General features: G+C 33.9%; 38 protein-coding genes (1 of these 38 running past the window's edge). 23 read left to right on the forward strand and 15 right to left on the reverse strand.

What is annotated here, in order from left to right:
- The 4 genes in view from OM075_RS08690 to OM075_RS08705 are tightly spaced (at most 22 nt apart) and all read left to right on the forward strand, a layout consistent with a single transcriptional unit that may run on beyond the window.
- Positions 1-700 carry the 3' portion of a hypothetical protein gene (locus tag OM075_RS08690; RefSeq protein ID WP_301190106.1) on the forward strand. Its footprint begins 458 nt before the window's first position, so the window shows 700 of its 1,158 coding nt (coding positions 459-1,158); its start codon lies off the left edge, out of view; the stop codon is at positions 698-700.
- An 11-nt stretch (positions 701-711) separates the two neighbouring features.
- Complete coding sequence (locus OM075_RS08695; protein ID WP_301190107.1) at positions 712-1,956, forward strand: quaternary amine ABC transporter ATP-binding protein; 1,245 nt, start codon at positions 712-714, stop codon at positions 1,954-1,956.
- A gap of 1 nt (position 1,957) precedes the next feature.
- On the forward strand, positions 1,958-2,782 hold the full coding sequence (locus tag OM075_RS08700) for an ABC transporter permease (RefSeq protein WP_301190108.1): 825 nt from the start codon (positions 1,958-1,960) through the stop codon (positions 2,780-2,782).
- 22 nt (positions 2,783-2,804) lie between these two features.
- Positions 2,805-3,662 carry a glycine betaine ABC transporter substrate-binding protein gene (locus OM075_RS08705; protein ID WP_301190109.1) on the forward strand — a complete coding sequence of 286 codons (858 nt, stop codon included), beginning with the start codon at positions 2,805-2,807 and terminating at the stop codon, positions 3,660-3,662.
- A gap of 575 nt (positions 3,663-4,237) precedes the next feature.
- Here the strand turns inward: OM075_RS08705 and OM075_RS08710 are convergent.
- From OM075_RS08710 to OM075_RS08775, 14 genes are all read right to left on the reverse strand, one after another.
- Positions 4,238-5,959 carry a tetratricopeptide repeat protein gene (locus OM075_RS08710; RefSeq protein WP_301190110.1) on the reverse strand — a complete coding sequence of 574 codons (1,722 nt, stop codon included), beginning with the start codon at positions 5,957-5,959 and terminating at the stop codon, positions 4,238-4,240.
- Between the two features lie 195 nt (positions 5,960-6,154).
- A complete protein-coding gene (locus tag OM075_RS08715) occupies positions 6,155-6,787 on the reverse strand; it encodes a deoxynucleoside kinase (protein WP_301190111.1) in 633 nt (210 codons plus the stop codon).
- 24 nt (positions 6,788-6,811) lie between these two features.
- Positions 6,812-8,938: a prolyl oligopeptidase family serine peptidase gene (locus OM075_RS08720; protein ID WP_301190112.1), complete on the reverse strand. Its 2,127-nt coding sequence runs from the start codon at positions 8,936-8,938 to the stop codon at positions 6,812-6,814.
- A gap of 23 nt (positions 8,939-8,961) precedes the next feature.
- Complete coding sequence (locus OM075_RS08725) at positions 8,962-9,444, reverse strand: hypothetical protein (RefSeq protein WP_301190113.1); 483 nt, start codon at positions 9,442-9,444, stop codon at positions 8,962-8,964.
- 117 nt (positions 9,445-9,561) lie between these two features.
- Positions 9,562-11,697, reverse strand: coding sequence for a polyribonucleotide nucleotidyltransferase (gene pnp / locus OM075_RS08730; RefSeq protein ID WP_301190114.1), 2,136 nt, complete (start codon positions 11,695-11,697; stop codon positions 9,562-9,564).
- 208 nt (positions 11,698-11,905) lie between these two features.
- A complete protein-coding gene (gene rpsO / locus OM075_RS08735; RefSeq protein WP_301190115.1) occupies positions 11,906-12,175 on the reverse strand; it encodes a 30S ribosomal protein S15 in 270 nt (89 codons plus the stop codon).
- Between the two features lie 180 nt (positions 12,176-12,355).
- Positions 12,356-12,958, reverse strand: coding sequence for a hypothetical protein (locus tag OM075_RS08740; protein ID WP_301190116.1), 603 nt, complete (start codon positions 12,956-12,958; stop codon positions 12,356-12,358).
- 79 nt (positions 12,959-13,037) lie between these two features.
- Positions 13,038-14,066, reverse strand: a complete 1,029-nt coding sequence (locus OM075_RS08745) for a potassium channel family protein (protein ID WP_301190117.1) — start codon at positions 14,064-14,066, stop codon at positions 13,038-13,040.
- The gene (locus tag OM075_RS08750; protein ID WP_301190118.1) at positions 14,066-15,355 is read right to left on the reverse strand and encodes a DUF2851 family protein; all 1,290 of its coding nucleotides are present in this window, start codon (positions 15,353-15,355) and stop codon (positions 14,066-14,068) included. The genes OM075_RS08745 and OM075_RS08750 overlap by 1 nt, the downstream gene beginning before the upstream one ends.
- Before the next feature lie 95 nt (positions 15,356-15,450).
- Positions 15,451-16,278: an orotidine-5'-phosphate decarboxylase gene (gene pyrF, locus OM075_RS08755; protein ID WP_301190119.1), complete on the reverse strand. Its 828-nt coding sequence runs from the start codon at positions 16,276-16,278 to the stop codon at positions 15,451-15,453.
- Positions 16,279-16,335: 57 nt separating this feature from the next.
- Positions 16,336-16,680, reverse strand: coding sequence for a four helix bundle protein (locus OM075_RS08760; RefSeq protein ID WP_301190120.1), 345 nt, complete (start codon positions 16,678-16,680; stop codon positions 16,336-16,338).
- Between the two features lie 71 nt (positions 16,681-16,751).
- Positions 16,752-17,837 carry a peptide chain release factor 1 gene (gene prfA / locus OM075_RS08765; protein ID WP_301190121.1) on the reverse strand — a complete coding sequence of 362 codons (1,086 nt, stop codon included), beginning with the start codon at positions 17,835-17,837 and terminating at the stop codon, positions 16,752-16,754.
- A 111-nt stretch (positions 17,838-17,948) separates the two neighbouring features.
- Positions 17,949-19,118 (reverse strand): AIR synthase related protein, encoded by a 1,170-nt coding sequence (locus OM075_RS08770; RefSeq protein WP_301190122.1) that lies wholly within the window; start codon positions 19,116-19,118, stop codon positions 17,949-17,951.
- Between the two features lie 544 nt (positions 19,119-19,662).
- Positions 19,663-21,213 carry a tetratricopeptide repeat protein gene (locus OM075_RS08775; protein ID WP_301190123.1) on the reverse strand — a complete coding sequence of 517 codons (1,551 nt, stop codon included), beginning with the start codon at positions 21,211-21,213 and terminating at the stop codon, positions 19,663-19,665.
- 385 nt (positions 21,214-21,598) lie between these two features.
- On the opposite strand from OM075_RS08775, the gene OM075_RS08780 reads away from it, so the two are divergent.
- From OM075_RS08780 to OM075_RS08810, 7 genes are all read left to right on the forward strand, one after another.
- Positions 21,599-22,528, forward strand: a complete 930-nt coding sequence (locus tag OM075_RS08780) for a helix-turn-helix domain-containing protein (RefSeq protein WP_301190124.1) — start codon at positions 21,599-21,601, stop codon at positions 22,526-22,528.
- Positions 22,529-23,185: 657 nt separating this feature from the next.
- A complete protein-coding gene (locus OM075_RS08785; protein ID WP_301190125.1) occupies positions 23,186-25,090 on the forward strand; it encodes a 4Fe-4S binding protein in 1,905 nt (634 codons plus the stop codon).
- A 144-nt stretch (positions 25,091-25,234) separates the two neighbouring features.
- The gene (locus OM075_RS08790) at positions 25,235-26,680 is read left to right on the forward strand and encodes a T9SS type A sorting domain-containing protein (protein WP_301190126.1); all 1,446 of its coding nucleotides are present in this window, start codon (positions 25,235-25,237) and stop codon (positions 26,678-26,680) included.
- 214 nt (positions 26,681-26,894) lie between these two features.
- Complete coding sequence (locus OM075_RS08795) at positions 26,895-29,972, forward strand: SusC/RagA family TonB-linked outer membrane protein (RefSeq protein WP_301190127.1); 3,078 nt, start codon at positions 26,895-26,897, stop codon at positions 29,970-29,972.
- A gap of 26 nt (positions 29,973-29,998) precedes the next feature.
- The gene (locus OM075_RS08800) at positions 29,999-31,465 is read left to right on the forward strand and encodes a RagB/SusD family nutrient uptake outer membrane protein (protein WP_301190128.1); all 1,467 of its coding nucleotides are present in this window, start codon (positions 29,999-30,001) and stop codon (positions 31,463-31,465) included.
- Positions 31,449-32,939, forward strand: coding sequence for a hypothetical protein (locus OM075_RS08805; RefSeq protein ID WP_301190129.1), 1,491 nt, complete (start codon positions 31,449-31,451; stop codon positions 32,937-32,939). Before OM075_RS08800 ends, OM075_RS08805 begins: the two co-directional genes overlap by 17 nt.
- Before the next feature lie 29 nt (positions 32,940-32,968).
- Positions 32,969-35,395, forward strand: coding sequence for a zinc-dependent metalloprotease (locus OM075_RS08810; protein WP_301190130.1), 2,427 nt, complete (start codon positions 32,969-32,971; stop codon positions 35,393-35,395).
- 97 nt (positions 35,396-35,492) lie between these two features.
- On the opposite strand, the gene OM075_RS08815 is transcribed toward OM075_RS08810, so the two are convergent.
- Positions 35,493-36,572: a PAS domain-containing protein gene (locus tag OM075_RS08815; protein ID WP_301190131.1), complete on the reverse strand. Its 1,080-nt coding sequence runs from the start codon at positions 36,570-36,572 to the stop codon at positions 35,493-35,495.
- A 571-nt stretch (positions 36,573-37,143) separates the two neighbouring features.
- On the opposite strand from OM075_RS08815, the gene OM075_RS08820 reads away from it, so the two are divergent.
- From OM075_RS08820 to OM075_RS08875, 12 genes are all read left to right on the forward strand, one after another.
- Positions 37,144-39,315, forward strand: coding sequence for a S9 family peptidase (locus tag OM075_RS08820; RefSeq protein WP_301190132.1), 2,172 nt, complete (start codon positions 37,144-37,146; stop codon positions 39,313-39,315).
- A 306-nt stretch (positions 39,316-39,621) separates the two neighbouring features.
- On the forward strand, positions 39,622-40,335 hold the full coding sequence (locus OM075_RS08825) for a glycosyltransferase family 2 protein (RefSeq protein WP_301190133.1): 714 nt from the start codon (positions 39,622-39,624) through the stop codon (positions 40,333-40,335).
- On the forward strand, positions 40,335-40,955 hold the full coding sequence (locus tag OM075_RS08830) for a lipid-A-disaccharide synthase N-terminal domain-containing protein (RefSeq protein ID WP_301190134.1): 621 nt from the start codon (positions 40,335-40,337) through the stop codon (positions 40,953-40,955). Before OM075_RS08825 ends, OM075_RS08830 begins: the two co-directional genes overlap by 1 nt.
- Positions 40,956-42,599 carry an ArnT family glycosyltransferase gene (locus OM075_RS08835; protein WP_301190135.1) on the forward strand — a complete coding sequence of 548 codons (1,644 nt, stop codon included), beginning with the start codon at positions 40,956-40,958 and terminating at the stop codon, positions 42,597-42,599. It begins immediately after the preceding gene.
- Between the two features lie 129 nt (positions 42,600-42,728).
- A complete protein-coding gene (locus tag OM075_RS08840; RefSeq protein ID WP_301190136.1) occupies positions 42,729-43,298 on the forward strand; it encodes an RNA polymerase sigma factor in 570 nt (189 codons plus the stop codon).
- 55 nt (positions 43,299-43,353) lie between these two features.
- Entirely contained in the window at positions 43,354-43,782 is a 429-nt protein-coding gene (locus OM075_RS08845) for a zf-HC2 domain-containing protein (RefSeq protein WP_301190137.1), read from the forward strand.
- 13 nt (positions 43,783-43,795) lie between these two features.
- Positions 43,796-44,341 carry a Spy/CpxP family protein refolding chaperone gene (locus OM075_RS08850; protein ID WP_301190138.1) on the forward strand — a complete coding sequence of 182 codons (546 nt, stop codon included), beginning with the start codon at positions 43,796-43,798 and terminating at the stop codon, positions 44,339-44,341.
- A 123-nt stretch (positions 44,342-44,464) separates the two neighbouring features.
- Complete coding sequence (locus OM075_RS08855; protein WP_301190139.1) at positions 44,465-44,842, forward strand: hypothetical protein; 378 nt, start codon at positions 44,465-44,467, stop codon at positions 44,840-44,842.
- Between the two features lie 195 nt (positions 44,843-45,037).
- A complete protein-coding gene (locus OM075_RS08860) occupies positions 45,038-45,283 on the forward strand; it encodes a PqqD family protein (protein WP_301190140.1) in 246 nt (81 codons plus the stop codon).
- Between the two features lie 4 nt (positions 45,284-45,287).
- Positions 45,288-46,337: an ATP-grasp domain-containing protein gene (locus OM075_RS08865; RefSeq protein WP_301190141.1), complete on the forward strand. Its 1,050-nt coding sequence runs from the start codon at positions 45,288-45,290 to the stop codon at positions 46,335-46,337.
- Positions 46,338-46,348: 11 nt separating this feature from the next.
- Complete coding sequence (locus OM075_RS08870) at positions 46,349-47,695, forward strand: type III PLP-dependent enzyme domain-containing protein (protein ID WP_301190142.1); 1,347 nt, start codon at positions 46,349-46,351, stop codon at positions 47,693-47,695.
- A 353-nt stretch (positions 47,696-48,048) separates the two neighbouring features.
- Positions 48,049-48,864, forward strand: a complete 816-nt coding sequence (locus tag OM075_RS08875) for a DUF4405 domain-containing protein (RefSeq protein WP_301190143.1) — start codon at positions 48,049-48,051, stop codon at positions 48,862-48,864.
- Positions 48,865-49,108 lie beyond the last annotated feature (244 nt).

The raw sequence follows: 49,108 nt of genomic DNA on the forward strand, positions 1-49,108 counted from the left end.
CTTAGATTTAGCCTTCTTTAAAAATGCTGAAGAAAACTCTTTTGGAAATCTTTCTGATGTAGATGACAGCAGATATGCTTACGATGTGGGTTCATTAGGCGATGGTACATATCGTAACAAAGAATTAAACCAATTCAACGCCAAGGTAAACTACAAGTTTGGTAAAACATTAAAAAGTAAACTTGGAGCATCTGCTCAATACGGAGCTTTATTAAATCTGGACACAGAAGATATTGGTAACCGCAATGCTTTTGCTGTTCATTACGAGGCAACTTACAACAAATGGAACTTAAAAGCTCAGTTTACAAGCTATAACTATAATCCGGAGGCACCTGATGGCGAAAGTGAGGATATGATTGCCATGACTGCCTACGGAGCACCATACCTGGTGGCTTCCAAAGCTACATTATACACTATTGGCTTAAACCACACATTTCCGGTAGAATGGGGACCTGTTTCTTCCGTAATGGTTTATAACGATTTTGGTTATATGAACAAAAACCTGGATGAATTTGAAGATACCATGATGAATGACTTTGGTTTTCTACTTACAGCAGGATCTGTTTATACATACATTGATTTTGCTGCCGGTAAGAACCAACCTTGGTTAGGAAATGAATGGACCAACGGTCTGGCTTCCGGAAATCCAGATGCTGAATGGGAAATGAGATTTAATATCAATATTGGGTATTACTTTTAAAAGTATTTTTTATGACATCTAATAAAAATTTAAAAATTAAAGTTGAAGACCTAACCCTGATATTTGGAAACAACAAGACTGAGGCATTAAAGCTTTTAAATAAAGGTTTAACAAAAGAAGAAATCCTAAAAAAGACAAATTGCACAGTTGGCGTTAACAAAGCCTCATTTGAAATTTTTGAAGGTGAGATGTTTGTGATCATGGGATTATCTGGAAGTGGAAAATCCACTTTACTAAGATGTCTCAACCGATTAATTGAACCAACAGATGGGGATGTAATTATTAACGGAAGAAACATCACAAAAGAAAGTAACGAAAAATTATTAGATACCAGAAGAACCGAAATGAGTATGGTATTTCAAAATTTTGGATTACTTCCACATCGCACAGTATTGGATAATGCAGCCTTTGGACTTGAGATTAGAAACGAAGAAAAAAACAGTCGTTTACAAAAAGCTCAGGAAGCCCTAGAAACAGTAGGCCTTAAAGGTTTTGAAAACCAAATGCCATCCCAACTATCCGGGGGAATGCAACAACGCGTTGGTTTAGCCAGAGCTTTAGCTAATAATCCACAGGTTCTATTGATGGATGAAGCGTTTTCTGCACTGGATCCTCTAATTCGTTCTGATATGCAAGATGAGTTACTGGAACTTCAAAGTAAACTTAAAAAGACAATAGTATTTATTACTCATGATTTGGATGAAGCTATAAAATTAGGTGATCGCATCTTAATTATGAAGGATGGTATTATTGAGCAAATTGGAACTGCGGAAGATATTTTAACGAATCCAGCCAGTGATTATGTGAAAGCTTTTGTTGAAAAAGTAGATAGAAAGAATATTATCACAGCAGGATCTTTAATGTTCAAAAAAGTAGCTGCCTGCCATATTCATAAAGAAGGTCCTAAAGCCGCCATTCATAAAATGAGGGACTTAGGAAATGATGTTCTTCCTGTATTAAGCGAAGACAGAACTTTTTTAGGTTTAGTATGGCTGAGAGATTGTCTTGCTGCTGAGAAAAAAGGTGAGAAATCGTTAAGTTCCATATTAAAATCGGAAGTGCCTAGTGTTTATATGCATTACACAGTAGAAGAAATGCTACCGCTTATTACTGAAAGCCGGGCTCCTATAACTGTTGTAGATGAAAACACAGGAAAATTTCTGGGAATTGTAACACAGTCCTCCTTGATTATTGAGTCAACACGATTTGATAAGAACGAAATCATTGAATTAAAAGAAAAAGCTAAAGAGCAATAAAATGGAAAAGATTATTGACATAGGAAAATACATTGAAATTATTGTAAATTGGATGACAGTAAATTTCAAGCCATTTTTTGACCTCATTAAAAATAGCGGAAATGCGTTCATAGAAGGTGTCGAATGGTTATTACTTAGTATCCCTTTTTATATAATAATTATAGCACTAACAGCCTTATCTTTCTTTAAGGTAAACAAAAGTACTGCAGCAACAACACTACTTGGTTTAACTTTAATATACCTTTTAGGATTTTGGCAGGAAACCATGGAAACTTTAGCATTAATTGTGGTTTCTACTGTAACAGCACTAATCATTGCCATACCTGTCGGCATTTGGTCTGCAAAAAACAAAATGGCTTCTAAGATCATCAGACCCATATTAGACTTTATGCAAACAATGCCAGCATTTGTATACTTAATTCCTGCAGTACTATTCTTTAGTATTGGTAAGTTACCTGGTGCTTTTGCTACAATTATTTTTGCAATGCCACCTGCAGTTCGTTTAACAACACTGGGAATACAACAGGTACCCGCTGAAGTTGTAGAAGCTGCAAGAGCGTTTGGTGCAACAAAAAAACAACTCCTTTTTAAAGTAGAACTCCCTCTTGCAATCAATACAATACTTGCCGGAGTCAATCAAACGATTATGATGGCACTATCAATGGTTGTTATTGCAGGAATGATTGCAGCCGGTGGATTAGGCGAAAAAGTTTTGGAAGGAATCAACAATCTAAACATTGGACTAGGGTTTGAAAGTGGTTTAGCAGTAGTAATACTTGCCATTATTCTTGACAGAACAACACAAGCCCTGGGAAAAAAGAAATAACAATAAACTTAAATGAATAATTATGAAATTTAAATTACTAATTATTGCAGCATTAACCTTTTTTATTTCATCATGTAACAGTGGAACATCTAAAAAAGGCGAAGAACAAAAAGAAATTACTTTAGGACTTGTTGATGGCTGGGCAGAAGGTGTAGCCATGACAAATGTTGCCAAAGAAATCCTAACACAGAATGGATACGAGGTAACCATAAAGAAAGCAGCTGTTGATATGATATTTGCATCATTAGCTAATAACGATGTTGATGTTTTTATGGATGCATGGTTACCACAAACACACAAAGAAAAAGTAGCCAAATTTGCTGATAAACTTGAGAGTCTTGGAACTAACTTTGAAGAAGCAAAAATCGGGTTGGTGGTTCCAGCTTATGTAACGATTAATTCTATTGAAGAATTAAATGCAAATAAGGACAAGTTTGAAGGAAAACTAATTGGTATCGAAAAAGGCGCTGGAATTACATCAAAAACAGATCTTGCCATTAAAGAATACAAACTTAATTTTGAACAAATGAACTCTTCCAGTATTGCAATGCTTTCTGAATTACAAAAAGCTATATCAGAAAAAAGATGGATTGCTGTTGCAGGATGGGCTCCACACTGGAAATTTGGCCGTTGGGATTTAAAATTCTTAGACGATCCAAAGAAAGTATATGGAGAAACAGAACATATTGAAGTTTATGCCAGAAAAGGTTTTAAAACTGAAGATACCTATGCAGCTAACTTGTTCTCCAAATTTAAATTAAGTTCAGAACAGATGTCTTCTTTATTAGCAAAAATGGAAGATGGAAAAGATAAAAGCACAGTAGCAAAAACCTGGATTTCAGAAAATCAGGAAATGGTTAATACTTGGTTAGCTAAATAACATACAACAAGCTTCTTTAAATACATTTCTATAAATAGAACGGCAGTAATCTAATGATAACAACATCAGATTACTGCCGTTTTTTTTTAATATTATACTACTTAGTGAAAAATATAGAGAAAATTAATCTCTGAACTATAACACTTCAATAATCAATCCGCTACACCTAACTTAGTTCCTATTCCAATTATTTATAACCAATAGTTCCCCATATTCACTACAGCCTTTAACTTGTATTGGGATTATCTCGATATAAAAGTCAATCCCCACGCTAAAAACAAAACTTCTATTGTTGAATAACAATGGGATCACAAGACAAACACTAACCCAAACCTTCAATAATTAATACTTCTCTTTACCTAAAAACCTGAATTCAATTAAGGGCTATTTTAACCAGATTAGTCATAGCTCAGGGCTTTTTATAAAACTAAAATTAAAGCTCAATAACACCTCTAAAAACCGCCAATAAACCAATTGCTGATATAATCCCTGACTATATAATCAGTTACAAATATACAGAAACAAAAAAAGCCAGTCTCACGACTGGCTTTTATATATGATGTAATTAAATTCAATTACTGTACAATTGACTTGAATGTTGCATCTTCAAGGAATTTACCGAATTCCATATCTTTTGCAGCTAATTCTTTTAAAGAACCATCAAGTTCAACTGCTTTACGTAAGCTATCAAACATTAAATCGTTATCAGCAGTTCTAGCACCACAGATAGCTTTTAAATAATATTTGAACCCTACTTCCATTGTGTTTGCATTTAAAGTAGATAATGCAGCATCATATTTTCCAGCTAAAATTTTAGCTAAAGCAGCATTACAAGTAGTGCTGTTTCCGAAATAACGCATTGCAGCATCATAATCTCCTTTGTGAATAGAAACTATTCCTAAGTTGTTATCTAATTCAGCACCAACACCAGCAGCAGCTCCGAAATACTCTTCAGCTTTAGCTAAGTCACCAGCACGTAATGCAAGTACACCTAAGTTGTTTTTAACAACTGGACTAGCAGGACTTAATTCAGCAGCTTTTTCTAATGCAACTTTTGCATCATCTAATTTTTCTTGTTTAACAAGAACATAAGCTACATCGTTATATCCTCTCCAACATTTAGGGAATACTTTGTTTACACTTTTGTAAATAGATAATTGCTTATTTAAATCATCAGTTAAAGTAGCAGCATAAAGAAGCTCTTCAACATTTAATTCACTTGGGTTAGAAGCAGCTAACTCAGCAATTTCCTCATCTGATTTACCAATTAACTCAACGTTAACAGCAACTTTAGAACGACGTAATTGAGGTAAAATATCGTCAGCAATTACTTTATAAGTTTCAGACATGTTCTTGATTTCTTTTTCACGAACTTCAGGATCTGAATACATAGAAAGAACTCTTAAGATTAATTCTTTATCCTGGATGCTAGAAGCTTCCATTAAAGCTTTAAATCCTTCCCAGTCTTCTGGAGTATTTTTAAGATCGAAGAAACCTTCAGCTGAACCGTCAACTTTTGCTCTTTTTAATTCTTTAGCAATATAACCTTCAGCAACTTTTTGTCTTTTTTCTGATAAAGAAGTGTTTAAGTCAGTAGGACCATCAGGTGAAGCATAAGCAGAAATAGAAACGCCTGTGAATTTTTTGTTTTCAGCAGCTTCAGCTTCTTTGATATACTCTTTAAGAGCTTTAATTTCTTCTTTTCTTAATTCAGTACCACGTAACGCAGCTTGTTGGATTAAGAAATAAATATCAGCACCTTTACTTTCAGGAACGATTCTTTGGAAGTTATCTTTTCCTAAAGCAACCATAGCACCTTTATCCATAACAAGATCAGAAGTTGCTACTACACCATCAGCAATTTTAACATCATCAAAATCAAGAGATGTAGTTCCTTTAGTAGCTTTAATACGAACTACTAAATCAGATACTTTCATATTTTCATTGTAAGGTACAGATCCTGTATAAGTATACTGTCCTCCGTTTAAGTAAGAAATAACCTGGTTATTACCTTCTACAGCTTCACCTTGAACTGTTTTAGAAGGAAATGCAGTTTCCCCACCATCATACTTTAATACCGGAGTTAACTCTACAGTGGCTTTTTTATCCATGTATTTCTCTGGTACTTTAACTTTTACAGTAACATCAACTTTACCGGCATGAGCTTCTAATACTTCCGGCGTAACAGTATATGTTACATCTTGTGCTCCAGTTTTCATTTTATTTAACCCAGCACAGCTTGCTAAAAGTGCTGCCAGGGCTATTGAAGCAAAAACATTGATTCTTGATTTTTTCATAATATTAACCTAATTATGTGTTTTCAACTAACTTTCGATAAGTTTGTACAAATTTAAGAATGTTTTTAAAAAATAAAAGACCCTCTTAGAATTATTGCAAATATAGATAAACTCTAAAAAAAATAGCAATACACTACGCTTTAATGTTAAGATATTTTATTTAAACCATACATTCCTCTTAAATTTAAGTAAAAATTATCCAATTTTAATATTTGTTATTCCGTTTTTAAAATCTTTATTTAACAATTGTGTAAATTTATTATAATGACTTTTAGTTAAATAATCAGCATTATCAGACTCGACAATCACCACAGGAAAGTCCTGTACTTCTTTAAAATAATGAAAATAGCCATTGGTTACTTTACTCAAATACTCAACACCTATTGATTTTTCATATTCTCTACCTCTATTATCTATATTCTGTTTTAATATATTTAAGTCCCTATGAATATAAAACAAAACATCGGGTTTTACCAACAAACTCCTTACCATTTCAAAAAACTCACGATATAATTTAAATTCATCATCGGCTAAAGTGATCTTGGCAAAAATGAATGACTTCATTAAGTAGTAATCCGAAATTGTAAAACTATGAAACAAGTTAGCCTGTTCAATATCCTTAATCAATTGTTTATAACGAGCTGCAAGAAAAGAAAGCTCCAAAGGGAATGCATACCTTTCCTGATCTTCGTAAAATTTAGGTAAAAACGGGTTATCTTCAAACGACTCCAAAACAAGTTTTGCATTAAAATCATCAGCTATTTTTTGTGATAAAGTCGTCTTCCCTGCCCCTATATTTCCTTCTATAACAATAAACTTATTCTTCAACTTCAAACCTATTTGACATTTTTATTAATAATCAATTGCCTCTCCCATATTATAAAACATAAATGACCATAAATCTGTAGCTTCCTGAATTATTTTACTCGTAGGTTTACCTGCTCCATGCCCGGCCTTACTTTCAATTCGTATTATCACAGGGTTATCTCCTTTATAATTATCCTGCAATTGCGATATATATTTAAATGAATGTGCTGGCACAACTCTGTCATCATGATCTGCAGTCATTACCATAGTTGCAGGATACTCCACCCCTGATTTTACATTATGAACCGGCGAATATGCATACAAATACTTAAACATACCTTCACTATCTCCGGATGTGCCATAATCCGAAGCCCAAAATCTTCCTATTGTAAATTGATGATATCGCAACATATCCATAACACCCACAGCAGGCATTGAAACTTTGAATAAATCCGGTCTCAGATTAACAACCGCACCAACTAACAATCCACCATTAGAACCTCCATGTAAGGCTAATTTATCAGGAGAAGTATATTTTTCATTAATCAGATATTCAGCTGCAGCGATACAATCATCAAATACATTTTGTTTTTGCATTAGGGTACCGGCTTTATGCCAATCCTTGCCATACTCACCACCCCCTCTTAAATTTGCCATTGCATAAACCCCTCCATTTTCCAACAGAATCATTCTGCTAATTGAAAATCCAGGTGTCAGACTAATATCAAACCCTCCATATCCATATAACATTGTAGGGTTATTACCATCTAATTTTATATTCTTTTTATGAATGATAAACATAGGCACTTTTGTTCCATCCTTGCTGGTATAAAATACCTGTTTGGTTTCAAACTGATCAAGATCAATATCAATTTCCGGTTTCCAAAACAGCTCTGCCTTATTCTCCAATATATTGTATTTGTAAACAGTAGATGGACTTACAAAAGAATTAAAAGAATAATAAGTCACAACATCATCTTTTTCTCCACCAAAACCACCAACAGAGCCAATTGTTGGTAAATCAACCTCATTAAGATACTTTCCTTCACGATCATAAACTTTAACCACATCATGCGCATCCTGCATATATTGGGCAATAATTCTACCTCCCAGTAATGAAACATCAACCAAAACATCTGAACTCTCACGAATCAAGTCAACCCACGAATCTTTATGTAAATGCTCTAATGAAAACTTTACAATTCGGGATTTTGAAGCTTTATAATTCGTTTTTAAAATAAACTCACCTTTATCATGATCTAATATCTGGTGGTCATTTTCAAAGTCATCAACTATAGAAATAATACCTGCTGAAGGATCCGTTAAGCTCTTTAACTTTAAACTATTTCCACTGGTTGATTCTGTTTGATATAGCACCAAATACGAACCATCTTCTGTTACATCCGCATTAGTGATTCTATCCGGATGTTCCGGATCATCAAATACCATAACATCATCATCAATTGCATCACCAAGTTTATGATAATATATTTTAGGACTTTTATTAACACCTTTCAACTCATCCCCTTTCTTAGGTTCCTGATATCTGGTATAATAAAAACCATCTTTAAACCATGAAATTCCGGAGAATTTAACCCATTCAATATGATCAGGTAAAATCTCACCGGTTTCTATATCTTTGACATAAATCTCTTGCCAGTCTGATCCACTCCTTGAAATCAGATAACCTAAATACTTCCCGTTTTTAGAAATCTCAAAGCCACTTAATGAAACAGTCCCATCTTCAGATAAATGATTCGGATCCAGGAGTAGTTTCTCATCACCAGAATCCTTTTTATAATAATAAACATTCTGACTTTGTAATCCATCATTTTTGGAATACACCAGCAATCCCGACCTGTTCACAGGGGCACTCATTTTCTCGTAATCCCATATCTGAGTTAATCGATTTTTAATGGCCTGCCTGTATGGTATCTTTTCCAAATAACCCTCTGTTACTTTGTTTTGTGCAATTACCCACTGTTTGGTTTCTTCTGAATTATCATCCTCTAACCATCTGTATGGATCACTCACTTTTGTACCAAAATAATCATCTGTAATTTCAACTTTTTTCGTTTCGGGATACATTAATTTTTCCATATTTGAAGAGGTATTACAAGCTGCAAGAGCAACTGTTACAAACAGACAAGATTTTATACAAAAGCGGTTCATTATAAATAGTTTTAGTGGACATATCAAAAAATCAGATCTTCCTTTCTTAACTTTCCTTCTTTATACTTTCCAACAAACCAACCTATTAAGGTACCAAGCAACCAACCTAACACGATTCCTGATTTCATTGGAAAAACAGCAACGACCATAGAGATCAACACCCCCAACAACAATCCTATCGCCATTCCGATTAAGGTATTTATTGACAGAACCAAGCCTTTGGGTTTTATTTTATGTGAAGTTTTTAGATGTTTCAAAATCTCTTGTACCAAGTTATCAAAATCTGCAGAATATCTATTTCCATCATCAAAAAAATATTCTAAATGAGATGTTGAATCCTGTAATTTTTGCCAGTAAATTTTACATTCCGGACAGCTTTGGGATTTATCTTCAAGCAATTTTCCCAAACGCGGTAAAACCTGAAAATTAGATATTGCAGCCTGTATTTTTGAGATCTTTTCAACTTTTTCTTCCAATGAAGAAATCCATTCATCATACGACATCATACGTAATTCTATTTTAAATCCATTTAAACTCAGCCAAGATATTATATTTAGTCTGAATAAGACACAAAAAAAGGCCCGTTAAAGGCCTTTTTCATATAATAATTTAAATAATATAAACTATTCTTGTTTTGGTTTTCTTTCCGGACGAGGTAAAAGCACTTTTCTGGATAGCTTTAATTTACCTGAACGTTGATCAACCTCAATAAGTTTAACTTCTATTTCATCTCCTTCTTTAAGAACATCCTCTACTTTTTCAAGTCTTTTCCATTCTATTTCAGAAATATGAAGTAAACCATCTTTACCTGGTAAAATTTCAACAAAAGCACCAAATGGAACAATTGATTTTACTTTACCTTTATATACTTCACCTACTTCAGGTACTGCTACAATACCTTTAATTTTAGCTAAGGCAGCATTAATTGAATCTGCATTACTAGCCGAAATACTTACTTTACCAGTATCTCCTTCTTCTTCAATTGTAATAGTAGAATCTGTTGTAGCCTGAATTTCCTGAATAATTTTTCCTCCCGGTCCGATTACTGCACCAATCATATCTTTAGGGATGATGATTGTTTCCATTCTAGGAGCATGTGGTTTAAGATCTGCACGTGGTGCATCCATTGTTTCCATAATCTTATCCATGATATGTAAACGACCATCACGAGCCTGTAAAAGTGCTTTTTCCAACACTTCATAAGAAAGACCATCAACCTTAATATCCATTTGAGTAGCAGTAATTCCATCACGGGTTCCTGTTACTTTAAAGTCCATATCACCTAAGTGATCCTCATCACCAAGAATATCAGAAAGAACAGCAAAGTTTTTATCTTCATCAGTGATTAATCCCATTGCAATACCTGTTACAGGCTTTTTAATAGGTACACCGGCATCCATTAATGCTAAAGTTCCAGCACAAACAGTAGCCATTGAAGAAGAACCATTTGACTCAAGAATATCAGACATAATACGTACTGTATAAGGATAATTATCCGGTAACATATTTTTCAATGCTCTAAAAGCCAGGTTACCATGTCCAATCTCTCTTCGTGAAGTTCCTCTTGAAGCTCTTGCCTCTCCTGTTGAAAATGGAGGGAAGTTATAATGTAATAAGAAACGCTCTACTGTTTTATTTAATACATCATCAACAATCTTCTCGTCTAACTTAGTACCTAAAGTAACTGTTGATAAAGATTGAGTTTCACCTCTTGTAAAGATAGATGAACCGTGAGGACCTGGTAAATAATCCACCTCACTCCAGATAGGTCTGATTTCGTCAGTTTTCCTACCATCTAAACGAATTCTTTCATCTAAAATACAACGACGAACAGCTTCTTTTTCTACATCATGATAATATTTACCAATTAATCCGGTAGGAATATCACCATCTTCTGCATCAGCATAGTTAGCCTCAACATATTCTTCTTTAATAGCTGCAAATTTTTCAGCTCTTTCATGTTTTGGAAGACCTGCTTTTGCAACTTCATATACTTTATCGTATGTGGCAGCTTTGATGTGCGCTAACAATTCAGCATCATTCTCTTCGTGACAATACTCACGTTTTGTTTGAGAACCAACCATTTCAGCTAATTCAATCTGAGCCTGACATTGAACTTTAATCGCATCGTGTGCAAACTTCATTGCTTCAAGCATTTCCTGCTCTGAAACTTCTTCCATTTCACCTTCAACCATCAAAATATTATCAATTGTAGCACCAACAACCAATTCCATATCACAATTTTCCATTTGTGATCTTGTTGGATTTACAATTAGCTCTCCATTTACTCTTGCTACTCTAACTTCGGAAATAGGTCCGTTAAATGGAATATCTGAAACTGCAAGAGCAGCTGAAGCTGCTAAACCTGCTAAAGCATCAGGTAAATCTTCTTTATCACCTGAAATCAGGTTAATGGTAACAAATGTTTCTGCATGATAGTCTTCTGGAAACAATGGACGTAAAGCCCTGTCAACCAAACGACATACTAATATCTCATTATCAGAAGGACGAGCCTCCCTTTTCATAAATCCACCAGGGAATCTACCAATAGCTGAAAATTTTTCTCTATATTCTACTGATAGAGGCATAAAATCGGTTCCTGGGGCAGCATCTTTTGCTGACACTACAGTTGCCAATAAATAAGTATTGTTCATTTTAACTACTACTGAACCGTCAGCCTGCTTGGCTAATTTCCCCGTTTCAATAGTAATCGATCTTCCATCGCCAAGATCGATAGTTTTTTCAATTGGAGTAATCATATTTTTTTCTTTATCTCTTTTGTCGCCCCAAATATATAGAATATCATTAGATAATATTCGTATTCAGGCATTTATTTTTCGAAGCTAATGTACTTTATACCAAAGAACCATGCCTAAAATCATGAAACTGGAGATTGGTTCATCTAATTTTGGTATAAAAGCAAAAAAGGCAACCCAATGGATTGCCTTTTAAAATCGTTTTGCAAGATTACTTACGTAAACCTAGCTCTTTAATAATTGCACGATAACGTTCGATATCTTTTGCCTTGATATAATCAAGTAAGTTACGACGCTTTCCTACTAATTTCACTAGTGCGTGTTCTGTGCTATAATCTTTTTTATTAACCTTTAAATGTTCGGTTAAGTGAGATATACGGTAGGTAAATAATGCTATCTGGCCTTCAGCTGAACCAGTGTCAGTATTCGACTTTCCGTACTTCCCGAAGATCTCTTGCTTCTTTTCTTTAGTCAAGTACATAAAGCTTATATATTTAAAAAATTTGCGGTGCAAAGATAATCAATTAATTACATGTCGCAACATATAATCACAAAAAAATATATTGCACCAAGACATTTTATTTTAACACTCAAACAAATTTACAACAAAAAAGCCGACTAACGCCGGCTTTTTGATAGATATAAATTGCTAATGTTTTTTTTATTTATAACCTTTTTCTTCAGCTAACTTTTCCATTTCCTGATTAAAGATCTCTTCATATTTTTGCTTATCGTAATCCATCTGAAGCTTAGCATTGTTAGAGATTTTATCATTCATTGAATTTAAAAGCTCTTCTTTTTCAACTTCAATAGCAACAAATGAACGATACTTCTTATCTGGCAAAACACTAGACTTTTCACAAGCTACAACAATATTACTAATTGTTTCGTCTGCAACTTCACGAGTTAAATTTTCAAATTTTTGCTCAAACTCAGAAGCTGAAGTTAATTCACGTTCATTTACATATCTGTCGGTAACTGATTTTGTGTTCGACTGGATTAAAGTTACTAAACGCTGCTTAGCAAGTAGTAGGGCTTTTTCTTTAGACAAACTCAAATCGCTACTGGTAGCCATTGAAAATGCTCTGAAAAATTTCTTATCCGATTTCCCTGCACTTTCGCAAGGCATATTCTCTAATATAGTACCTACCTCAGAATTTGTTTTTACTTCCGAAGCAATTTTCTCTTTCGATTTACAACTATAAGCACCTAATAATAAAGCAATAGCTAAGGCACTAAATCCAATTGTCTTTTTAAAATTCATATCATACTTTTTTGGTTAGTAAACAAATAGGCTTTTCTCAAAAAGTAAGCCAAATGCACTTTGCAATATACTAATTAATTTAATTTCCTCTCAATATCTCCTTAAAATGAATTATTTGCTCATCGGTACCCAATATAAACAATTTATCATCTTTTGATATTTTTATCTGTGGTGACGGATTGAATATATAAGTCCCTTCAGGAGTTTTAAGTCCCATTAGGTTGGCTCCTGTTTTTTTACGCAGATTTAATTCCTGAATAGTTTTTGTAGTATTTTCTTCACTAATACAACCACACTCCACTTCGGTTAACTTCACTTCGCGACTACGCTGCAATAGAATATTTTCAACAAACTCTACTACATCTGGCTGTGTAACCAACTTAGCCATCCTTTGCCCTCCAATTCTATCAGGCATAATTACATTGGTAGCACCTGCATGTCGCAATTTTACATCAGATCTAAAATCACTGGCTCTACTAATAATTTTTAATTTAGGGTTCATCTCACGTGCAGTTAATACCACAAACATATTATCTGCATCATTGGGTAAAGCTGTAATCAAAGCCTTTGCCTTACGAATTTGAGCCACATCCAAAACCTCTTCGGAACTGGCATCTCCCTGAACATACAACAAATTAGGATCTTCAAGAATTCGGGTTACCACATTATCCCTTTTCTCAAGGATAACAAACTTTTCACCATGCTCTTTCAACTCAACACAAGCTTGATAACCATTTCTTCCATAACCACAAACTATGATATGGTCTTCGAGTTTAACTATCTTCTTTTTCACCTGATACAGTTTATAGGATTGTTGTAATGCTCCTTCAACTACCAAACGCGTAATTGAAGTAATCACATAACCAAAAATTCCGAAGCTAAATATAATAAGAAGTACTGTAAAAATCTTACCTCCTTCAGATAAAGGATACACTTCTCTGAAACCAACCGTAGATACCGTAATAGTTGTCATATAAAGCGCATCAACAAACGAATATCCTTCAATAACAGCAAAACCTATACCTCCTGCAAAAATGATAAAAAACAATGCACTAACACCATAAACAATGGTCTTAAAATTTTCATGATATGGCACTCTTTTTTTCACTATTCAGCTTTAATGGTTAACACCTTATGCCCGATATTACAATGCAAGCACTTTTTCTTTTTACAGTAATTATTCGACAAATATATTAAAGCCTGAGAATCTCCGGCATTTTTAACCGATATTTCATTTGCTTTCCATTTAGAAATAATGGCATTTTGCTCCGGCTTTAACTGATTGAGCCAATTCATGGCCCTATCCTCAAATACATGATTTTGAGTGTTTTTACCATACGAAAATAAATATGGTATAATTGTATTAATAATAATCAGATTTTTTGAACTAGCACCCAGATCTTTAAAGATTTTTTTACTTTTTCGATCAGGCAAATAGTGCGTTTCCCAATATTCAGAAACATCAACATTTAATAAATCCAGGATTGTATCAAGATTCTCTTCATTTATAAAAACACCAAACAATCCTTTTGTTTTTACTATCAAATGAGCTAATTGCGAAATTCGGATTGTAGGAAAATTTGATGGACGCAATCTCAAAAATTTCCAGATATGATTCTCCAGAGACTTTAATTGATGTTTTTGCCTAATAAAATGATATTCTCTTTTTAAGTCTGTTAAGTATTCATCTATAAATGTTTCATTTAAAAACCCTGCCTGCCCAAATAGCAAGGCTTCAACTATTTTTATATTATCCGAATACTTTAATAAAACAGTTAAAGGAATTGATCTGGCCAAAAGCTCAAATGGTTCACTGTTTACGCCAAAACCAAAACTCCGAAACAAAATACGATAGAAAGTTTCATCCCAATTTGAAGTTGTTGCTTTTAAAACTTCTTTAATTTGCGTTGAACGACTCTCTAAGCGCTCAATTAACATTCGTTCTTTCCAAAACGAAAACTCAAATGAACTAATTGCAGCCAGTTTACCAGAGCAGGCCAGCCAGTCTCTTTGATCCCTCAACGCTAAATAACTGTACCATAACTCATCAGACCACGAAAGAAAAAGTACAGGTATCTGCTCCCCATTGGTCCTAAACGTTTCTCCTTTACCTCGGGCAACAACATGTAAAATTACATTATCGTATGCTTTATCTTTATGATGATTGTGTAGATTCCAGTCGTTTATATCATGATGAACCTCAATATTTCCAGCCCATAAAATACCGTCTATTTTAATTTTAGCATTAAAAAAATCAGGCCCTGCATCACAATTGATCTCTCCCGGATTAATAATTTCCAGATGTTGGTTATCTGTAGTTTTTAAATTATTCTGGTAAAACAATTTCTGTTTCCAGATAAAATGAAGAAAATCCTCATTAGTCAGGTTATAGGTCATATATTATAATTTTACACTCCTAATATACAAAATGTTATAAAATAAAAAAGCCCCCAAAACTGGAGGCTTTACTATATTTTAAAACAGCTATTATTCTATAATAAGCCTTTTGCCTTTAAAAGTGCACTCATTTCTTGTTGCACCTCTTTGGCTGCAATACCTGCTTGCTCAGCAAAATCTTTTTCAGCACTTTTATAGATGATACCTCTTGACGAATTGACAAGCAATCCACATTTATCATTTAATCCGTTTTCAGCAACTTCTTGCAAGCTACCTCCCTGAGCACCAACGCCAGGAACCAACAAGAAGTGATTAGGAATAATACTTCTGATTTCTTTTAATTTTTCAGCTTTTGTAGCACCCACAACATACATCAGATTTTCTTCAGTACCCCACTCTTTTGATGTTTTAATCACTTTTTCAAAAAGCTTTTCATCATTTTCTGTCATATACTGAAAATCTGCAGCTCCTTTATTTGAAGTTAAAGCCAATAAAATAACCCACTTATCTACATAAGTCATAAATGGCTTTACTGAATCCTCTCCCATATAAGGAGCAACCGTTACAGAATCAAAATCCATCGCATCGAAAAAGGCTTTAGCATACATATTTGATGTATTACCAATATCACCTCTTTTAGCATCTGCAATAATAAAAATATCAGGATAATTGTAACGAATGTAATTTACCGTCTTCTCTAAACTATTCCATCCTGCTACTCCCATACTTTCATAAAATGCCAAATTGGGCTTATAGGCTACAGTATATTCTTGTGTTGCATCAATAATCTCTTTATTAAATGCAAAAATAGGATCAGTTGTTTCCAACAAAAAATGAGGTATTTTATTAACGTCAGTGTCTAACCCAACACATAAAAAACTCTCTTTTTTCTTAATGTTTTCAAATAGTTCCTGAGAAGTCATTTTTTTTAGTTTATAAAGTTGAAAGTTTTTAAAGTTTTAAGTTTAAAAGTTGAAGTTTTAAAGTGTTTTAATCAAACCTGATAACATTCTGGAAATTTCTATCGATAAAGAGATTAACTCATTTGTTTCATCCTCTTCAAGAATATTTAACTCCAATGCTAAGTACAACATAGATCTTACTTCTGCACAAGAACCTTTCGCTACATAAAGAAAATATATAAACTCTTTATTTGATTTACGTTCAAAGCCTTCTGCAACATTATTCATAATTGAAACAGAAGCTCTTTGAATTTGATCTTTAAGTGAATAATCCTTACATGTTTTCAGTTTAATATAAATTGTAACAGTAAGTTCTTTTGCCTTTTGCCACGCTATAATATCTTCGAAACGATTAATCTTCATAACCTGACAATATTATCTCAAAAGCTCACCTTTATACTTTATAAACTTTCAACTTTACACTTCAAACTTAATTAAAGCTCACTTGCTTTTAGTCTCTCTGCGTTTTCCTCTACAATTAGTCTGTCAATTACCGATTGCAATTCACCATCCATAACTGCAGTTAAATTATACAATGTAAAATTAACACGGTGATCTGTTACCCTTCCTTGCGGATAATTGTAGGTACGAATTTTAGCAGAACGGTCTCCTGTTGATACCATTGTTTTACGTTTAGATGAAATGGCATCCAAATACTTTTGGTATTCCAGGTTATATAAACGTGTTCTTAATTCGATCATCGCCTTATCAAGGTTCTTCAACTGTGATTTTTGATCCTGACAAGTAACAACGATTCCTGAAGGAATATGTGTTAATCGAATAGCTGAGTAAGTCGTGTTTACCGACTGACCACCAGGACCTGAAGAACAGTAAGTATCTTTACGAATATCTTCTTGTCTTAAATCAATATCAAATTCTTCAGCTTCAGGTAAAACAGCTACTGATGCAGCAGAGGTATGTACGCGACCTTGTGTTTCTGTTTGAGGAACACGTTGTACACGATGAACACCAGACTCATACTTAAGGATACCATAAACGCCTTCGCCGGTAACATTAAATACAATTTCTTTATAACCTCCTGAAGTTCCTTCACTCATATGCGTAACATCAACTTTCCAGCCTTGTTTTTCGCAGTATTTTGTGTACATACGGAATAAGTCACCAGCAAAAATACTAGCCTCATCACCACCTGTACCAGCGCGTACTTCAACCACACAGTTTTTACCATCTTCAGGATCAGCAGGAATTAAAAGTAATTTGATTTCTTCTTCCATTTCAGGAAGTTTTTCCTCTAACTCATCCAACTCCATTTTTGCCATCTCTCTCATTTCAGCATCGTCTTCTTCTTTTAAGATAGCTTTTGCTTCCGCGATAGTTTCAAGAGTAGCTTTATATCTACCATGAGCTTCTGCAACTTTTTCAAGTTCTTTATACTCTTTATTTAACTTGATATATTTTTTAGTATCTGAAATCACTTCAGGATCAGTTATCTGCTCTGATACTTCCTGAAAACGGATTACGACACCACCTAGCATGTCTAATAATTTATTTTCTGCCATTTTTATATTTTATAAGATTTTTAAATAAGTAATAGAAAAACACATCAGACCATTTTGGCCTAACCATTTCCTGTTCCTTATATAAATCCTGAAAGAAGCATATATATTATATTAGTATTTAAATGTTCCAAACTCACTTTCAATAGTAAGTTCTTTTTTATCACTCGCTTCACAACGTCCAACAATTTGAGCATCAATATTAAACGACTTACTGATTTCAATTAATTCTGATGCAATCTCTTCAGGAACATATAATTCCATTCTATGGCCCATGTTAAAAACCTTATACATCTCATCCCAGGCAGTACCAGATTGCTCATGAATTGTTTTAAACAATGGAGGCACAGGGAACAAGTTATCTTTAATAACATGTAAATTATCAACAAAATGAAGCACTTTAGTTTGTGCACCACCTGAACAGTGAACCATTCCGTGTATTTGTGAACGGAACTTATCCAACATCTTTTTAATTACTGGGGCATAAGTTCTTGTTGGCGAAAGCACTAGTTTACCGGCATCAATATCAACACCTTCAACTGCATCAGTTAATTTTAATCCACCTGAATAAACTAAGTCAGAAGGAACAGTTGGATCAAAGCTTTCCGGATATTTTTGAGCCAGATAGTTAGCAAAAACATCATGACGGGCAGATGTTAAACCATTACTTCCCATTCCGCCATTATACTCTTTTTCGTATGTAGCAGTACCTGAAGAAGACAATCCGACAATTACATCTCCTGCCTGAATATTTTTATTATCAATAACATCAGAGCGCTTCATTCTGCATGTTACAGTAGAATCCACAATAATGGTTCTTACTAAATCACCAACATCAGCAGTTTCTCCACCTGTTGAGTAAATAGAAACGCCCATCTCTCTGATATCTGACAACAATTCTTCAGTACCATTAATTATAGCTGAAATAACTTCACCTGGCACTAAATTCTTATTTCTGCCAATGGTTGATGAAACCAGAATATTATCTGTAGCACCTACACATAGCAAATCATCCAGATTCATAATTAAAGCATCCTGCGCAATACCTTTCCACACAGAAATATCTCCTGTTTCTTTCCAGTACAAATAAGCTAACGAAGACTTTGTACCAGCACCATCGGCGTGCATTATATTGCAGTATTCTTCATCTCCACAAAGAATATCCGGAATAATTTTACAAAAAGCTTTAGGATATAGTCCTTTATCGATGTTTTTAATGGCGTTGTGCACATCTTCTTTGGATGCAGAAACACCTCTTTGATTATACCTTGAATCTGAACTCACGAAATAATTATTTTATTTAGAATTTTCGGAGGACAAAAGTAATACAATTTTGTCAGTTATCAATTAAGAGTTTAGGGTAATCATGTATATTATAATATGTAGTGTTTTTTTATCACTTCTATTCCGAACTTAATAATGATTTTAAACCTACGAGGCAATATTAATTACAAACACTTACTATTGCTGAATTGCAGTTTTATTCTATTGACCGTTTTAAGAACTTGCTAAATACCTTTATGGTTTGACTTTAAAAACTCGCACCCTTTTAAATCCGGATGTATTCGTACCTGCTTCGGAATGTAATCGAAACAGGTGTGGATATATGACAAACATAGTATTATAAACAATCACATATACCACACTTATTCTTCACTTATCAGTGAGGCTGATGTGAGGGAATAGTGAAGGTATAGTGAGCCAATAGTGAGTGAATAGTATTTTATAACCGCAGCCGTTCCGCATACAATCCGCAGCAGTCCCGCAGCAGACTGCATTACACTACCCACAGAAAACCACTGATATGACTCACCCTTTTCTGTAGTTTTTATTCTCTTACTTGTTTCAAAGGTTTTTCAAGTACAATATTGTATTCAAAATCCTTGTCATCTGTTTCGCCGGAGGTAGTAAATTTCACCTTCTCGTTCAGATAACCTTTTGCTGCAACCAAAAATACATAATCCGTATTTGGTTTTAGCTTTACTTTATAGGATCCATCTTCGGGAATATTAATTTTTAATGTAGTTCCATCACTACCAATTAATCTTACATATGATTCCTGAACTACTTCATCATTTTTATTTTTGATGGTTCCATTTAATGTAAAAATCAGTTTTGGAAGAATAAAACTATATAAATTATCTATCCCTTTAGCACTTCCACGTGATGATGAGAAAATACCTTCTTCATCTTTTCCTTTAAAGGCAATTCCAAAATCATCGGCTTCACTATTGATCGGTTTACCCATATTAGAAACCTGCCAAAGGCCTTCTTCATCAATAAAGGCTCTAAAAATATCGAGGCCACCAAATCCTATTTGAGTATCCGAACTAAAATATAAAGTACCATCTGTTCTAATATAGGGAAACATTTCATCTCCCGGAGTATTGATAGCCGAACCTAAATTTTCAGGCTCCCCCCATCCTCCTTCTGATTTTGTGGATTTCCAGATATCCTTGCCTCCATAGCCACCTTCTCTGTCGCTAACAAAATACAACACATTACCATCAGGTGAAATGGCAGGATGCGCAACAATAGTGCTGTCTTCTCCAATTTTAACAATAGCCGGCTCACCCCATCTTCCTCCACTACGGGCACTGGTTACAATTTCTGCACCCATAGGTTTGGTTTTATCATATTTACATCTGGTATAATATAATTGCTTTCCATTTGAACTTATATTGGGAGCTCCATCATCCACCTGAGGTGCATTAATAGGCTCTTCAAAGGCTTCCGGATCTGTCCAGACACCTTTTGCATCAATTTTTGAAAAATACAAGGAGGAGATTCCCTGGCCTGTTATTCGGTTTTTGCGTTTCTTTTTAGTTTCAGTACGCATGGACGAAAAGATAACATAGTCGTACGAGTCGCCCACAAAAGCAGGTGAAAAATCACTAAACTTGCTGTTCAGTTTTTTCAATTTTTCGATTTGATATCTTTTAGGTTTCACATCCTTCTGAATCATCATACAAGAAGCCAAGCCTCTTTGGGCTCTGATATCTGCAGGCACTTCTTCGAGATAGGCTTCATATTCGGGAATGGCTTTGTCTAACTTACCAGCTTTACGATAGCTTTCGGCCATATAAAAACGAGCTTGTCTTTCGGGATATTTATATCTTACCGCCTTAGAATAAGCAGATGCTGCTTTGGTAGGCTTATTGGTAATCCGGTAACATTCGCCCATATAATAAGAATACTCACCTTTTGTATATTTATTCTTTTCGCCGGAATAGGCACGCTTATATAATTCTGCAGCCCTTGTATACTCGCCTATTTCGAAAGATTTATGCGCTAAAGAAACTCTTTTTTTACCTGCACATGAAACTAAGGCCACACAGCTTACTATTATTAATATCTTATTGATGATACTATTTCTCATACTATTTTCTAAAATCAAATGTAAAAGTAACATTTATTAGCTTGGTACAAAAACGTTATATTTTACAGAATATTTTGTTACAAGCCAACAACAAAAGTAATTTTAAAACGTATACCCCCTTAATTTGATTTATTATAGGTATAATATATATTTGCACCTCTAACTGAGGGGAATGGTATGGAGTATATTTTTATTATTTGCTTTGCATTAATAATATTTTTTTCTTTTTCATTAATTACAAAGGCACACAAAACCTTATCGGAAAGAATATTTGTGGGATGGATATGCCTTCTTGCCATTACTGAGCTTTCATTTTTTTTTGAACGCTATTGGGTTATTCAGAGACTACACCTTGTTGTTTGCCTTTATATGTGATACTCACGTTGTGCATGGAACATTATTTTATTTTTATGTAGTCAGTTTCACTAATCCCGATTTTAAATTTAAATACCACCATGCCATTCACTTGCTTCCATTGGCACTTATCTTTAGTCTTAAGATTTACTTTAACAATGTTCTTGGCGTAATGGATTGCTACGGAGCCGGATGTTTGCATCAGGGCAATGAGTATGTTGACCTGCTTACCTTTTTAAAATTTGGTTTTATCGGAACCTATTTATTTTTAGGCTGGCACATAGTTCACGATAGGGTGATTCACAAAACGGAGACTGATAACCTTGAGAAAATAAGAGCCAACTGGATTAAAAATGTAGCTATAGGAGTCATTATCATTTTCTTTTTCTCAGCTGGCTATAAAGTAATATACCGTTTAGGCTTTGATATATTAGGAAATGATGTTACTGTTATAAACGTAATGGTTTCTTTCTTTATTCTCGTGTTTTTATACATGGGTAATTCTTATGCCTATATTTTTGTTGCCCCCTACCAGGGAAAAGGGGTAGATCTTGATAAAAGCAAAAAACCTGTATCAGAAGCACCAACTCCTCAACCTGCCAATACTATTGAGATTAATGATATTGACCAAAAGTTTAGCATTATTGAAAAGTACCTTAATCAGGAAAAACCTTATTTAAAAGGGCAGGTTACTGTAAGAGAGCTTTCGGACAATATACAAATACCTCAAAACGAAATTTCTCACATCATACAGATTAAGAGCAATAAATACTACACTGACTATATGAATGAATTTAGGGTACAGGCTTTAAAAGAAAAGCTTGACGATCCTTCAAATGATAGTTTTACCATATTATCCATTGCGCTCGAATGTGGTTTTGCTTCCAAATCGAGTCTAAATCGCATTTTTAAACAACACACTGGAATTACTCCTACTGAATACAGAAACTGTAAGCAATAGACAGTCTACAGTCAGCAGTCTACAGTCTACAGTCTACAGTCAGCAGTCAGCAGTCTACAGTCTACAGTCTACAGTCTACAGTCTACAGTCAGCAGTCGGTAGTAGACAGTCGGCAGTCGGCAGTCAGCAGTCGGCAGTTAGCAGATAGCAGATAGCGATGGAAGAGTATGTTTATTCGTTGGTTTGCTAATTGGGGCTTTAAAAATTGTGGGTTGATAATATTATTAACGTGATTCTGAAATTCAACAATCTACTTTATTAAATAAATTTCATAAAAAACCCGGACACCCCTCTACTGAAACACCACAACTCCACAATACAATAAACCCAAACAAACAACACCCCTCATTAAGCTACATACAAAAATTACATCACCACAAATATCAACCTCTACCCTATAAATTTTTACCCCTACCTGTTTTATTAATTCATTTTTACTATTCACTTCAAAACACAACACCATTTTTCACTTCTGAAACTTAAATTTTTATTAAGCCAAATCAATTAATTTCAAAATCATACAAACCTGGTATTCAACATGTAGGACGGCCTATATTTTTTTGGGTCTTCATAAATAGGTACCACATTTCAATTATAGGGCGATGCAAGTCTTTTAATTATAGACTTTTACAACTGAATAATGAAGAAAGCATATTTATGAAGAAGTTTTTTAATAAAAATGGCATTAGAACGTTAATACAGCTAGGTATTTTAGGCATAGCCATTTTTTGGTTAATCAGGGTTTTGTTAGATCCTAATTTATACGTGGATTTTGAGGCTTATTGTCCAATGGGGGGAATACAATCATTATTTACTTTTCTTGAAAATGGTGCATTAGCTTGTTCAATGGCTGGGATGCAATTGATATTAGGAATTGTTTTAATGATTTGCGTATTATTATTTAGCAAGTTATTCTGTGGTTATATCTGTCCACTGGGAACCATTGCTGAATGGTTTGGAAAAATTGGACGTAAATATAAAATCCAGATTACCATACCAAACACTGCCGATAAAATATTGCGTTTATTTAAATACTTATTATTAGGTATCACTTTCTATTTTACCTTATCAACAAACGAACTGTTTTGTAAAAGCTACGATCCTTTTTTCGCCATATTTTCAAGGTTTGGTTATGATGTTATTCCATGGATGGCCATCACTGCAATTGCGCTTTTAATGATTGGCTCTACAATAATACCGATGTTCTGGTGCAGATACGCTTGTCCGTTAGGCGCACTATCTACATTATTTAAACACATCTATGTTGTTGTTGCATTAGTAATTATTTATTTAATAATTTACTTTTTTGAATTGGAAATTAGTTGGATTTATCCTTTATTAGCATTATTCGTAGCCGGGTACTTTTTTGAAGCTATTTTGCCGGAAAAGAGTAAAAGTTTGCAGATGTTGAAAATAACACGAAATACCAATTCATGTATTGATTGTGGACTTTGTTCAAAAAAATGTCCTCAGGGTATTGATGTGGCTTCTCTTGAAGTAGTAAATCACTCAGACTGTAACCTGTGCGGAGAATGTGTTAGCAACTGTCCGGTTTCAAATACGCTACTTGTTAACAATAAAAACAACTTCAGATGGATGCCGGTAATTGCCTTGGCCATATTGGTTTTAGGTGGTATTTATATCGGAAGTAAACTTGAAGTACCTACCGTAAACATTAACTGGGGAACAGAAGAGCAACAAGACAGAAGTGATGTTGTTGAATACTCCGGTCTTAAAAACGTAAAATGCTACGGAAGTAGTATGTCGTTTGTAAATCAAATGAAAACTGTTCCTGGGGTTATTGGAGCTGCCACTTACGTAAACTCACATACTGTAAAAGTTTGGTTTGATACTTTGGAAACTAAAGCTGCTACGGTTAAGAAAGCACTTTTTAGTCCGGTTCGTGTACATATAAAAGATGCTGAAAACGATAGTTTAAAAGTGGCTATCATAAACGCCAAAGTATACAACTTTTTTGATCAGATGGATGTGTTCTATTTGGATCAGATTGTACGAAACGATGGCAATATTTATAGTTTTGAATCATCATTTGGTGAGCCTGTAAACATTAAATTTTACGCTAACTACAATATCAACATTGATTCATTAGAAAAAAGCATTGAGCGTAAATATGTAACCATAAAAAGTGGCGATAAAGATTATCAGCAAGGCATAAACTTTAAAGTGGGTCATATCTCCCGCTCCAAAGATTATACCACAGGATCTGATTTAAAAAGAGGTATGTTTTTACCTTTTAAAAGAGCATTTAACAACAGAAACCAATATAGTAATGATCAGTTAATGTCGTTTGAAATGACATTTGACACGTACCCTCGTAATGAACAAAAAATGCCTTACATGGTAAATCATGTGGCTAAGAAAAATCCTTACGTAGTGGGTATGATTACATACTACAAAACAAAACCAACATTACGTGTATTCTTTGTTAAAGACAAAACTACTCCTGACGAAATTGCAACACTCATTACTCAGGAAAAACTATCCATTGAATACGACAATGGCGTGTCTGAAGAAATAGACAACCCTTACACCTTTAAGTAAAAATAATCAGAGCAGATTTACATCAGTCTACATGCAATTATTTACCCATTTATGGTGATTGCCGGTAGCCTGATATAAGTCTAGCTTTGCCCTCACAAAGGGAAATAATCAATATTAATTTATAACCTTTTAAATTTTTTAAAGATGAAAAAGCTTTACACATTATTAGTAGCTTCTTTTATGGCAGCTACAGCTTTCAGTCAAATTACATTAGTTGAAGATATTAATCCAGGAGCAAATGGATGTACTTTTGGGTATCCATATGTCTCTGGTAACTATATATACTTTAGAGCTGATGACAAAGATGCTACTGTTGATCACGGATCCGAACTATGGAGATCGAACGGAACAACAACAGAATTAATTGACTTAAAAATCGGAACTGGAGTTGACTCTAAGCCTGCTGCTTTTTTTGAACTTAACAATAAAATATATTTCTCTGCACAGGCACCTACAAGTAACTTAAATTACCAATGGGAGTATGATCCTTCAAGTGAAGAAGCGACTAACATCGCTTCGTATAATTTTTACAGTACATCTATTACTCCTGTTGTTTTCAATAACAAAGCATATTTTGGAGTTTGGAATGATAGCTATCACTTATATGAGTTTGATGGAGTTAATCCCCCTCAACAAGTTGAGGATAAAGCTGAAACTGCCACTGATGAATATGTTAGTAATTTAACTCTATTTAATGGCGATTTAATTTTATATATGAAAACTGCTAACGAAGCCTCCTCTATTGGAACTGAGTTGTATAAATATGATTTTAGTACGAACTTATACACTTTAATTAAAGATATTGATGAAGGCACAGGTAGTTCTAGCATTAGTTATTTTGCAGAAGTTGGAAATCTATTATATTTTGAAGCAGACAATTACTTGTGGGTAACAGATGGAACCACTAACGGAACTGTTGCCGTTTCAGCTACAAACAATATTGCTGGTGTAAAAAGCTTATATGAATGGAATAACATTCTTTATTTTGAGGGTGATACAGACGATTCATCTGAAGATTATGATCAATTATATGCATACGATCCTTCCAATGGGACTCTAACGCAATTAAGCAACACTACTGATGATCATGATCCTGATCACTTTGCAGAACCAGGCGATGGTTATCTTTATTATGCTGGAAAAAATGATGATGGAATAGCTCATTTATTTAGAACTGATGGTTCTGTGGTTGAAGAGGTATATCCAAACGGGAGTTTCAGCGGAATAGACGATATGGTTGTCATGAATAGCACTTTATATTTTGAAGCTACAGATGCAAATAATACAATAGGTTCGGAACTATATTCACTTGATCCATCAACAATCACAGCAAATGATGTTGCAACAGGTATTGCAGACGAATTATACGTTAAAAATTTAAGTATCTATCCTAATCCTACAAATGGTATTATCAACATTACAGGATTAGAGTCTGTAGAAGCTACATATACTGTTTATGACATTGCCGGTAGAATGGTAAAAACAGGCAGTGTAACAAAACAAATCTCTTTAAATATTGCTGCAGGTATTTATATACTTGAAGTAAAAGACGGAGATTATACAACTACGCATAAAATCCAGGTTAAATAATTGTGTAATTTAAGGAGGCATCGGTTACCTATGGTGCCTCTTTTTTTAAATTTACATTAACATCGTCCCTACCCTCTGTGCTCAAGGCCATTGCGCTTTACTCTTGATATAACTGAAAAAACTTTAAGATTAATGCTACGTTAAACAAAAACAAAGCTGATCACAATATTTACCTAACAACGTAGAACGATCAAATAAAGAAAACTAAATATTCATGAAGATATTTGTAAGCATACTATTAACTGCGCTTTTTCTTACTTCAAACCTGATGGCACAAGAAGGAAGAGTAATTAAAGGAAGAATATTTGACTCCTCTAATAGTACACCTCTGCCAGGCGCCAATATTGTAATTCTTCCCACATATAAAGGAACTATATCCGATGCTGATGGAAATTTTACATTGGAAATAAAAAATACAAAAGCTCAAAACATGGAACTGATGGCTACCTTTATTGGTTTTAACACAGTAAAAGTACCTATCACTTCTGCCAATTATTACGAGATTACATTAGAATCTACAATTAATGAGCTTGAACAGGTAATTGTTACCTCATCATATGGAACAAAGAAATTAAAGGAGGAAGTTGTAGGAAGTATTAGTACCATTCAGGCTAAAGATATTCAGGTGGAACAAGCGTTTGAAAGTGTTGATAAAATGCTCGATGGTCAAATTGCAGGTGTTTCTATCGAAGTGGGTGCTTCACCTCTTGATCCTGTTCAAATTGATATCAGAGGTCAGGGAACATTAACACCTACGAGCAATGCTGTACTCACAAGCTCAGCCCAGCCATTAATTATTATTGATGGTGTTATTATGAGTGAGGAAAGTGGTATTGACAATGAACTTTTTGATGGTAGCGGCACTTTCTCTGAAAATTTTCAGAACCCTATTGCTCAAATTGCCCCTGAAGATATTGAATCAATAAATGTACTTAAAGATGCGGCAGCAGTAAGTATTTATGGAGCAGATGGTGCCAACGGCGTTATCCTCATTACTACTAAAAAAGGTAAAAAAGGTAAAATGAGTTTCCATGCATCAACGCAACATGGTATTTCACAAGCAGTGAATCGTATTAAATATTTAAACGGTGAACAATATACCGAGGTACGCAATGCTTACTTAAGCAATACAGGACAAGAAACAATACCAGACAACGGAGTAGATACCGACTGGTACGATCTTTTAAACCGCAATGGTTCTTTCCATAAATATGCATTTGATGCTTCAGGTGGATCCGACCACCTCATCTATAGAGTTGGAATGAGTTATCTTAAAAACAACGAACCTCAGGATGGCAATTATTCTAACCAGTACCGCTTAAGCACTTCATTAAACTACAAAACAGGTAAATTCAATGCCGGTTTACAGTTGAACCCAAGTATTACCGAAAAAATAAATCCCAACACCTATTACTCCTATGCTTTTGCGCCAAACATTCCTGTTTATAACGAAGATGGTTCATATGCTGATATGGGAGTTACAGGTCTGGCAAATCCATTAGCTGCTATTGATCAAAACAGAAATAAAACCAACACCAAAGGCATAATTGGTAGCATTAACCTTGGGTATGATATTACATCAAACTGGAATGTAAAAACGCAATTAGGCGTTGATTATAAAGATAAAGAGCAAGACCGTTACTTTTCCGGAGAGAACGAAAGCGGACAAGCAAACGGTACTTTTAGCTACGAGGGAGTAACCTACCCTAATTGGGGAAGAAGAGTAATTAACTACAGAAAATCATTAGGATGGAACTGGCAATTGACCACTTTTTTTCAAAAATATCTTAATGAAAACCATTACCTCAGTCTTACTGCAGGTATAGAATTAAGAGAAGAAACCAAAGATATGGAACGCTATATGGCAACGGGCTTTGTAAACCCCAATGTAGTCAACTCTGTTTTTAATGCAGTTAGAGGTACAGATGACCCCAAAACTGCAGAAAATGAAATTTACAATACCTACTTATATGGAAGTGATACAGATGACAATTCCAGAGTTTCACTATTCGGGCAATTTAATTATGCGTTTCAAAAGAAATACTTTTTCCTTGCCAACTTCCGAAGAGATCAAAGTTCTGTTTTTGGAGATGATACAGATGTGGCCTATAATGGTGGTATTGGTGTAAGCTGGATACTTTCTAAAGAAAACTTTTTAAGCAATGCCCGTTGGATTGATTTATTGAAAATAAAAGCCAGTATGGGTTCTACCGGTAACTCCAGAATAGGATCGTACCGATCAAAAGGTTTATACACATTTGAATCAGACTATACCGGATACAACCAATTGCCTTATGCCAATGCAGAAACAGCACCTAATAGCAATCTGGGCTGGGAAGTCAATATAAAATATAATGCAGGAATCGACTTTAATTTCTTATCGAGGTACACGCTTACGGTAGATTACTTTTATGATAACATAAAAGATATGATCTCATCCAGAGATATTCCTTCAGAAACTGGATATTCATCAGTTCAGATTAATGGAACTGATATGGTTAACCAAGGAATTGAATTAAATATTACCACCAGAATTATAGATACCGATTCGTTTAAATGGCGCATGAATTTTAACATAGCTACGCTGAATAACAAAATTACTTCTGTTCGCAATTTTGGTGATGATTTTTCAACAGCCAGTCAGGCAACTGCTATCAAAGAAGGATACAGCACTTCTGATATATGGGGTGTGAGATGGGTTGGTATTGATCCGGCAACCGGCAGGGATCTGGTACAAAAAGATGGTCAGATCATGGATGCCCGTACTTATTACGAAAACTACGAAACTTCCGATGCTGAGCCTATTGGTAATACCCAGGCTGACTTTTATGGAGGATTTGGAACAACTTTTACCTACAAAAACAAATTGAACCTTAGTATCACCGGAGCATACAAATATGGTGCTGACAAAATGGTAAGTCGCGACCTAATATCGAACTATCGAATTACAACAAACCGTAATTTAAGTGTTAATGCTTATGATTTCTGGAGAGGTGCTGGTGATATGGCTACCCAGCAAGCTCCGACCAATAACGAGCAGATATTAAGTAATTCCAGTAAGTATTTGTACGATACTTCTAATCTGAAGATAAAAAGTATCACTTTATCATATAACATACCTGTAGATAAGCTTAAAATTGGATTAAAAAGTCTGGCTTTTAACGTCAACGTTACCAACCCGGCTATATTCTATAAGGTAAAAAGTCCTAAAGGTAAAAATGGCATTAAAGAGTTTATGTATACATATCCGCAAGCCCGCACCTGGACTGCTGGTTTAAATGCTTCATTTTAATCTGATTAAACAATAATTATTTGATTATGAAACAAACAATTATATATCTTACAATATTAATCTTCACTTGTAGTTCTTGTAGCGATTTTTTGGAACAGGAACCTGGTAGCAGAACATCCATTGATGAAATATTTTCGAACTACGAAAGTTTTAAAATGGCTCTTAACGGAATATACAAAGACATGGAATCTATGGAAACCAGCGAAGGTTTGGCTGTATACGCAGATGTTTTAGGTGGTAATATCAACTTTACGCCATCTCAAAATTCTCATAACATTATAATTCCATATTTGATTGAAAATGTGTACTCCTTTGCCGACAAAGCTGATGACAGCGACATGTCTGTTTATGGCACTTGTTATGACATTATTAATCAAACCAATCAAATTATAGAGCATCTGAATATTTTAACTGATGCAACAGAAGATGAAAAGTCTCAATTAATGGCAGAGTGTTTATGCATACGCGCTTATGCTCATTTTACATTAGTTAAATACTATGCTCAAAATTATTCTTATTCAGGCGATGCCTCGCACTTAGGTATTATTTGTAACACTAGCGTACAAGAGGCGGGAGTTGACTATCCGGAAAGATTAAGTATCAAGGATTCCTACGATATTATTCTAAAAGATTTGGAAGATGCTCTATCTTACTTTAAAGCCAATAGTGTATTAAGTGGTCCTGTGTATTCTTATTTTAATTCCACCTCATGTAAAGCCCTATTAGCAAGAGCTGCATTATACAGTAATCAATACCAAACTGCTATTGATTATGCTGGCGATGTAATTGTAAATAGTGGCATTCAGCTAATGACTAAAGAAGAATATGTTGATGAATGGAAAAAACCTGATACTCCGGTCTCTGAGATAATTTTTGAATTCTCAGCTAAAGTTGATGACGAAGGCGCATTTCAAACCAATAATACACTAGCCGGGCATTATGGTCTTTTTGAGGCAACAAACGATTACAACGACTACAGTGTGAGTAATGATTTATTAAGTCTTTTTGAAGCAGGAGACGTGAGAGGAGAACGAATGTTTCAGGAATACGATATTGAAACTGTTATTGAAGGAGAAGCAAATACAGTAAATATACCCTATTATTTCACCAACAAATTTCAGGACAACCCGGGTAATCCACTTTTACGAATGAGTGAAATGTATTTGATCAGAGCCGAAGCTTATGCCCGAATAAATGAACCTGAGAATGCTTTAACAGACTTAAATACCTTAAGAGAGCAAAGAGGTGCTGCACTTGCTAACATTGATGATGATTTATTGGATGAAATTTTTGTTGAGAGACGTAAAGAGTTGTGTTTTGAGAAACATTTATTGTTTGATATTGCAAGATTTCATAAAAATGTGGAGCGAAATTCCGGATGCATTGCTACAACATGCAACCTGAATTATCCTTCAGATTATTTCATCTTACCTATTCCTAAAAATAACATTGATTTAAACTCAAATTTAGAACAAAATGAAGGCTATAACTAAAATATTAATTCCATTAATTTTACTATTAGCAATAGTTTGGGGATGTGAGTCAGAACAGATTATTGGTGAAACTATTTATGACGGACCATCATTTCTGCGTTTTTATTTAATTACAAACAGTAATGATGAACCCATAGGTGAAGATGAGCTTGAGATAGGTAAAGAACCAACAGAAGAACTTGTTTATCAATCTTTAAAACCTCTAAAAATTCCGGTTTCACTAACTTATCCAAAGTTAAACAAAGATGTTCATGTTAAATTCTCAACCAATATAAATGGTGATTATAATCAATTTACAATCACTCCCACTGAAGAACTAAATTTTAACAGCTCCAATCTTTTAGACACCATAACTATTTCATTTCATGAAAGATGGAACACTTCAATAAATCATTCCATTGAATTTGAGTTGACCGAATGTGATGACAATACGGTATCTCTGGGACAGTTAAATGATTACATAAAAAATAAGACTTTATCTGTAACATTGGGTAAGGTTGTTACAACTTCATCTTTTTCAACCAATAGAGTTGAAATTAATGGTGAAGCTGGTGAGCAAATTGAATTCGAAGTATTATTTAACAACGGATTCCTCCCTCAGGAAATTGAAGCTTTGGATTTATTTAGTGAGATAAAAGGATTTGAATATACTTTAGAGCGTATTATTGAAGACGATAATAATGAAAGTATCAAGTATATCATGACTATAACAAATGATATTCAAAATGATGAAGTAACTTATACCACAACTTTAGCGTTGAATGATGGTACTGTTTATGAACCAACAGGTAATACCATTTTACAAATTGTAAAACCATTAAATATTGCACGCGATAAAGCAGTATTTACTTCAGCTAACTTTTACGATTTAAGTAATCCTTATTACAAAACATACGGTGAAAATTGGTTCTGGTCATCTAGTGATAATATTTGTAAATGGAAAGCTTTCAACGCATATACATTTCCTGTTGTAGTTGAAAAAGACGATGACAATGCAATTTTGTATAGTGATAATGGAACTGAGGACGAAAGTGATGACATCTACCATCATGCATTTAGAATTGGATTTAGAGATATAAATGATAATAGAACAACCAATTCATTTAGCTTAAAAAATTGGTTTAACAATGAATCTACTTCTCCTGAGCTTTCTCCCGGGTTAAACATTCCGGAAGCTCTAGAGTTTTATCCTAAAGATGGTGTAAGTGAAACTGAAGGCGCTGTTTTGGTCATTCCTCAAATTATAACTATATCAAATAGAGAAGGGATTAGCCATAATATTTCAATTTCTGGTGAAGGAACTTATCAGGAAATATCACCAGGATTATTTGAAATCTCGTTGGAATTTAAGGCCACAAATGAGGAATTGTTTGATGGAACACGAGTTTCATACTATAAAATTTACAATAGTAGAAGTTATGGTGGCGATCCTGATCCAATTGATAATGGATGTATTGAACCAATAGATTTATAACAACTCAATAATTGATAAATATAAAAATAATGAAGATATATTTCATATTAATAGCCTTACTCATAAGTAGCTTTTCGCTTAAGGCTTCCAATGATAACTCTGAAAAGAAGTCATACAGTAACGGAACGATTAAACCATACGAAAAAGTAATCACTCCTGAATACACTACGTATTCAGGGATGTTTACTGTTCATAAGAGCAATGATAAATTGTACTTTGAAATCCCGGATTCTCTGTTCATGCGCGAGTTTTTAATTGCATCTCAAATTGCAGAGGTTAGTGATCCGAATAAAGGAAAAGGGTTTGCCGGTGAATTAAGACGAAATCCTATTGTTATTCAGTTTTCGCACGATGAAAAAAACGTTTATCTTTTAACACCCAGTGATAAAGCAACTCTTACTAAAAACAGTGGTAATATTAAAAAAGCTTTTGAAAGAAACTATTTAACACCAGTACTGGAAACATTCCCTATTAAAGCAATTGGTCAAGACAGCACTTTGGTAATTGATGTTACAGATTTTTTTGCCAGTGAATTACCCATTGTAACACCATTTGCCAGTAAGGGAAAACCGGGCAAGCTCGAAAAAGCGTCATCATACCTGGATAAAGTTCAGGTATTTGAAAATAATGTTGAACTACAATCCTATTTTAACTATAGTACCAACACCCTTCCTTTTAGGGCATTGATTAATCGTTCAATTGTATTATTGCCTAAAGAAACCATGATGCCCCGATTAGCCGACCGAAGAATGAATTACTTTTCGAGCAGCAAAAAATTCTTCATTGATAATGGTTCCACTTCATTTAAAGAAGAGTATATACATCGTTTTAGGTTAGAGCCAAAAACAAAGGATATCAATGATTATTTGAATGGAAAGTTGGTTGAGCCTAAAAAACCCATCATCGTATATATTGACAATGGATTACCTGAGAGATGGCAAAAATATGTAAAGCTTGGTATTGAAGACTGGCAGGTAGCTTTTGAAGCCTGTGGTTTTAAAAATGCCATTCAGGCAAAACCATTCCCTGACGATCCGGAATTTAATCCTGATAACCTTCAGAACACTTGTTTTCGCTATGTTCCCAACAATACCATTAATGCCATGGGAACACGTTGGATTGATCCTCGTTCAGGCGAAATTTTAAAGGGTGATATTTATTGGTTTGCCGATGTAATTGAAAAATTACACGACTGGCGTTTGATCCAGTGTGGTGCTGTTGAGGCAGCTTCTCATGAAAAAGTATTTTCAGATGAATTAATGGGAAGATTAATTCGTTACGCTGTTGCCCATGAAATGGGACATAGTTTAGGATTTCAACATAACATGAGAGCATCCTATGCTTTTCCTGTTGATTCGTTGCGTTCACCCTCTTTTACTAAAAAATACGGAACCACTCCTTCAATAATGGATTATGCAAGGAATAATTACATTGCCCAACCAGGTGATAATGTAACCGAACTGGCTCCTCCATTAATGGGAATTTACGATATTTTTGGAATTAAATATGGTTACCAATGGTTACCTGATGTAGAAAATCCTTGCGATGAATTCGCCACTCTAAATCAATGGATTTTAGATCGTGCTGATGACCCGATGTATCGATTCACTCCTCAATTTGCCATGGGAATTTCGGGCGATCCGGCAGCTCAGGCAGAAGCATTAGGCGATGATGCGGTTAAAGCCGGAACTTATGGAATTAAGAATCTCAAAATAATCATGAATAATCTGGTTGATTGGTGCACTGAGCCCAACAAAGAATACGATTACCTGCGCCAGATTTATAAAGAATTAACCAAGCAATATGAACGATATTTAGAGCACTCTATGTCGTATATTGGTGGGGCATACCAGTATTTGGGTGTTGAGGGAGAAAATATTCCACTTCAGACTCCGGTTTCAAAAGAAAAACAAATGGAAGCTATTCGATGGGTGGTTCATGAAATGGCTAACAGCGAATGGATTGTAAGTAAAGATATTGAAGACAGAGTTGGTTCACTAAAAAAAGATTACTACAATTTAATTGTTGGTTCACTTGATCAAATGATGAGTGGTTACTTCTTCCAACGAATTGAAACATTTCGCCCTAACTTCACATCTGAGGAGTATTTAAGTGAATTAAGTCGTTTAATTTGGGGATTATCTAAAGATGGTAAACTTACCGAAACTGAAATCATTCTACAGCAGAGTTATGTACATAACCTGATTAACATGGCATATGGAGCAAAGAATCATCTTAAAAAAGAAAGTTCTTCAAAACTTATGAATGAAGGTATTGATACAGAATCATCTTTAGCTGCAGGAAATGCCTCAAAAATAAATTACGCTGATCATTTTGTGGTTATGGCTGCTTTAAATGAATTAAACAAAGCTGAGAAGTATGTAAAAAGTAAAACCAAAGGTGCCTACAAAGCTCATTTTGCATTGCTTTATAAAACCATAACTACTAATAAGTAAACAATTAAAACGGAGTACTAAATCAATATATTAGTACTCCGTTGTTGTTAAAAACCAACCCTATCAAACAGATCGTTATTTGTATATTTTGCCGCAATTAATTCTTGTTTACGTTCACCAGTTGCTCCTTTTTATTACACAAGTGATCCAACTCAATATCAACACAGAACATCTCTTTTTTCCCATTTAGTTTATTAATCATCACATGGTTGGAATACACATGTACTGGTTTACCATTTTTGCATTTTAAGTAAAGCTCACCTGAAGGTATGGGTTCGTTATTTTCGTACCAATTAATTATTCCTGCAATAACATTTTCTTTCATATTCTCAGGTATGATCAAATCTTCGAGTTTTTGCCCAATAGCCTCCTCTTTTGAATAACCATATAAAACTTCGCTTGCTCTGTTCCAATAAATCACGGATCTATCCTTATCATATCCCTGAACAGCAATATTATCTACATCATTAAAAATAGAGTGGAACCTATTATCACTTTCCTTGAGCTTTTTATCAGCTTCCAAACTTTTTGTTATATCAGTAAAAAATACGAGAGTATTGCCATCATCCAACTTAATGGCTTTTATTTTACAAAAACGGATTTCTTTTATATGATTTAAATATGGTAAATCTGCTGAACCACTTCCCTCTCTATCTACTTTGTCAAAAAGATCTATCCCCATTTTTTTTGCAAAATCCGGAATCAAATCCCAAAATGTTAGTTTCTCTAATTCATGTCTGGAGCATCCAAAAATATTTCCCATTTCGGAATTACCTTCGTAAATAGTTTTGCTGGGATAAAGTACCATAATTCCATATGGTGAATTTTCAAGATAGCTAATGAATTTATCGTTATTCATTGAAAGATTTTCATTGGCTTTTATAAGTTTACTTTTATTTACAAGTAACTCATTATTCACTTTACGAAACGCAATATTCTTTTGTCGTTGATGCAACAATCCAATTCCCTGAATAACACCATACAAAAGGATAAATGCAATAAAAATTAAACGATGATACAATTCAATACTCGAGATTTGAAAAAAAGCAATATCCGAAAAACTTTTACCTTCAGAAAAAAACAAATAATCAATAGTTGAATCTAAAAACCAAACAAGGATAGCATATAGGATTGTGATAGAAAAGTGTTTCACCTTTATTATAACATCATCTTTCATAATTTCAGGTATTAGGTTTACTAAAAAAACTCTAAATAATTGGTATAAAAGGAACATGTGATGAACCTTCGTCTATTCAATTTACGATTTTTTTTGTTCAAAATAAATATTTTTGGGGTAAACCAATACCGAATTAACCAAATTAACAAAAGGTTTAGTCAAAAAAAAATGGCAACATAAAACTATGCTGCCATTCTATTTTAGCTCTCCTACCTAAATAATAAATATCCTAAAACCCTACTTATCATGCCCTTCAACGGATATTTACTATTCTTTTATAACACCCAACAAATCATAACTAAAAATTTTTAATAACCTTTAAACACCTAATGATGTCTATATAACTAACTCTAAATCCTTTTTTGACGAATATGCTTTATATTACGACAAACATTCATTTTTGTTTGACTAAAATAAATCACAGCATTCACTACACACTCTAACTACCTTAATTTATGATTATTACACAAGTGTTAATAAATCATAAATTACAAAATCATGTGTTTTATCAAGAAATCTATAGTAATTTGTCAGTAGTTTTAAAATCATTCCAAATCAAATAGACATTTATATGAAGCAATCAATTTTTCAATGGCTCATTTTGAGCATTATCATGTTTAGCTGCACAAACTCACAAAAACAAAAGCAATTATTTCCCACCAACCTACCCACTCCTCCTAAAGCTGAAAAAAAGGATTCGTTGTTAACAATTCATGGCAATACCAGAGTTGATCCCTACTTTTGGATGCGCTTAACCGATGAGCAAAAGAATGCTTCAGAACCGGATGCACAAACTCAACAGGTTTTAAATTATTTAAATGCAGAAAATAACTATACCGATTCTGTAATGAAGAATACAACTGCACTACAGTCTAAATTATTTGATGAGATTGTTGGACGTATCAAAAAAGATGACGAATCTGTTCCTTACTTTTCAAATGGATATTGGTATTATACTAAATATGAAAAAGATAATGAATACCCTATTTTCTGTAGAAAAAAAGAAACTCTAGATAATGAAGAACAAGTTATTTTAAACGTTAATAATCTGGCTAAAAGTCATGAATACTATGCTGCAACAGGCTTAAGAATTAGTCAGGATAATAAAATATTGGCTTTTGCTGAGGATACTGTTAGTAGAAGAGTATATACAATACGCTTTAAAAACCTTGAAACAGGAGAATATTATACAGATGAAATTCCAAATACTCAACCCGGTGGCGCCTGGGCAAACGACAATAAAACATTCTTTTATACTTCTAAGAATAAGGTTTCGCTATTGAGTGAAAAAATCTGGCGACATGAGCTTGGCTCAAACACAGATAAAGATGTAATGGTTTATCACGAAAAAGATCCTTCATTTTATATTGGTGTATATAAATCTAAATCTGATAAATATATTATCATATCAGAAGGAAGTACATTGGTGAGTGATTACCAGATATTAAATGCTGATGATCCCCAAGGAACTTTTAAACAATTTACACCAAGAGGAACTGATCATTTATATAGTTTATACCATTACCAGAATAAGTTTTACATCTTAACCAATAATGAAGCAACAAACTTCAGGCTTATGGAAACTCCTGAAGACAAAACAGATATTAGCAATTGGAAAGAAGTGATTCCACACCGAGAAGATGTGTTACTAAAAGGAATTGATATTTTTAGCAACTATCTTGTAATTACCGAAAGAAAAAATGCCTTGATACAGTTACGTATTATTAATCAACAAACTAAAGACGAACATTATCTGAACTTTGAAGAACCTGTGTATATTGCTTATACAACAGCAAACAATGATTTTAACACCTCAAAACTCAGGTATGTATACAGTTCAATGACAACTCCGGCTTCTACCATTGATTATGATATGGATAAAAAAACTAAGGAAATCAAGAAAGTACAGGAGGTTGTTGGAGGCCATACGCCTTCAGAATACGTTACAGAACGTAAATGGGCTACCGCAACAGACGGTACAAAAATTCCGCTATCTGTTGTATACAAAAAAACAACACCATTAAACGGAACTGCACCGCTGTTATTATATGCCTATGGTTCCTATGGTAACTCTATTGATCCCTGGTTTAGCTCAACAAGATTAAGTCTACTTGACAGAGGTTTCATCTATGTTATTGCCCATATACGCGGAGGACAGGAAATGGGAAGACAATGGTATGAAGATGGAAAAATGATGAAAAAGATAAACACATTTACTGATTATATTGATTGCAGCAAATTTTTAATAAATGAAAATTACACTTCACCAGAGCATTTGTATGCAATGGGTGGTAGTGCCGGAGGTTTATTAATGGGTGCAGTGGTTAATATGGCTCCTGAATTATACAATGGAGTTATTGCAGCCGTTCCATTTGTTGATGTGGTATCAACCATGCTGGATGAAACCATTCCTCTAACAACAAATGAATTTGATGAATGGGGAAATCCTAAAGAAAAAGAAGCATATGATTACATGATGAAATATTCACCTTATGATAATGTAAAGGCTCAAAACTATCCAAACATGTTGGTTACAACCGGGTTATTTGATTCTCAGGTACAATATTGGGAACCTGCCAAATGGGTTGCCAAATTAAGAGACTTAAAAACAGATAACAACATTTTAATGATGCATACCAATATGGAAGCAGGTCATGGTGGTGCTTCAGGGCGTTTTAAAAGATATAAAGAAACAGCATTAGAATACAGCTTTATTTTTATGCTCGAAGATATTTCAGAATAGATTATTTTATTTAATACAATATCACAAGCCGGATATCAAAATAGATTTCCGGCTTTTTTATTTTCCTTATCCTATACAAAACATCATTATCCAAAATTCTTATTCTGCATGTATTCAAGCATATAAAACCTTAACACAAATATTATTAACATATAAATTGAATGACTTTTTTTATTAATTGAGAACGAATATTATTGGTTTCACACATTTATTTAGCAATAGAATTGCATATTTAAATATCTTTACCCCCGATTTTGACGCATTGAACAACATACAAAAACAAATACATTAAAATAAAAATATATCATGAATTATAAATTGACTATTATAGTTCCTGTATTTAACGAAGAGGAGAACTTGATACGTGTGGAAAAGGAACTGGCTGGCTATTTACAAAAAGCCTCTGTTCCTACAAAGATTTTATTAGTTAATGATGGCTCATCAGATAATAGTCAACAACTTATAGAAACAATCTGCAATAGAAATATCGATTTTGAATATATTTCCTTTACCAAAAACAATGGACTTAGTGCTGCCATAAAAGCAGGTTTTGACTATGCCGAAACAGAACTTGTTGGCTATATAGATTCCGATTTACAAACTACTCCTGAAGATTTTAATCTTTTACTTCAATATACCGATGAATATGAAATAGTAACAGGCATCAGAGCAACACGTAATGATGGTTTTGTAAAACGATTTTCATCTAAATTTGCCAATTCTTTCAGAAAAGCATTTACGCATGATGGTGTTGTTGATACGGGATGTCCTTTAAAAATTATTCATACGTCATACGCCAAGAAGATTCCAATGTTTAAAGGCCTGCACCGCTTTTTACCTGCCATGATTTTATTACAGAACGGAAAAATAAAACAAGTACCGGTCCAACACTTTCCAAGAATAGCAGGAGAAGCTAAATTTGGACTTTCAAACAGGCTTATAGGACCGTTATTAGATTGTTTTGCCTATTTATGGATGAAGAAAAAATATATTAACTACGACATTGACACAAAATCATAATGAACAATATTATTGTTTTATCCATAGGATTTTCTGCTCAAATTCTGTTTTCATTAAGGTTAATTATACAGTGGATTAGCTCTGAAAAAAAGAAGCAAGTTGTTACGCCTTCAATTTTTTGGTTTTTCAGTTTATTCGGTTCCATTCTATTATTTATTTATGGCGATTTACGAGATGATTTTGCCATAATGCTTGGGCAAGGATTAAACTACTTTATTTACATTCGTAATCTGCAACTACAAAACAAGTGGAAAAAGTTCCCGGCTGTTATTCGTGTACTCATTTATTTGTTCCCGATACTGATCACAGCCTATTACTTTAACAACAACGAATTGGATATACAGCAACTATTTAAGAATGAAAATATTCCTGTTTGGTTGTTATCTTTAGGTATCATTTCGCAGATCACTTTCAACTTTCGCTTTATAGTACAATGGATCTATTCTGAAAAAAGAAAAGAATCTTACCTTCCTATCATTTTTTGGATTTTAAGTTTCATTGGAGCATTACTCATTATTATCTATGCTATTTTCCGTAAAGACATAGTTCTCTTTACCGGACAAATGTTTGGATTTATTATTTATACACGAAATATCATAATATATTATAAACAAAAGTAAATGTTTAAAATAGCCAGTAAATATCCATATATAACAATTGCTATTGTATCTGTATTTGCATTATTACCATTAACCATGTATTTGGATGTAACCATTATGGAAGCCCGTAATTTTATTACAGCCAGAGAAATGTTTAATGATGGCAACTGGTTTTTAACAACAATGAATGGAATTGCCCGCTACCAAAAACCGCCTTTACCAACATGGTTAACTGCAGTTTCTGGCTTGCTTTTTGGCAAAACCTGCACTTTTGCACTACGCATACCATTAATTTTAATGGTATTATTATTAGGCATATATATATTTAAGCTATCTGAACTTTTTGTAAATAACCGTAAGCTAAATTTGTTTACATCGCTGGCTAGCGTTACTTCCTTATATATTTTGGTTATCACCATTGAAGGAAGCTGGGACATTTTTACGCATGGTTTTATGTTGATGGGGATTTATTACCTGATAAGATCATCCAAAACTGATTCAAACAAAATAATAAACGCAGTACTTTCAGGAGTTTTTATGGGCTTTTCTTTTTTAAGCAAGGGTCCTGTTTCGCTATATGCTTTATTCTTACCATTTATTATATCATACTTTATTACATACGGTTTCAAGGCTATTTCCATAAAACGATCACACGTTATTGTTTTAATATTACTTGCTGTTGTTGTTGGTACATTTTGGTTTATAGCAGTACGATTATTAGATCCGCACACATTTGCAACTATTACTAAAAAAGAAACATCAAACTGGAGTAGCTACAATGTTAAACCGTTCTATTATTACTGGGATTTCTTTGTTCAAAATGGTATATGGGCCATACCTGGACTATTTAGTTTGATCTACTTTTTTACAAACAAGAGATTTAAAGAAAATAAAGAGTATAAGCTTGCCTTTTTCTGGACTATTCTATCTGTTATTTTATTATCCATAATACCAGAAAAGAAAACCAGATATGTTGTTCCGGCCTTAATTCCTCTTGCATTTACAATTGGTTTTTACCTTAATTATCTGGCAGAAAACTTTACTCAACTAAAACAAAAATGGGAAAGGCTTCCTATAAACATTCACTTTATACTTATATCTGTTATTTCAATAGTTGCACCTGTTCTTGCTGAGATATATTTTATTAAAGAGTTTAACCTTCCGCTATATAATATTTCGTTTATTATTCTGTTGTGCCTACTTATGGCTATTGGAATATATACCTTAATTAATCTTAGAAAAAAACACGTAAGTAATGCTGTTGTAGGAAGTATTTTTCAATTTATAGTTCTGGCAAACTTACTTTTACCACTTACAAAAAAAATAGAAAGTCCGGATTATCAACCTATTGATCATTTAAAGGGGCTGGCCTTGGAAAAAAAACTGAAAGTTTATGGATATGGTTACATTGCTCCAGAAATCATTTGGCAATATGGAGAAAAAATCAAGAATATTGATTCCGACGATGAATCTATAGATATACCATTGGAAAATACATTTTGGTTACTTGCTCAAAATCTTCCTGAAAAGGAATTTATACAAAACAGCAAAATTACCTTAATTGATACATTTAATCTGAATAACTCAGTTGGGAAATTTAGCTCATCACGAAAAAGGTTAAAGTGTAACCTTTATGAGGTTTCTTTAAATACACAAAAGCAATAAAGTCTGCAATATATCAAAATTGAGAACACCTTATTGAATACCTTCATAACTAACTATTTTAATATTTTCTCATGTTTTAAAATAATAAGCACTAAATTTATTTGAGCTTATTCTTAAAACATATATTAAATGTCTGACTTTGACATTATAAAAGAAATATTAAACGGCAATAAAGACCAATATCGATTTTTGATAGAAAGATATCAGGATCAGATATTTCGTGCCTGCATGGGATATGTTCATTGTGAGGAAGATGCCAATGATCTTACCCAGGAAACCTTTATTAAAGTCTATCAAAAACTCAGCAACTTTAAGTTTAACGCCGCTTTTTCAACCTGGATTTATCGCATCGCTATTAATTTAAGTCTCAATTTTCTTCGAAAAAAGAAAGGAAACTTATTTGACAGAATTGAGAGTGCACTGGATTCATTAACCTCAAAACCTCAGATACAAATATCAGATTATAGTAATCCTGAGGATATATTGATAACAAATGAGCATACAGAAATGATCTCCAAAGTAATTGAGAGTTTATCTGATAAGCAGAAAACAGCTTTTGTTTTAAGTAAGTATGAAGAGCTTTCTCAAAAGGAAATTGCCACTATCATGGAAATTACAGAAGGGGCTGTAGAAAGCCTGTTACAAAGGGCGAAAGCTAACCTTCAGAAAAAAATATCACATTTATTGAAAAAAAATTAAATATGCCCGTAGGAAAATTTTGTATTCTGTGTCTAACCAATAAAATCAAACAATTATGAATTGTTCATCATGTCAAAAACAACTCGAATCCTTTATCGAAGGAAATGCATCCGGCGATATTCAAATGAGCCTCAAAACACATCTTGAGGAATGTGAGGAATGCCATAAAGTTTATACTGCAATGGTTATTACAAACAGAGTTATTAGCCAGGAAAAAGAATTAAAAGTCAATCCTTTTATTTCTACCAGGATTATGGAGCACATTAATCAACAAGAAGAAATTAGTGTGAACAAAAATTTTGAATTGTCAAGAATTCTTCAACCTGCACTTTTGACTGCCTCAGTGGCATTGGCTTTGTTTATTGGTATATCAGCCGGCAATATGTACCAAAAAACAACCACAGCTCAGAACTCAATCCCTGAAGAATTGATGTTAATGAATGATGCTTCAATGGAATCATTAAACTTGATAATTACAGAATAAAACTTTTAAAAGTATGAACAAGAATGCGTCAAGAATATTGATTTACGTGGTGATCTTTCTGGCAGTGCTTAATGTGGCAACTTTTACATCAATTGGAATACATGTATACCAATCGAAAAAGGAGTTACCTCAGGCCTCATCTGAAGCCATTAAGACTACACAGAATTTTAACGGAAGATACTTTAGAGATCAACTAAATCTGAGTCCGGATCAAATGAATCAGTTTAGAAAGATTAATGAAAAGTTTCGCTCTAATGCACGCAGAATAAACAGTGAGCTCAATATGCTTAGAGCAGATATGTTAAACCAAATGAAAAACACATCGGAAGAAACAGAAACATTAATCTCAATTTCTGATTCGATAGGATCTCTACACAGCGAACTAAAGAAGTTTACTTATCAATATTATTTAGACATCAAGTCTATTTGTTCAGGGGAACAAATCAACGGGCTAAATGAAATATTTGAAAACTTTTTTGCTGGTAGCGAAACACATAATGGACGAGGAAATCAAAAGCAAGGAAAAGGATTCGGGAAAAACAGACATGATAATAATTAGTTCATAATGTTTCAAGTGTAAAGTTTATAAAGAAAAATGACATTTGTTTTCTAAGCACTTACAACATTGTATTTGATTTTTTACCAAAGTATTAAAACAAGTTTAACTAAAAAATTATTGGTTATGAACGCAAAAATTTTATTCATCGGGTTAGCTTTAACAGCATTTTTTGTAACTGCAAACGCACAAACTACAAACGATAATACAACAACTAATAAGGCCAAAACATCTTTTGTTGACAGCAATAATGATGGTGTTTGCGATAACTACATTGCCGGAACTGGCAACGGTCAGGGAAATGGTCAGGGTAAAGCATTCAGAAACGGCAGAGGAAATGGTAATGGACAATGCTTAAGACAAGGAAACGGTAGTGGCTACGGAAACCGATTTGGAGTAAAACAAGGAAACCGCAGAGGAAATGGACAAGGTAATGGTCAGGGTAACAGACAAGGTAATTTTGTTGATGCCGATAAAAATGGGGTTTGCGATAATAGAGAATAAATATTAAACCTTAGCCTTTTTCCAAAGTCTAAAAGGTATGATACTCAAATGCTGTCTCAATAGTGCAAAACAATTGAGACAGCACCTTAAAGTCATTTTTTTATGAAACGAGCCATAAGAAAGTTTTTCTCACACAGGAGAATGATTGTTTTTTCGGCGAGTTCCATCTGACCTTAAAAAATAAAATATAAACGAATGAAAATCTCAAACCATATTTCCGTCAGTAAATCCGGATTTGTTTTTGACTCCAAAACCGGAGAATCTTTTTCACTAAATAATACCGGTCGCGAAATTCTTGAATTGCTTATTGAAGGCAGATCAGAAGATGAAATAAAAGAATATTTCCTCACTAAATATGATGTTCAGGAAACTACATTCTTACGTCATTTTGACGACTACATACAAATGCTTATGCATTTTAATATGACCGAGAAAGAATAGAGCCATGCCTGAAAAACTAAAAATAACAATTGCGGTTACCGCCTTAAACAATACGGATAACCCAGGTCCGGGCATTCCTGTTATAAGAGGTATTAAAGAGTCTAATCTCATTGATGCCCGCATTATAGGTTTAGCTTATGAAAATCTTGAACCCGGCATTTATTTAAAAGATTTGGTGGATACAACTTATATGATTCCCTATCCTTCAGTAGGTAAAGAAGCCTATATGGAACGGATTCTGGAAATAAATGAGATCGATCCTATTGATATGATTATTCCGAATTTAGATGCTGAGTTATTTACTTTTATAAAGTTAAAACATATACTGGAGGCCAACAATATCAAGACTTTTTTACCCACAGAAAAACAATTGGACGAAAGAAATAAAGGTAATCTGGAAGCTTTTGGCAAAAAGTATAACATTAAAGTTCCTAAAGGTCTATCTATTACTTCATACAACGATATTCACCATTTAAAAGATGATTTTGAATATCCTATATTAGTTAAAGGTAAATTTTATGATGCTTATGTTGCTTATAACGAGGAACAGGTTACTAATGCATTCAATAAACTCAGTGCAAAATGGGGATTACCAATCATTATTCAGGAATTTGTTAAAGGTACAGAGGTAAATGTTGTTGCTTTGGGCGATGGATTAGGTAATACCATAGCTGCAGTTCCTATGCGTAAACAATATATTACCGATAAGGGAAAAGCTTGGGGCGGTGTTACCTTAAATGATGAAACCCTTCTGTCCATTACTCAGAATTTGATTAAAGATACGCAGTGGCGAGGAGGTATGGAACTGGAAATGATTCGTACTACAGATAATGAATATTACTTAATTGAGATAAACCCTCGTGTTCCGGCATGGGTTTACCTGGCTGTTGGGGCTGGACAAAACATACCTGAAGCTTTGGTTCGATTAACTATGGGAGAACATGTAGAACCAATGACTGAGTATGAAGTTGGTAAAATATTTATTCGTTATTCGTGGGATTTGATTGGCGATATGTCTGATCTTGAAAAGATTTCAATTCACGGAAAATTCTAAAACTGTTAGTCATGCAAAAAGTACCATACGAAAAACCTGTTATTAATAAAATTAGTGCCGGAGTTCCCGATAAATTCGGCATGAAATCAACCATACAACCTATTACTGAAATTGATGATGTTGCCATAAAAAACCTTATCAGTGAATATGGTTCTCCGCTATATGTTTTATCAGAAAAAACGATTCGCGATACTTATAAAAAAGCATTAGCTGCATTTGAAACAAGATACCCCAAAGTGCAGTTTGCCTGGTCATATAAAACCAATTATTTAAATGCGGTTTGTAAAATTTATCATCAGGAAGGATCATGGGCAGAAGTAGTTTCTGGTTTTGAATACGAAAAAGCCATTGCAAACGGAGTTCCCGGTAACAAAATTATTTTCAACGGACCCGATAAATCGCGCGAAGATTTGATTAAAGCTATTAAAAACAACTCTTTGATTCACATTGATCATCTGGATGAGTTTTATGAAATAGCTTCAGTTACCAAAGAGCTTCAATTAACAGCCAAAGTAGCTATAAGAGTTAATATGGATGCTGGAATTTATCCCCAATGGTTTCGCTTTGGTTTTAATTACGAAAGTGGTGAGGCCTGGAATGTGTTGAACAAAATTATGCAAACTCCCGGTTTTGAACTAATCGGTTTACATACGCATATTGGCACGTATATTATGGCTCCCCAAGCCTATGGAATTGCCACAACAAAGTTGGCACAATTGGCAGTAAGAGTTTTTCATAAATACAACCATCATATTCAGTATATTGATTTAGGAGGTGGTTTTGCTTCTAAAAATACCTTAAAAGGAGCATATCTTCCTGGCTCAGATACTTGTCCTACTTTTGATGATTATGCCGAACATATTACAGATGCCTTGCATCAATCAGACATACCTTACGATCATATGCCAACACTATTTTTAGAAACAGGAAGGGCTCTGATTGATGATGCTGGTTACTTATTGGGTTCTGTATTGGCCAATAAGCGTTTACCTGATGGACGAAAATCATTAATTATTGACATAGGCGTTAACCTGTTATTCACATCTTTCTGGTACGAACATAATATTGTACCTGCCTCATACACACAGCCTGATTTAGAAAATACAACCATCTATGGACCGCTATGTATGAATATTGATGTTATCCGTGAGGCTATCAATTTTCCGGTTATGGAAAAAGGTGAACATGTAGTTATCAAACGAATTGGTGCATATAATATGACACAATGGCTACAGTTTATCAATTACCGTCCTAGAATTGTATTAATTGATACGGATGGCAATACACATATTGTTCGGGAACAGGAAACTCATGAAACCATGAACCAGATGGATCGGTTACCTGAACATTTGAAATAGCAAGGAACAGGGAAAAAGGAATAATGGATAATAGAGCCTCAAGAATAGAACTCTGGTTTGGTTCAAGTTTGCAACCTGGACCTTTATAAAAACCTTTGTGCTAACACTCTAACATCATGTTCTATAATTGTATTATTATGAAAAAGAGTCACAAGATACAATCTTGCGACAGCAGTGGTATTATTATGAGAAGAGTCCTTATACTGGTTCAAGTTTGCAACTTGGACCTTCATGAAAAACTATTAACAGGAGTCTATTTCTTAAATATATTATTTATAAAAGCGTCACAAGATAAAATCTTGCGACATCAGTGCTACATGCACTTTACCTAATAAAAACTAAAATCAATAACAATGGAAACAAAACATACATTTAGCTGGAGAAGTTTCATCAGCTTTGGATTACTATTTTCTTTTTTAATCATATTTTTCACAGGCATTATTCTATTTATAGCTCCTGCAGGTCGGATAGCGCACTGGGTAAACTGGAAATTAATAGCACTTTCAAAGGAAGATTGGCAAGCACTACATATCATTTTCTCATTTCTGTTTGTGATACTTTCTATCTTTCACTTATTCTCAATCAACTGGAAAGTATTTCTATCTTATATTAAAAGTAAAACATCCACAGGTTTAAATAAGAAAAGAGAGTTGCTGATATCTGGTATATTAACCCTATTGATTTCTATTGGTGTGTTATACTCCATTCCGCCATTCAGTTCTGTAATTGAATTAGGTGAAAGTTTAACTCAGTCGTGGGAAAACAAAGTGGAACAACCTCCAATTCCTCATGCAGAATTATTAACTTTAATAGAATTGTCGGAGCAACTGGAAAACTACAGCATTGAAAAAATACAAAACAAACTAAAAGCCAACAACATAAAATTTAGCAGTACAGAACAAACTTTGTCTGAAATTGCAAAAATAAACGACCGTCCTCCTCTTGATATTTACAATATCATCACCAAAACATCAATGACAGGAATGGCAGGTTCAGGTATTGGCAAAAAAGCACTAGAACAGGTTGTTCAGGAAAACGGCAAAGACATAAACAAAGTATTAACCATATTAAAGGATAATAATATTACTGCCACCAAAGAGCAAACGCTCAAAGACATTGCAGCTGAAAATGATATGGCGGCAAGAGATATTTATGAGTTAATAAAATAAGTACTAAGGTTTAAGATTAAGGTTTAAAAAGAACAAAAAACAGAGACAACGTAATTTTAATGTATGCCTTATCCTGGTTCAAGTTTGCAACTTGGACCTTTTAAAACCTTTTATCAGTGCACTATTTTATCATGTACTATGATAAATTATTAAAAAATAAAGTCACAAGATACAATCTTGCGACAGAGGTGGGTGTTAAAGTTTAAAAAGAACAAAAACACGGAGAAGGTAATCTTACAGTATG

The sequence above is a fragment of the Plebeiibacterium sediminum genome (genome assembly GCF_026013605.1).
GTDB lineage: Bacteria > Bacteroidota > Bacteroidia > Bacteroidales > Marinilabiliaceae > Saccharicrinis > Saccharicrinis sediminus.

What these genes read in the sequence shown, in the direction of transcription:
- OM075_RS08695 (WP_301190107.1), top strand. Translation starts at nt 712, where the DNA reads ATGACATCTAATAAAAATTTAAAAATTAAAGTTGAAGACCTAACCCTG.
- OM075_RS08700 (WP_301190108.1), top strand. Translation starts at nt 1,958, where the DNA reads ATGGAAAAGATTATTGACATAGGAAAATACATTGAAATTATTGTAAAT.
- OM075_RS08705 (WP_301190109.1), top strand. Translation starts at nt 2,805, where the DNA reads ATGAAATTTAAATTACTAATTATTGCAGCATTAACCTTTTTTATTTCA.
- OM075_RS08710 (WP_301190110.1), bottom strand. Translation starts at nt 5,959, where the DNA reads ATGAAAAAATCAAGAATCAATGTTTTTGCTTCAATAGCCCTGGCAGCA.
- OM075_RS08720 (WP_301190112.1), bottom strand. Translation starts at nt 8,938, where the DNA reads ATGAACCGCTTTTGTATAAAATCTTGTCTGTTTGTAACAGTTGCTCTT.
- OM075_RS08725 (WP_301190113.1), bottom strand. Translation starts at nt 9,444, where the DNA reads ATGATGTCGTATGATGAATGGATTTCTTCATTGGAAGAAAAAGTTGAA.
- pnp (WP_301190114.1), bottom strand. Translation starts at nt 11,697, where the DNA reads ATGATTACTCCAATTGAAAAAACTATCGATCTTGGCGATGGAAGATCG.
- rpsO (WP_301190115.1), bottom strand. Translation starts at nt 12,175, where the DNA reads ATGTACTTGACTAAAGAAAAGAAGCAAGAGATCTTCGGGAAGTACGGA.
- OM075_RS08740 (WP_301190116.1), bottom strand. Translation starts at nt 12,958, where the DNA reads ATGAATTTTAAAAAGACAATTGGATTTAGTGCCTTAGCTATTGCTTTA.
- OM075_RS08750 (WP_301190118.1), bottom strand. Translation starts at nt 15,355, where the DNA reads ATGACCTATAACCTGACTAATGAGGATTTTCTTCATTTTATCTGGAAA.
- pyrF (WP_301190119.1), bottom strand. Translation starts at nt 16,278, where the DNA reads ATGACTTCTCAGGAACTATTTGAAAACATTAAGAAAAAAGAGAGTTTT.
- OM075_RS08760 (WP_301190120.1), bottom strand. Translation starts at nt 16,680, where the DNA reads ATGAAGATTAATCGTTTCGAAGATATTATAGCGTGGCAAAAGGCAAAA.
- prfA (WP_301190121.1), bottom strand. Translation starts at nt 17,837, where the DNA reads ATGGCAGAAAATAAATTATTAGACATGCTAGGTGGTGTCGTAATCCGT.
- OM075_RS08775 (WP_301190123.1), bottom strand. Translation starts at nt 21,213, where the DNA reads ATGAGAAATAGTATCATCAATAAGATATTAATAATAGTAAGCTGTGTG.
- OM075_RS08785 (WP_301190125.1), top strand. Translation starts at nt 23,186, where the DNA reads ATGAAGAAGTTTTTTAATAAAAATGGCATTAGAACGTTAATACAGCTA.
- OM075_RS08790 (WP_301190126.1), top strand. Translation starts at nt 25,235, where the DNA reads ATGAAAAAGCTTTACACATTATTAGTAGCTTCTTTTATGGCAGCTACA.
- OM075_RS08795 (WP_301190127.1), top strand. Translation starts at nt 26,895, where the DNA reads ATGAAGATATTTGTAAGCATACTATTAACTGCGCTTTTTCTTACTTCA.
- OM075_RS08800 (WP_301190128.1), top strand. Translation starts at nt 29,999, where the DNA reads ATGAAACAAACAATTATATATCTTACAATATTAATCTTCACTTGTAGT.
- OM075_RS08805 (WP_301190129.1), top strand. Translation starts at nt 31,449, where the DNA reads ATGAAGGCTATAACTAAAATATTAATTCCATTAATTTTACTATTAGCA.
- OM075_RS08810 (WP_301190130.1), top strand. Translation starts at nt 32,969, where the DNA reads ATGAAGATATATTTCATATTAATAGCCTTACTCATAAGTAGCTTTTCG.
- OM075_RS08815 (WP_301190131.1), bottom strand. Translation starts at nt 36,572, where the DNA reads ATGAAAGATGATGTTATAATAAAGGTGAAACACTTTTCTATCACAATC.
- OM075_RS08820 (WP_301190132.1), top strand. Translation starts at nt 37,144, where the DNA reads ATGAAGCAATCAATTTTTCAATGGCTCATTTTGAGCATTATCATGTTT.
- OM075_RS08825 (WP_301190133.1), top strand. Translation starts at nt 39,622, where the DNA reads ATGAATTATAAATTGACTATTATAGTTCCTGTATTTAACGAAGAGGAG.
- OM075_RS08830 (WP_301190134.1), top strand. Translation starts at nt 40,335, where the DNA reads ATGAACAATATTATTGTTTTATCCATAGGATTTTCTGCTCAAATTCTG.
- OM075_RS08835 (WP_301190135.1), top strand. Translation starts at nt 40,956, where the DNA reads ATGTTTAAAATAGCCAGTAAATATCCATATATAACAATTGCTATTGTA.
- OM075_RS08840 (WP_301190136.1), top strand. Translation starts at nt 42,729, where the DNA reads ATGTCTGACTTTGACATTATAAAAGAAATATTAAACGGCAATAAAGAC.
- OM075_RS08845 (WP_301190137.1), top strand. Translation starts at nt 43,354, where the DNA reads ATGAATTGTTCATCATGTCAAAAACAACTCGAATCCTTTATCGAAGGA.
- OM075_RS08850 (WP_301190138.1), top strand. Translation starts at nt 43,796, where the DNA reads ATGAACAAGAATGCGTCAAGAATATTGATTTACGTGGTGATCTTTCTG.
- OM075_RS08855 (WP_301190139.1), top strand. Translation starts at nt 44,465, where the DNA reads ATGAACGCAAAAATTTTATTCATCGGGTTAGCTTTAACAGCATTTTTT.
- OM075_RS08860 (WP_301190140.1), top strand. Translation starts at nt 45,038, where the DNA reads ATGAAAATCTCAAACCATATTTCCGTCAGTAAATCCGGATTTGTTTTT.
- OM075_RS08865 (WP_301190141.1), top strand. Translation starts at nt 45,288, where the DNA reads ATGCCTGAAAAACTAAAAATAACAATTGCGGTTACCGCCTTAAACAAT.
- OM075_RS08870 (WP_301190142.1), top strand. Translation starts at nt 46,349, where the DNA reads ATGCAAAAAGTACCATACGAAAAACCTGTTATTAATAAAATTAGTGCC.
- OM075_RS08875 (WP_301190143.1), top strand. Translation starts at nt 48,049, where the DNA reads ATGGAAACAAAACATACATTTAGCTGGAGAAGTTTCATCAGCTTTGGA.